This is a genomic window from Rikenella sp. (genome assembly GCF_056799795.1).
Genome location: NZ_JBQIQO010000003.1, coordinates 38665 through 96335 on the forward strand (window position 1 = coordinate 38665; position 57671 = coordinate 96335).

Below are 57671 nucleotides of genomic sequence, written 5' to 3' on the forward strand. Positions count from 1 at the left end.
TCGCCCGAGCGGTAAAGCCGCTGGGCGACAAGGCCGGCGACCTAAAGGTCGCAAAAGTAGCACCTCGTTCACCGCCCCAATTCTGCGAGGTTTGTCCTCGGGGGGCCTGCCTACGGCATTCGCTGCGCGCTGAGGCCGGCGACCTAAAAAATCGCAGAAGTAACACCCATTCGTATCCGGCAATCGCTTTACATTCTTCCGATCTTTCAAACTGCGCGCGAACAAATATTTTCGGACTATATTATTTCGGGTTTCGTCTCTTTTTCCCTTACATGGGACATTATCTCCGAACGTTTCTCTTTGCTGACCGTATCCGCCATTATACATTATTGAGCAATTGAATAATCCGCGCTTTAATATTTTCATAATGTTGCCGTAAGCCGCCTTTTTGCCGCATGCGTTAAGCGAGACGTATGCGACATAGCGGCGTGTATCGGTTTATATTCTATTGCATCCCTACACAATGACGCCTTTTTGTCTTTATCGGTTTCATTATCGGCAAGATAGGCTAAATCATCTATTGCACAATAGGGACATACGACATTCCAAGCTTCTTCTATATACTCATCAGTATATTTGTCAATATCTATTTTTGTTATATCACCGATTGAGAAGTTATAGTTGTCAAATAATTCTGTATATCAACAATATGTGGGATTGTTCTGCTTTTGCGCCATAGCAAGCGGATGCCGATGCAAGCACTCTTTCTGTGTGCCGAATCGCAGTACTTGAGTTCTGATGGCAGAAATACTCATTTCGAGATATCTTTTGTCTGAAGTATGCTTTGCTTTCTATTGATTCAGGATGGATTTATGGCTATTTTTAGAATTTATAATATTTTTATATCTTTAGGTTGTTGTTTTATAATTATGGTTGTGTAATATGGAGGATAAACTTTTATTACAGGTAATAGCTGATTGGCAATTGAGGCCGCATCGATCAGAAGTTGAACTTCCTGCAATTCAACGAGGCTTTGTGTGGAATGCTATGCAAATTGAAAATTTATGGGACTCTCTGTTAAGAGAGTATCCTGTCGGGTCTTTTTTGCTTTCAAAGACTAATTCTGGAAAATATCATCTGATGGATGGACAGCAACGGGCTACTTCGATATTTTTAGGATTTTATAATCCGTTTACCGAAACTGCATCAAAAGCATGGTCAATTCAAGATCAGTTGCCGGTTCTGTGGATAGATATTGATCACAAAATAGATCTGGACACAAGAAAGTATCTTCTTCGTTTAGTGACAAGATCGCATCCTTGGGGATATCAGGCTAAAGATCAGGGTCTAAGGATGAGTGTGTCGGATCGGTACAAGGCACTTGAATTATTCCAAAAAGATCCGAAAAACACAAGTAAAAAATACACCTCTTTTGCCAATACTTCCGTATATCCGTATGATGCCAACTGTCCTTTACCGTTATGTTTTTTTATAGAGGCAGAAACAACGGAAGAAGTCATTGATATGGTAAAACGATATCTTCCCGATACTATATCTACGAAATTGGGTAATTTTGAAGATAAAAGTGCGTATTTGAAAATATTAGAAAATTCCAAAAGTAAAATCGAAGAGTTGCTGGTTGTTGTAAAACGTGCCATACGACGGAAGATAAGTTGCGATATTATCTCAGATAGTGTTCTTAATGAAGAACAAACGACGGACAATCCGACTCTATTTGTACGCATCAATTCTGCTGGAACATCTCTTTCGGGAGATGATTTGATTTATTCTATATATAAAGCTACGTTTCCTGATACTAAGCAATTGGTGGAAAAAATAGGGCTGAATTTTGTAAAGCCTACAAGGGTAATTTCTTTGGTGTCTCGTATGGTGTGGAGTGAAATTGACGGAAATAACTATCCTGTGAAAATGAATGTGCGGCAATTTCAGCAACGACTGAAAAATGAGCAGTTTAAACAGGGTTTAATGTGTCTTGTCAATGAAGGCGAGAATACTAATGCCTCAAACTTGTTCACTCAGGCAATCAATATTTTACAATGTAAGGAATCGCTTGAGGGACGGATGCCGCCTGTAATTGTTAAACAGTTGATAAACAAATCGCCGGATTTATTTTTATTCTTACTTTGCTGGCTTAGAAAGCATACGTCGATTAAAATAACAACTGATATTAGTTTGAAAATAACAGCAAAACTTTTGATTTTTCACTGGTTTGGCATTGCAAATATCTCCATCATGTGGAGGGAGGTGGAAACTGACAGTTATTGGGAATTGCCAATTGATCAACAAATAGAGCTGAATAGCAACCGATGTGGAGTCAATGCTCTTCTTCCGCCCCAATTACTTAGAGATTATTATACCCAGGAGGGTGTAGAGCAACTCTTTGTTTGTGATAATCCTTCAAAATGGGAAATATTAGCTGAAGGTGTAGGCACGAAGATCATAGATTACTACCGTCGAATTGATTCCTCAATAAGCGATCAAAGTGTATTTAATACTTGTTTTTCTAAGTTCCTCAATGTAATACGATTTTGTCGGTCGCTTGTATTATTTGCCCAGCGAACCTATATCAACGAGGTATTTGGCGATTATAACCAGATGGATAGTATAGAAGATACGAACACTCCTTGGGATTGGGATCATATCTATCCGAGCGAATGGGTGTACCGCAAAATGTATTGTAATAAAGCTATCAAAGATTGGAACTATACGATTGGTAATCTAAGAGCCATATCGTTGGAACAGAATAGGCGCGAAGGACATAGATTGTCACCTGGAGAAAGATTGTCGGAGAAAGATATGAGAGAAATTTCCTTTATAGGCTGCGATTGGAAATTTTGGGAACAAATCGATAAGCGTATATATGATGATAAGGTTCAAAATCATTTCAGAGCGATAACTCAACGTATGATAGCCATATATGAAAAATTTTGGAATGATATGAAAGTACAGGATTTAATATCTGGTAAGCAAATTGTATAGAATAGAGTGGCCTCGAATATGGGCTGGGACTTGAGGTGTCTTGTCTATGGATGGGGACAGACTATTGTCAAATCCCGAAGATCCAAGCGTGGTCAAAGAAAACTCTCGCAAATACGATTTTAGATGCTACCTGCTCTGGCGGTGCAGTATACGGATTTTAACATTAAATTATTGGTTTAATGCCTTGACTTTGTACTTGCGATGTGGCGAATAACCCGCAACACTCCGTCTGCTCCACGCAGTCGCTACAAATATCTAGGTATTTCGTTTTCCAGTCCGATATGGATTTGCGGGCGAAAGGCCATAGTGATTCGGGAAGTACGCATCGCGGCAGGTTGAAGATGGAAACGTCCATACGCCAGTCATGTAGCTCCGTAACGGCCTGCATCAATTCGGTCTGATAATCCAGCGGGTCGATCCATACGGTGTCTCTGTTCTTTATCGTATACCCCGTGTATTCCAATCCCATGAGCGAAATAAACTCGATGAACGGCAGATTGCGGTAAATGAAATTCGGCAGTTTAGGCAGGCGCCGATAATTCATGCGGGTGATAACGAACCGCAATTCGATTCCTATGTCGTAACGACCGAGGTTATACAGGCCGAGCATTGTTTCGGCGAACGAACCTCGAACTTGTGTAACGGCATCGTGGTCTGCGGCATTGTCGGCATGGAGCGGAATGCCAAGCAGCATCTTTTCGACTCCGCAGGCTGCAAGTTTCCGTGCATATGTTTTATCGGCGAAAGCCCGCCCGTTCGTCAGCAGATGGATTTCGGTATCGGGCAGCTTCGTCTTGATATGGCGGATCATATCGAATAGCCGATCGCCGAGTAAAGTCGGCTCTCCGCCCGTAATGCCGAGGGATGGCAATTCCGGCGGTGCGGAGTCTATCAACTCCATATTTCTGCGGAAATAGCCATCCAGATCGTTCCGCTGCAAAGGCGGCTGACAGCACATGACGCATCGGTTGTTGCACTGCGAGGTGATGAACAGCGCATTGTCGTTCGAGGTTATGTCGATCGTATCTCTCATTATCCGCGTGTTCCTGTAATCCAACTCTTGAAAATAGGCAGGACCTCCTCTCTGCGTTCGGTCAGCAGCTCGAAGATATACTCGATAATCGCCTTATGTTTGCGGCAGAAATTGGAGGTAGGGCGAAATCCGTACATATCGCCTTGCGTGGAGTGGTTGCGTACGGGATCGGCCCCGCAGATCGACTGAAACGCGCAATCGGCGCAGCCTGCGATATATTCGGTCGACCATAACTGCGATATTTCTTGTACTTTGCGGCCATAGAACAGATCTTCGTAACGGTCGCTCACTCGTCCCAAACGGAATGTATGGTCGCCGTATTCGGCCAGCATACGCGATTCGTCGGAGGCATAGACATATCCGTCATAGTTATATACAGCCACTCCGTTTACGATGCCCGACGGCGATTGCAAATCGACGAAACCGATCGGAAAAGGAGTCAGAATCTTCCGCAATATGAGCGTTGCAAACTCTTCGACGAATACTTCGCCAGACGTGTTGATTTCGATGATATATTCCAACGCCTGCTTGTAGAATGCGACGAATCGGTCGCAGTAAGCAGTCCAGTCATCATTTTCTTTTGCTAATCCATAAGGATTAAGCGCCCGAATGAAGATGCTGTGGAATCCGTTTTCACGATAGGCGTCGATAATCTCACGCGGATAGTCGAGCGAATACTCCGAGGTCGTCATCAACGCGGAAACACGTCCTTCGCCCAACTCTTCTCGTACCTTTGCGATTCCGCTCACGACGCGCTGGTAGCTATCCGTTTTCCCTCGATTGCGGTTATGTAGAAATTGAGGCCCGTCGAGAGAGGTGGAAATGACGATTCCATATTGTTTGCATAGGTCGAGAATTTCGCCTGTCAGATTAACGCAGTTCGTACAAATCACATAAGTTATTCGTCGCTGTTCAATGCGGTTCTTCTCCTCCGCATATTCGATACCCTTACGAATCAGGTGCGGCACTAAGGTCGGTTCGCCTCCTTGAAATTCCATTGTCAGCGATGGCGATGGCGAACGAAACATCAGATCGACGGCTCGTCGGAGCGTCTTTTCGCTCATGTCGTATTCCTCACGGCAACTCTCTTTGCTCGAAGCCTGACAATAGATGCAGTTCTGGTTGCAGCGAAGCGTCAGTACGAATATGTGCAACGCCGTAAAGTGGTCGAGAAAGGCTTTGCGTGTCGCGAGCCGAACTGTCATCGTATCAAGCAAACGCGGTAGTGGACGCTCGCTTATAAAGAACGAGGCGGCAAGGTCTTTGTACAGCTCTTCGTCGGGCCGGATTTGTCGGTCGACGATGCGTTGTACGCTTCCGCGAGGCAATAACAGATAATCGCCGAGGTCATTGACAAGTAATTCCCGGTTGCGAAGGACATGGAATCGGAACGGCAGCAGAGAGTATCCCATCACTCGTCGAATTCGAATTCCACGAAATCGTCGCTGTTGGCGAACGCTTTGGCATATAGGATATTCCTTAAATCGCGTGTTTCCGACTCGACGATCGCCCGATTTTTATAGTCAATGAAATCGGCGCTGAGTTTCTGTGCGATTGATTGGAATTGTTCCTGCAGAATGGGAACGGGGGCGGCGAACGTAATGCTTTGGAGTGTCGTACCTGGATTGTTTATTCGGGTAATTGTGTAATCGCTGCTCCACCAATAGAGTACCTTGTCGACAATTCGTTCTGCGTAAATGGAGAGGTCGACGCAAAGCACTACTCGTCCCTGCGAATCGAGTTGAATATCCGTCATCTTATTTTTTCAGGAAATAGAGGGTTTGTGTATCGACTACTCCGGAAGCTTCTATTCCAATGCTGTCCTGAAATCGTTTCAAGGCTTGTTCGATAGTGATGTCAAAATTGATTTCGCCCTTTACGAATGGTTTGTTGAGTAATTCTTTGTCGATCAGGATGTTCTTTAGTTGTGTTACATCGGCTCCCTGCATTCCCTTTTTTAGCAACCGATCTCCCAGGTTGAAAGTTTTTGGTACCCACGTTTGCAGTTTGGCAATCGTTGAAGTGCCGGCAATACCATCTTGAACAATGCCGGCATCTTTTTGAAAGATTTGGATGGCATTCCGAACTTTGATGTCGAAAATAACATATCCTGAATAATTTGTGCTGGCCGAATTCGGCTCCATGTATTTATGTTTGACGAGCAGATCGACCAGCGCCTTTACGTCGGCTCCGTAAGAATTCAAGGACAAAGTACGGGAGCCTAAGGTATAATTGGCTGGTGAAATGGTTGAGGTCGATGTGTTACTATAGGTAGTGGAGGAGTAATGAGAGTAATGAGAAGAGCCGGAGCGATGGGAACTGTGAGAGCGATGGGAGCTATGGCTGCGGTGTGAGCTGTGGCTTCGATGAGCGGCCAGGGTATAAGTGTCATCCGAATTCAAATGCAATAGCATTTTAACGTTCGTATCTTTTGAGGCTTGTCCATATTCGTCTGTTGAGGAATCGGACAGGTCATCTGCAAACTGATAGGAGGGCATTGCTTTGGCTCCATAGGTGCTTGCCAAAGTTGCCATGGAGGAGGCGATTACGCTTTGGAGTAGTTTTTTGAGGTTCGATTTCATGGAGAGGATTGACTGCATGTAGTTGCAAATATAGTATTTATATATTTTTTAATGACATGATTCGTCGGTATTTTTATGATAAGGAGCCGTGATATTCATGTGTAGGTGAAGGGTGCGGGCGGTCGAAATTTTGCCGCGGAACCGGGCGGGTATGGCACAGTATTTGGAACGTATCAGGGCGTCCTCCACAATAGGAGAACGAAGTATTTAAATAACTCATTCAAAAACATTCTAATCATGAAAAAGTTCCCGATGCTCAAAAATGATGTGATCGACACGCCTATCTTCGGTTCGAACGAAGAACAACGCGTGGCTCCGAAAACTGAGATAACCAAGGAGGGTACGGCGGAGGATATCGCCTATCAGATCGTTCATGACGAAGCGATGCTCGACGGGAACTCCCGCCTGAATCTCGCTACGTTCGTCACTACCTGGATGGATGACAGCGCACGTCGAATCATGTCCGAAACCATGGACAAAAACATGATCGACAAAACGGAGTATCCGCAGACGGCCGAAATCGAACGCCGGTGTGTGAATATGATCGCTAAGCTGTGGAACTCGCCGGAGGCGGACGGTAAACAGTACTGTATGGGTACCAGTACCGTGGGGTCGTCGGAGGCGTGTATGCTCGGGGCGCTGTCGGCACTGTTCCGTTGGAAAAAACGGCGCCAGGCGGCTGGAAAACCGACCGACAAACCCAATTTCGTGATCTCGTCCTGCTTCCAGGTGGTGTGGGAAAAGTTCGCTATCTACTGGGATGTCGAAATGCGGCAGGTGCCGATTACGGCGGAGCACATCACGCTCGATCCGGAACAGGTCGTCAAACTCTGCGACGAAAATACCATCTGTGTGGTGCCGATCCAGGGGGTGACGATCACGGGGCTGAACGACGATGTGAAGGCGCTCGACGATGCGATCGACAAACTCAATACGCAGAACGGGTGGGAAATCTGTATCCACGTCGATGCGGCGACGGGCGGATTCATCCTGCCGTTCATCTATCCGGAGGTCGAGTGGGATTTCAGGCTCAAATGGGTGCTCTCGATCAGTACGTCGGGGCATAAGTTCGGGCTGGTCTATCCGGGGCTCGGATGGGTGATTTGGAAAGACAAGTCGTATCTGCCGAAGGAGATGAATTTCGCGGTCAATTATCTGGGGGCAGAGGTGCCGAGCATCTCGATCAACTTCTCGAGGCCGGGGAATCAGGTGTTGGCGCAGTACTATCAGTTGATCCGGCTCGGGTGGAACGGTTATCACGATGTACAGGCCAGCTCGCTGAATGTCTGTCTCTACCTGCGGGAAGAGCTCCGAAAGATGGGGATTTTCGAATTCTTCTCGGATGAGATGCCGAACCCGCTCTTTATCTGGAAACTGAAGGAGGATCCGAATCGGAAATGGACGCTGTACGATTTGTCGGATCGGCTGCATATCCAGGGCTGGCAGGTGCCGGCTTATACGATGCCGGCCGATATGGAGGATGTCATCATCATGCGGATCGTGGCGCGGCAGGGGGTTGGGATCGATCTGGCGGATTTGCTGATGAAGGATATCAAGGCGTGTGTGGCTCAGCTCGATGCGCTGGAGAACCCGACAAACAGTGCGGAGGAGTGGGCTAAGAAGCGGCGGTGCTTCGACCATATCCGTTAGGTGAGGTTCCGGAGTTTTCCGACCGAATGAATGAGAACCGCCTTATGTCCGGCTGATGGGATATAAGGCGGTTCTTTTGGTGCGGGGCCGGGTGTTTTTCTTCGAGGGGGTACAAGGTGTCGTTTTCGGTCGTATTTTTGATACGCTATTTTTCTCAATCAAAAGAATTCGTTATGGACAAGGTTGTTTTGAATTGGCAGGGGGGGATGCAGTATGATGCGCATATCGGCGAACACACGATTGTGGTGGATGCGTCGGAAGAGATGGGGGGGATGAATCTGGGGGCGCGGCCGAAGCCGTTGTTGCTGGTGGCGCTGGCGGGGTGTACGGGGATGGATATCGCTTCGTTGGCGCGCAAAATGAGGGTCGATTTCACGCGGATCGAGATCGAGGCGGAGGCGGACAAAACGGAGGAGGTGCCGTCGCTGTACACGGCGATGAGGTTGAGGTATCGGTTCGAAGGGGAGGGGATAGAGCCGGCCAAACCGCTGAAAATGGTGGCGTTGTCGCAACAGCGTTATTGCGGGGTGTCGGATATGTTGCGTCGGGTGGCGCCGATCTCGATCGAGGTCTATCTCAATGGGGAGCGGATCGATGAGCGGGATGTGATGTCGATGGAGTTGTAGCTTTGGAGTATGGGGCGTGGCTTTGGGCGGAGTATTGGGCTTTGCTTTTGGCTGTGCTTGGGGTTTGGATTTGGGGCTGAACTTTTGCGACTCGCAGAGCCGCGCAGTTCGCCGCCACCCCACGCGGCGGACTGCAACTCGTCGGGGCTCGTTGCACTCCCCGCTGGCAGCGAACTGTTGTCGCGTATAGAACGAATGGGCTGTGCTTTTGCGGTTCGTAGAACCGCCGGACTTGTCGCTGAATTTAGCCGATTTGGGCGGTGCTGGTGGCGGAGTTTTGCGACCCTTTAGGGTCGCGCGGGCCGAAGCCTCCCGCAGCGGAGGCCCGCAACTAACGTTGCAGTGGGCCCCGCAGGCTTCGCCCGCACAAAGTCAAGCCACAGAAAGGGTAGGCCCGGCTAGCTTTCGCGTGCCGAGCGGCACCCCGTTTATTCCGAGAGGCAGCGCAACGGAAGACCGTGGGCGCGATGGTTTTTGCTGCCGGGGTTGAGTATGGTCGGGTCGAAACTCAAAAACAAGCTTTGGGAGCCGATGACGGTTGAAGAGTAGCAAAATCCATGACAACCCATGTTCCACAGGTTGCCTGTCGTAGGTGCGCGGAAGCCCGGTTCGAATGCCGAGCGGTACCGTTTATTCCGAGAGGCAACGCAACTGAAGACCGTGAGCCCGACCGCTCGAATTGCTCGGATAGAGTGAAGTTATGGCGAGGTCAAAATATTGACCGTAAATGTCGTTCGTGGCGGAAGACCAGCTGAATCCGCTGCTACCTGTATTGCTTAGCGTTCCTACATAATAGCCGCGGAAGCCCGGGGCGGTCTGACCCGTTTATTCCGAGAGGCACCGCAACGGAAAACCGTAGCCACGATAGTCCACGCTGCTGGGATTGAGGTACTGCGTGCCGAAGTTTAAGAACACGCCGCTGGGCTCTCTGGCTGAGGAAAGCCAACTGTAACCGCTGCCGCCGATGCCGCCCGGTGTGCCCGAACTGTAGCTGCGGTTGCCCGGGGCGGAAAGCGGAGATTTGGACGATGTGTCGGCGGAGCACGAGAGAGGAACTGGGGAAAGATGGAGAGTAAAAAAATAAGAAAGCGCATTTCTCCGGAACGAAGAGAAATGCGCTTCCTGAAAATATAGAAGGATCAAAAATAGGAGGCTAATCTTGTCTGCTGTAGTTGGGCGCTTCGCGCGTAATCGTTACGTCGTGCGGATGGCTCTCCTGCATCCCCGATGCGGTGATCCGAACGAATTTTGCGCCTTTCAAAGCTTCGATGTCTTTCGCGCCGCAGTAGCCCATCCCGGCGCGTAAACCGCCGATAATCTGATAAATCACTTCGGCGAGCTGTCCTTTATACGGCACGCGGGCAGCGATCCCTTCCGGCACTAGCTTCTTCACGTCGTCTTCGGCGTCCTGGAAGTAGCGGTCTTTCGACCCTTTTTGCATGGCTTCCAACGAGCCCATGCCGCGGTAGGTCTTGAATTTACGACCGTTGTAGATAATGGTCTCTCCGGGCGACTCTTCCACGCCGGCGAACATCGAACCGGCCATCACGCAGTCTGCGCCGGCGGCAATTGCCTTGACGATATCTCCCGTATACCGAATCCCTCCGTCCGCAATCACCGGAACGTCGCTGCCTTTCAAGGCCGATGCCACGTCGTAGACGGCATTGAGCTGCGGTACGCCGACGCCGGCGATGATCCGGGTGGTGCAGATCGAACCGGGCCCGATGCCGACTTTCACGCCGTCGGCTCCTGCGGCTACGAGCATCTTGGCGGCCTCTGCGGTGGCGATATTCCCGACAACGACGTCCAGATCGGGGTATTTCGCTTTTACTTCCTTGAGCTTTTCGACTACGCCGCGCGAGTGTCCGTGTGCAGTGTCGATCACAATGGCGTCTGCGCCGGCTTCATAGAGTGCCGCCACGCGTTCCATGGTGTCGTGGGTGACGCCGACGCCTGCCGCTACGCGCAACCGTCCTTTGGAGTCTTTCGCTGCGTTCGGGTTGTCCTGTACTTTCGTAATGTCTTTGTAGGTGAGCAGGCCGACGAGTTTCCCGTTGTCATCGATCACGGGCAGTTTCTCGATTTTGTTGTTGAGCAGGATTTTGGCGGCTTCGTTCAGGTCCGGATTGTGGGTCGTCACGAGGTTGTCTTTGGTCATCACGTCCTTGATGCGCTTGGCGGCGTCGGTCTGGAACCGCAGGTCGCGGTTGGTGACGATCCCGATGAGTTTGCGGTCGTCATCGATCACCGGTATCCCGCCGATTTTGTTGTCGTGCATCAGGGTTTTGGCTTCGCCGACGGTGCCGTCTGCTTTGATGGTGATCGGGTCGTAGATCATCCCGTTTTCTGCCCGTTTCACTTTGCGCACCTGATGGGCTTGGGCTTCGATGGGCATGTTCTTATGGATGACGCCGATCCCGCCCTGACGGGCGATGGCGATGGCGAGTTCCGCTTCGGTCACGGTATCCATGGCGGCCGAAACGATCGGGGTGTTGATGGGCACGTGGCGTGAAAATCGTGAAGCGACTTTGACTTCGCGCGGCAGGACTTCGGAGTAGGCGGGAACGAGAAGCACGTCGTCGAATGTGAGGCCTTCGGCGACGATTTTTTCATCTATGAACGACATAATGGGTACCGGTTAATAAATTTTGGCAAAGGTAATGCTTTTTGTCGAAATGCGGGGCGGTTTAGCGGAAAAAGGGGGCGAGTTTTTCCAATAGGGTTTGCGGTGGTCGGCAGGCGGTCTTGGTGTCGGCGTGCATGAAGGCGAGGGTCACGGAGCCGGTGGTGATTCGTTCGCCGTTTTCGCGGAAGACTTCGTAGTCGAATCGGATCTTCACGCCGGGAAGCTCGCGCAGGGTGGTGCGGACGGTGAGCCGGTCGTCGTAATAGGCGGGGTTCTTGTAGTTTACTTCGACTTTCAGCACGGGGAGCATGACGCCGTTCGCTTCGATTTCGGCGTTCGGCAGCCCGATGCTGCGCATCAGTTCGGTGCGTCCCATGTCGAACAGTTCGACGTAATGGGAGTGGTAGAAAAACCCCATACGGTCTACGTCGCCGTAGGGTACGCGGAATTGGGTGTCGTATGTGATCATAGTATGAATGTTTGGCGGAATCGGGTGGTGGGTTCCGGGTTATTGTCTGTGTTTTTTGCGGGCGACGGGTTGGGCCGTCGGCGGCTTGAGGATGCGTAGCATCCGTCGAAAGTCTTTTTGGTTCTTTTTCTGAAGAAAAAGAACAGTTCGAGGCGGGACAGAGCTCGATCCGCGCGCGATCGCTGAAGTAGGAAATCATTCAAACGCGTGATTTGCGTTTGAATAAGATTTCCGCCAGCGCGCGGACAAAGAACGGAGCGAGGAATTGGGCCGAGGCGGCCTTGGGGTAGAGGCCGCCATTAAACCACCCGAAGGGTGCGCCCGCCCGGCGTAAGGGCAGTACCCTCCCGTAGCCAAAGGCGCGCGAAAAAATCGATTTTGCCGAAAAATCCGTCGCCCGCCCGCGTAAAGAGGGATTTCACTCGTTTTGCGGTGAGCAAAATCGAGATGAAACCCCAGCGGGCGACGGTAGCGGCGGAGCGAAAGCGGAGCCGCAGTGAGGCTGACACGAGGCGGAGAACTGGGGCGAGCTTTTGGGCCGTGCCTGCTCTTCGGGCAGGAAAACCGCAATCGGTTTTCCCGCCGCGCTGGGCCGAGTAGGGGACTGTGGATTGGGCGGTGCTTTTTGACATGCTTTAGGCTGAGAGCGAATAGCTAAGTCCTCGTGACAACGGTCGGCCCGCAGCCCCCGGATGCGGAGGGGACGCACAGCGTCTTTTACTGGCCGCCTCGGCCTTAATATTCGTTCTCCGCTGACTGCGGCCGAAAACAAATTGGCAGTGCTCTTGTGAGCCGTAGGGTTGTGTGGGCTGAAGCCTCCCGTAGCGGATAGACGCACAGCGTCTTTTGCTGTCAGCCTCTACCCTAAACCCCGCAGGTTTCAACCCGCTAAGGCAATTGCATTTTCGCAACCTCGATTGCGCCCCGCTAGCGGCGGACTGCTAAGACCGAGAGCGAGTAGTGCGATTTTCAAACCGCAGGTGTTAATTCAAAGAGCAAATTAAAGTAGTTCGAGCCTATTGTCCATTGCGAGCGCGCACCTCCGTTTATTCCGAGAGGCAACGCAACGGAAAACCGCTGATGCGATAGCTGGGGAAATCGGCCTGGATCGCACTGGTCATGAAACGTAGGATCATGCTGTTGGTGCTGCTGGCGCTGCTGTGCGATGCCGACCAGACGGAGCCTTCGCTGCCTGCTCGATTCAGTCCGCCGTCAGATTTCTCGCGGTAGCCCGGGGCGGCTCAGGTGGTTGCGCAGGGTGTCGAGCCGGGCGTAGTCCGTCAGATCCATCTGGGCCGGCACAACCGCCACATATCCGTGTCGCAAGGCCCACTCGTCCGTATCTTCCGCCTCGGTCTCGAAGTTGTAAAACCGGCCCGACATCCAATAATAGTCCCGATTCTGCGGATCGGTGCGGTGGACGAACTCTTCGCGCCAGTTGCCGCGCGTTTGGCGACAGACGCGGATGCCTTGGATGTCGGAGAACGGGATGTCGGGCACGTTGACATTGAGGCACAGGCCGGCCAGACGTTCCGCCGGCAGGGCCAGTGTCCGGGCGAGAATCTCGCGGGCATAGTGCACGGCTGCCGTAAAATCGGCGGCCGGCGAGTGGTCGGTGAGCGAGAAGCCGATCGACGGAATGCCGTACAGGGCGGCTTCGGTGGCGGCCCCCATCGTGCCGGAGTAGATGACGCTGACGTTGGCGTTCGAACCGTGGTTGATGCCCGACAGAACGAGGTCGGGACGCCGGTCGCCCAAAATCTCGTCGAAACCGATCTTCACGCAGTCCACGGGCGTGCCGGTGCAGGAGTAGACCTCCAGTCCCGGCTCGCTGCTCACGGCGCTCACGAACAGCGGACGCTGCATGGTGATCGAATGGGACATCCCGGAGTAACTCTCGTTCGGCGCTACGGCCACGACGTCGCCGAATTCGGTGGCCAGCCGCATGAGGGCGGCGATGCCGGCGGCCTGTACGCCGTCGTCGTTGGTGACGAAGATGAGGGGTCTTGCGGATTCGGACATGCTGTAGTGATGCTTTTGTACGGGGCTAAAATTACCAAATATTGTCGGAACAAAACGCAGGCGGGGCGAAATTTCGGAAGGGGGCTCTCGGGGGAGGCGCCGACGGACGGTCTGTTGTTGTCGCCCGGAATGAAAAATCGAGAGGAAGATTTGGTCGGTTGGGTTTTTATCGCTACTTTTGCGCCGAATTTCGTGCAGGAATCTCTGACGGCGGGCGGCGTTCGGATAACGGGGCAGTGACTCCGTTTGTTTTCCTCTCTGCGAGGAGGACGACCACCCTACGGAACCGTAACATTCCGCACTCTAACCTTTTAGATTCAGTTCAACGATGAAGAACAATCTGATTGCAGTGGCCCAGGAGGCTTTCAAACAGGAGACGGCCGAAGTCCCCAATTTCAAGGCGGGCGACACCATCACCGTAACGATCAAAATCCGCGAAGGTAACAAGGAGCGGTTGCAGAATTTCCGCGGTGTGGTGCTCCAGCGGAGAGGGGCGGGGGCGACCGAAACCTTTACAATCCGTAAAATCTCGGACGGGATCGGGGTGGAACGTATCTTCCCGGTTTACTCGCCGACGATCAGCAAAATCGAACTCAACAAAGTCGGGGTGGTGCGCAGGGCAAGAATTTTCTATCTGCGTAACCTGACCGGTAAGAAAGCCCGGATCAAGGAAAAGAAACTCAGCAAGTAGTTTTTGTGAGTTAACTATATCGAATAGAGCGGCCGCAGGTTTTGCGGGCCGCTCTATTCGTTTTCTAAGAAGAACCGGTCGTCGTAGTTGACCAGATAGAGCCGTTCGGTCGCCCGCGTCACTGCGGTGTAGAGCCAACGCAACAACTCCAGCGTCATGGGTTCCTCGCCGAACAGGACGATGTCCAGAAAAATCGCCGACCACTGTCCTCCCTGCGCCTTGTGGCAGGTGATCGCATAGGCGAATTTCACCTGAAGGGCGCAGTAAAATTCGTCCGCCATCACCGCCTTGTACCGTTTTCCTTTCTGGGTGATGTCGGCATACTCCTTTTCGACGGCCAGAAAGAGGCGGGACTGTTGCTCGCGGCTCAGCGACGGGGCGGGGCTGTGCAGCACGTCCAACAGCAGCCAGCACTCCAGCCGGTAGTCGTCGTAGTCGGGAAACTCCAGCTCGGCATAGGCGAAGTGGAAGCCGTACTTCTCCCGCGTCCGATAAATTCGGTGCACGCGCGCGATGTCGCCGTTGGCGATGAAGTCCATCCGCGCCTCCGGGGCGAGCTCTACGTAGTGGTAGTTGTTTTTGACCACCATCACCATGTCGCCCGAGCCGATCTCCTCTTCGTAGTCCAGTATCGTTTGCCGAATCCCCTGGTTGTAGTGGTTGGCCCGCTTGTTGGAGCGCGAAATGACGGCCGTTTCCGACTGGCCGTAGCGGCCGTAGCAGGTGTCGATCTCGTCGATCAGTTCGCGGCTGTCGATCCGCACGATGTCCGGGAAACGGAGGTCGAACTGCGGGATGTCGGCTGTGCCGGACTCGATCAGGCGGCGGATCGCCGTGGCGTTGTGCAGAATCCCCGAGTCGCTCTGCTGGCGCACCACTTCGGATAGGGTGTGGCTCCAGACGGTGCCGTACCGCGCCATATATTCCGGGCTCAGGGCCGGCGAAACGGCGTAGCCGACCGGGGGCAGCTGGGCCTGGTCGCCCACGAGGATCACTTTGTTGTTCCGCCCCTGTCGGATGTAGTCGAACATGTCGTCGATCAGGTCGCCCGATCCGAATGTCGCTCCCTCGCTCCCGGTGAATGTCGAACGCCCGGTCAGCATCGAGGCTTCGTCCACGATATACAAGGTGTCGTTCGATTTGTTGAAGTTCAGGTCGAACTTAGAGCCCTCGGCTCCGCCTGCCGCCCGCTCGCGGTAGATCGTTTTGTGGATCGTATGCGCTTCGGCGCCGGCATATCGCCCCATGACCTTCGCGGCCCGCCCCGTAGGGGCCATCAGCACGCACGGAAGCTCCAGCCGGTGCAGGGTGCGGACCAGGGCGCCGATGACGGTCGTTTTCCCTGTTCCGGCGTATCCGTTGATCAGAAAAACGGCGCTTTCGTCGCCCGAGGCGAGGTAGTCGCCCAGCGTGTCGATCAACTTTTTTTGCTCGGCTGTTGGTTCGAATGCAAAATTACTGTATATTTGGGACGCAATATGACGGCTCAGAGACATGGAATTTCGGGTGTTTCGCGCGGTCGGATTTTGCTGCTAACCGCAAACAAACTTAAAAACTAAAATCATAAGATGAAAAAAATTCTACTTCAGGTACTTTTGCTGGCAGCGATCGCGGCACTGGTGTGGTGGCTCTATTCGTTGTTCAACACGCCGCTGGAGTTCGAACGCATTCGCAAGGAGCGCGAAGCGCAGGTGGTGGAACGCTTGAAGGATGTGCGCGAGGCGCAGCGGGCTTATCGGGCGAAATACATGAAGTTTACGCCGAGTTTCGACTCGCTGATCGCTTTTGTCGAAAACGACTCGCTGGTGCTCGAACGGGCGACCGGATCGGAAGACGACTCGCTGGCGGTGGCTTTGGGGCAGGTGCGGCGCGAAAAATTCCAGGTGGCGGTGAAGGATACCGTTCGGTTCTATACGCTGGGCGGGGATTTCAATAACCTGCGTTACATCCCGTTCTCGGTCGAGGCGACGGGCCGGTTGCAGCAGTTTGCGATGGACACGGCGTCGATCGAAACCGAATCCAAGGTGGTGGTGCCGGTGGTGGAAGTTTTCGCCAAGTATCCGACTTTCCTGGGCGACTTGGATGAACAGGAGTTGATCAACTTCCGGGATTATCAGGTCAATACGCTGAGCCGCGCCGACGGTTTGAAGGTGGGGTCGCTGACCGCTACCACTAACGAGGCGGGGAACTGGGAGTAGATGCTGTTTGCGAAGGCGGTTGTCCTTCTTGTTCGGGCGGCTTTTTACGAGTCGCTCTTCAGCTCAAATTTTATTATTCCATGCGGGACGTAGCGCGGCATAACTTGAGACACAGAGAATTATCCATTCAGGTCGGTCTGAATGGATTTTCTTTTGTGGTCTTCGATGTCGGACGGGCGGCTGAGGGGAGAGGGGTGGATGCGCGCGATGCGATTGTGCGGGCGGCGGCTTATCGGGAGACCGATATGGCCTCGATTCTGGCTCAGGAACCGATGCTCACCGCGACGACACCGCCGCTCGGGAGGGTCTTCGTGGGGTGCGCGACGGACAATGTCCTGCTGGTGCCGCAGGCGCTCTTCGAACCGGAACGGGCGGAACAGTACCTGACGGCGGCCAATATGTACGTGCCGGGCATGACGACGTTGTCGAACAACCTGATCTCGTCGCAGGCGGCGGCGGTCTGGCAGGTCGATTCGGGGATTGCGGCGGTCTTGTTGCAGTTGTATCCGGCGGCCTTGTTCTACCATCCGCTCCTGCTGGAGCTGGAGGCGACGCCGAACGATTGCGTGCAGGTGGTGTTGGACGGCGAGGTGGCGCATGTGACGGTGGCGCATCGGGGGTTGTATGCGGCTGAGACGATGCGGGTCGATACGCCGGAGGAGCTGCTCTATTATGTCCAGAAACTGCTCAAAAACGACGGCTTTACGACCTATCGGATCGTTTTGACGGGTGAGGGGGTCGGGCGGTTGCAGGAGTTTTTCGGTCGCTATTTCGGCGAGGTGGATGCTCGGGAGGTGAAATTCTATAATCATCAACGGGTTAGGGATTTATGCGTATTGTAGGGGGCGTTCGCAAACGACGGCAGATCGTGCCGCCGCGCAATTTCCGGGCGCGGCCGACGACGGATTTCGCTAAGGAGAATCTCTTCAATGTGTTGCAGAATCTCTACGATCTGGAGGAGATCGAGGTGCTGGATCTCTTTTCGGGAACGGGGTCGATCAGTTATGAGTTCGCTTCGCGGGGGGCGGAACGGGTGGTGTCGGTGGAGATGAATCCGATCCACCAGCGGTTCATTGCGGCGACGGCTCAGGAGCTCGGTTTCGGGCAGATTCAGAGCATTAAAACCAATGTTTTCGTCTACTTGAAAAGTATGGTGGGGACGGAGCGTTTCGATGTGGTTTTTGCCGATCCGCCGTACGATATGCCGGGGGTCGAACAGTTGCCGGAGTTGGTTTTCGGAGGAGGATTCGTGCGGGAGGGGGGGATTTTTGTGTTGGAGCATTCGGCGCAGAAAGATTTTTCGGACTATCCGAACTTTTGGGAACGAAGGAGTTATGGGAGTGTGCAGTTTTCGTTTTTCCGTCGTGAGGAATAAAATCCGGAAAGTTGTTTGCAGTTTTAGAAAATGTGTTTATCTTTGCACCGCAATCTCGGGGTAGGGATTGCGATTGGGTGCGGTAGTTCAGCTGGTTAGAATACCTGCCTGTCACGCAGGGGGTCGCGAGTTCGAGTCTCGTCCGCACCGCATGAAACGCCTTGGAATCTTTTTATGGATTCCAAGGCGTTTTTTGTTTGTTGGCGGTGGAGAGGGGGGATTTTTTGGGGGGGCTGCTTCTCGGCTGGCGCGCGGACAGCGGGTTGGGCAGAACTGGTTAAGCGATACGCAGTATCGCTCCGTCCCTCCGGTGCGCCCGTTGGGATTTTGTTAGGGTTGTCTATGTCTTACTAACCGGCCGCCGCCCGCGCAGGGCAGTTTCAGGCGGGGTAAAGCTCGACCGTGCCCCCGCCTAAAGAGGGAAATCGTCAAAATGCACTTTGTGCGTTTTGACAAGATTTCCCCAGGCGCGCGGGCAAAGAATTAGGGTAGAGGCGGCCTTGGGGTAGAGGCTGCCCATTCTGAGTGCCGGACCCGAGTAGCGAAGCGAGAGCACGTCGGCTTGTCGACGATGCCTCGCAAGCGCGAGGGAGACTGCAGGTCAACGCACCGCCCGCCCGGCGCAAGGGCAGTACCCTCCTTTAGGACAGACGCGCGCCGCGCCTAAAGAAGCGATTCAACTATTTCGGCGGTTAGCCGAATATAGATGAATCGCGCAGGCGTGCGAAAACGCGGCGGAGCGATAGCGGAGCCGTAGTGAGGCGGACACGGGGCGGAGAATTGGGCTTTGCTTTGGGTTGCGATTGTTCTTCGGGCGCGAAAACCGTAGTCGGTTTTCGCGCCGCGCTGGGCCGAGTATGGGGTTTGCCGTTAGGCAGTGCTTTGGGCCGTGGGTTGGGCTATGCTTTTGCGACTCGCAGAGTCGCGCGGGCCGAAGCCTCTGACCGCGGAGGCCCGCAACTGACGTTGCTGTGGGCCCCGCAGGCTTCGTCCGCTTGAACTGAGAGCGAATAGCGCGATTCCAAGAGGAATCGCCGTCCTCGGGCGCAGCGACGCATTAGCGGCGCGAGGGGGGATGCCGAGGACGAACCTCGCAAAACGGGGGCGGTGAATGGGGTGTTGTCGTGCCCAGAAATGGGCCGAGCTTTTGCGGCTCTTTGAGCCGCGCAGTCCGCCGCATGGGGTGGCGGCGAACAGATATAGGCTGAGAGCGAATTGTTAATAGAAATGAGCTTTGCTCTTGCGGCTCAAAGAGCCGCGCGGGCCGAAGCCTCCCGCCGCGGAGAGACGCACAGCGTCTTTTACTGCCAGCCTCTACCCCAAACCCCGCAGGCTTCGGCCCACATAAAACTCCGATGAAAGTACCCCGGCCATCTTTCGAGTGTCGCGCGTCCCCGTTTATTCCGAGAGGCAACGCAACTGAAGACCGTAGCCGCGATAATTCGCACTGTTGTTGTAGAGACGTTTCGAATCGAACAGTAAATCGAAGCCGGAAATGCTGTTGTTCGCGCCCGAAGCCCAACTATAACCGCTAAATCCGTTGCTGTACATATCCCCATCGGCTCTTTCGCGGCAGCCCGGGGCGGGGCTTTCGGACACTCCGACAAGACTGCCATTCACTCAAATGAACAGTGTTGATTACGAAACATAACGACCGAGAAGGCGATTATTGGGGCGGGGTATCCAACGGGATCTCCGGATCGTCGGAGGAATTCCGGGGAATCAATCGGTATTCGATATAATAGATTCGAATCAACAGCAGGAAACCGGAGATCAGCAGCGGCCCGAAAATAATCCCCCAGAAGCCGAACAAAGGAATCCCCACGATGACTCCGAACACTACGATCAAAGGATGCGTATCGGCCGCCCGTTTCATCAGGAAAATTCGACAGACATTGTCGACATTGGCCACGATGAGCACAGCTCCCGCCAACAGGAAAATGCCGGGCCAGACGGCTCCCGTAGCAAGCAGATAAATGCCCAGAGGAACTGTAACCAAGGCCGTTCCCACCATCGGAACCAGTCCGCACACGGCGGTCAGAAAGGCCCAAAACAGGGCGCTGGGGATGCCGGTGGCCCAATAAAGCAGACCGGCGGTCGCCATCTGGGCCAACAGGATGACCGGAATGCCGATAGCATTGCTGAAAATCATGTTTTTCGCTTCGCGCCGCAACAACAACTGACCCTGACCGCTGAAAGGCAGGTAGCGAACCAGGGCCGCCTCCATCCGACGACCGGCGCTCAGCATGAAGTAGAGAATCACGACCGTCATCAGGATGTTGGCCGTGAAGCTGTAGGTCGTATTGATCAGCATCGAGGCGAAGCGCTTGATGAAGACCTCGGACTCGGCGAGCCACCGGCCGGAGATAACTCGGTAGCCGATTCGGTCGTTGATCTGTTCGATCAATTGGTTGATGCCGGCTAAGATGCGGGCCGTTTTCAGGTCGGGAATCTCCGTCGCGATCACTTCGAAAATCAGGTAACCGACGCTCAATAGCAAAATGCAGGTCACGGTCACCAGCGTGGCGGAAGCGATCCACGGTCGCCAGCGACGCTCTTCGGTCAGGCGGAAAAGGGGCTGACGCAGCACGGCGTAAAGCGTGACGGCTCCCAGAAAGGCTCCCACGAAGAAGCTCAGCTGGTGGAAAATAATGATGCCGAGGGCGATCAATACGCCCAGAAAAAGCAGTCGGCGGAAAACGGCATTTTGACGGGTCAGTGTGTCGGGCATGGCGAATCGAGGGTGTGAGGCGGCTGTTCGGCGGTGGGTCACGAGATCAGCAGCGAGGCGTTGTTCAAATCGTTGTGCCGCGGATCGCACGGCTGGAGCGGGTAGATCAGGATGTGGCTGTTCGACGGCGCGTAGCGGGTCAGGTAGTCCGGGACGGCAGTCATGCACTTATGATAGGAGGCGCCGCCTTTGCGGCTCAGCACCGCCAGCAGGATGTCGTTGGCGCGCACTTCGCGGAACAGGATCAGGAAGTCGTCCCAGTCGTTGAATACGTGGAATTCCGCTTCGATCGGATTTTTCGTCTGGAGGGTGCGAATCTGGCTCAACGTAGAGGAGGAGGCATAGAAAACCACTTTCGTATGGGTATTGCGACCCATGTTCCACACTTTCCGTATCCAGAGGGCGAATCCCAACTCCTTTTCGGCCCGATCCGGAACGAAAACCAGTAGCCGGCCGGCGGTCGAAAGCGGTTGGACGGGCTTGTAAATCAGGGTCGTGATGTTATTCTGGGTCAGTACACTGTCGATGGTGGCGCTGGGGAACGGAACGAACGGTTCGCCCTCCCGTTCGGGGCGCAGGCCGAGGATCAGGTCAGTGATTTTCTGTTCGTGAAGCGTGCTGACGATGGCGTTGGCGATGTCCGAGTCGTAGCGCAGCAACTCCTGCATCTCGTTGTCGGTGGCGGCGGCGGTCATCACGGCCCGTTCCAGCAGACGACGCCCCTGCCGGTCGGCTGTGCTGTCGGTGGTGGCGTTCGGAACCACGTGCAGGGCGTAGAGGCCGTCCCGGTTGCCTTTCGATTGGATGGTGACGCTCAGGTGGACGAGCTCTTCGGCGGTGGCAGGGTAGCCCACCGGAATCAGAATCCGTTCCTTGGGGAGATTTTTTTCCGAATCCTGCGCGGTGTCCGAGGCTTCGGACAGGGCGATGTTCCCGGCGCCGCGCTGGGTGGCGAACGAGGCGATGGTGCACGTAATCAGGATCATCAGAATCGTGCCGTTCAGCACGCTGTCGTTCAGCAGGCGGATCGGCTCGCCCGTCTCGGTGTGGCCGGTGACGATGCCGTAGCCGACCATTACGGCGGCCAGTGTGGCGGCGGCCTGGGCGTTGCTCAGCCCGAAGATCAGGCGGCGCTGGTCGGCGGTGTAACGGAAACTTTTCTGGGTGGCCAGGGCGGCCAGAAATTTGGCCAGGGTCGCCACGACGGTCATCACGATGGCCACTTTGATCGTCTCGAAGTCTTTGAAAAAGGCGCGGTAGTCGATCAGCATCCCCACGCCGATCAGGAAGAAGGGAATGAAGAGGGCGTTGCCGACGAATTCGATCCGGTTCATCAGCGGCGAGGTGCGCGGAATCAAACGGTTCATCGCCAGACCGGCCAGAAAGGCGCCGATGATCGGCTCGATGCCGGCGGTTTCGGCCAGAAAGGCCCCCAGAAAGACGACGACCAGTACGAAGATGTATTGCGAGACGTTGTCGTGGAACCGCTTGAAAAACCATCGTCCCAGCAACGGAAAGAGGATGAGTACGATAGCGCCGAAGAGGGTCAGCGAGAGGCCCAGACGGATCCAGAATCCGTTGTCGACCGAACCGGCCGAGAGGCCGACGATGATGGTCAGCACGAGGAGGGCCAGGGTGTCGGTAATCATCGTGCCGCCGACGGTGATGGTCACGGCCTGGTTTTTCGTGATGCCCAGTTTGCTGACGATCGGGTAGGTGATCAGGGTGTGGGAGGCGAACATGCTGGCCAGCAGGATCGAGGTCAGGAGGTTGAAGTTCAGCAGGTAGATGCTGGCCAGAATGCCCAGAACCATCGGGATGCAGAAGGTGAAGAGGCCGAAAATCAGGCTCCGGCCGCTATTTTTCTTGAAGTCCGCGATGTCGATTTCCAGCCCGGCGAGGAACATGATATAAAGGAGTCCGATCGTGCCGGTGAGTACGATACTGCTGTCGCGCTCCATGAGGTTGAACCCGAACGGCCCGATGACGGCGCCGGCGATGATCAGACCCAACAGGTGGGGAATGCGGATTTTGTTGAGCAGCAGCGGGGCGAAGAGGATGATAATCAGGATGAGCAGGAATTTCAGCACCGGGTTGGTGAACGGCAGTGTGAAGTCTATGAACATCAGGGGCAGCATAATGCGGTTCGGAGTTTGGTGAGGAATCGTTATTTTTGTCTGACGAAACGAAGGTACAAAAATGAGGCCATTACTCTTATATTATCCGAAGTGCGACACTTGTCGCCGGGCGGTCAGGTGGTTGGCGGAGCAGGGGGTGGAGGCGGAGTTGCGGGACATAGCGACGGCTCGGCCCTCCGAAGAGGAGCTTCGACGGTGGGTGGCGATGAGCGCGTTGCCGGTGCGGAAGTTTTTCAATACCAGCGGATTGCGCTATAAGGCTTTGGGGCTGAAAGAGAAGTTGGGCGGCATGTCGGACGAGGAGATGATTCGTTTGCTGGCTACGGACGGGATGTTGGTGAAGCGGCCTCTGCTGGTGGCGGGGGCGTGTGTGCGGGTCGGATTTCGGCCCGGGGAGTGGAGCGAAGTTTTGCACGCTTTTTGATTTACGGCAGGGTGTATCACCAAACCTACGAAAAATTATGAAAACGAAAGGAAATCCGTGGCTGGGCTTTTTGCTGAGCGAGCGGTATGTCGATTTGGCTCTGTTGCTGTTGCGTTTGTTTGCCGGCGGCCTCCTGTTTGTGCACGGGGTGGCGAAGTTGGAGTATTACGCCGCTTTGCGGAATGGTTTTCCCGATCCGATCGGGTGGGGCGGAGCCGTTTCGCTCGTGATGATTATTCTGGTCGAAATCGGATGTTCGCTCTTGGTTGTCAGCGGGTTATTGACTCGTTTCGCTCTGATTCCGATGATTTTCTCGATGATTATGGCGATGACCACCCACGGCGGGACGGGGTTGGGGAGCGTCGAATTACCGTTGTTGTATGTCGGGATGTTCGTCGTGTTGTTTGTGAGCGGGCCCGGGCGTTACTCCATCGATCGGCTGATCGGAAAAGTGTTGCGGCGGCCCGAAGCATAAAATTCGGACATACTCGTTAGTCTGTCGAACGCCTCGTTTTCTTGCTGAAAACGAGGCGTTTTCGTTATTTTTTCAATACTGACCGCCGGGTGGAAAAATAGTTGTCGAATAATATTTGTTACCGTTTCCGCGTTATCGACATGACTGTTTTGAGGGTGGCGAGAGCCCGAAACAGGCCGGCTGTTTCGCGATCGCGGCATTTATGTCAGAAATTCGGAAAATTCATTATTAGGCCCTGATTGGTGTGTTTAAGACGGTTTTTGTTTGGTGGTTGAAAATATTGTTTTTACATTTGTGACATAATTAGTGCCCGAAAAGGCGGTTTTTCGGCGGATTTTCGTCGATAACGTTTTGTCGGATAATTTGTTAGGAGAATAATCGTAGATGATACGTAACATGAAAAAGTATGGATGGATGACGGCCGCCCTGTTGTTGGCAGTGGTCGGTTGTCAGCGGAGAGAGATGATGTATCTGGGCGACGACGTTGTCCCGATACATTTCTCCATCGCCTATCAGGATGCGGAGGTGTCTGCCAAGGCGGGCAGCTCTTCACAGGCACTTCAGACCCGGGCGCTCGTCAATTTGGACAAAGACGTTACCGTGCGTGTGTTTGCGTATAAGCGTGCTGCCGGTAATTCGGGCGGTGCCGATCCGCGATATGACGATTTCGTTGCGCAGTGTACCTATGTGGCCGATGGGAATGGCGGGCTGACGCCGTGTGCGGTGAAAGCCGACGGGACGGTGGATCCGACCGGGACGGTGCCGGATGCCATTAGCCTGAACAACGGCACGTATGACTTTTACGCATACTCGCCGGCGCTGCCTGTTTCGAACGGGAGTAATAATAATCCTTATGTCGTCAATGGGATTACCCACGGGATGGACGTGCTCAATGATTCGTTGTTGAGTCGGGCAGTCAGCAAATCGGCTTCCACTGTTGCATTGGTGTTCGAACACAAGTGTTCCAAAGTCACCTTCAACGTCAAGCAGCCGGACGGTGCTGATGTCACGAAATTGAAAGTCGACAGCATTGTGTTGCGGCGGATGAACCCGCCTACGAACGTTGCCGGTTGGTGGATGAATACGGACTTGACCTCGGGGGTCGGGTACGACAATGACACCTGCCTCATGAAAACGTTCGGCGACTTGATCGATAATTCGGATCCGTCCAAACCGAAATTGGTCGGGCGGACAGGTTTCGGGATCGTTTTGCCGAAACTGGATGACGCCTCGACGATACCGGCGAACATTTATTTGACTTTGGGTGACAGTGCTTATCTCTTCAAGACCAAATTCCCTGCGATGGAATACAAAAAAGGGAAACACTACACCTATAATATGAACTTCAAGCAGACCGAAGTCGAATTCACCTTGGACGTGGTGGCGTGGAACAAAGTTTCTGCGGATGGTGAATTGGGTGAAGACGGTAACGTGGGCGGTGTATTGGTCGGATCGTGGTTCCAGCGTTACAACTCCTCGACCGAGATGGGTGACGATAATGCCGCCGGAGATATCGGAGGATGGAAACCGGTTAATCCGGACTGGACGATCGGTAATGCGACGGGCTCGAAACCCGGTGGTGATGTGGGTAACTGGGGCGACGTGGATGTTGACCAGCGACCGGGCGGCAATGGCAGCGGTTCGAATCCCGGCGGCGGTGTCGGCGGTTGGGGCGACGTGAACGACAATCAACCCGGGCTTGGACAGTAATACCCGAACAACATAAAAAACAAAAACAAACAAAACATACATTAACCAACCATGAAAAAATTAATGATTTTCGCGATATCGGCGGCAGCACTTGGCGTCATGTCGTGCCAGAAATCAGAGATTTATCGGCCGGAGGAAGGCGCATTGGGGAAACCCAATGAAACCCCCGTTCAGGTAAGTTTGGCCACCGAGTCCCTTCGGACGCCGGTTGCGGCCGAAACTGTCGGTACCAAAACGAACGCTTCGGGTGATGAAGCCATCTCGATTTCTTTCGGTGGCGAAGACGTTGAAGTTGTCGACACCAAAGTATCGGCCGACCTGCCGAAAGCGCAGGATTCTAAGATCACCGACATCTGGGCCATTCAGTATGATGCTAACGGTCAATTGCTCGGTACCCCGTATTATACTGAAGTGACCGACGACGCAGGGACTGCTGGCTCGGGAACCACCGACTGGTCGTATGACCTCTCAGTGAACCTGACCACCGCACCGGCTGGTGGGAAAGTCTTCTTTGTGGCCAATACCCACTCGCCGTCGACTTTCACTACTGCTAATGCAGCTACCGTAGCGGACTTGTTGAAACAGACTAAACACGTCGGCGGTGCAAGCAGCGAATGGCAGTTCAACGCCACCTCGACCATTCCGATGATCGGCGTTTACAACGGCCCGGTGAACGGTACCACCAAAATTACCGGCGTGAAATTGACCCGTCTCTTTGCCAAGATCATCTTGAAATACAAAGTGACCGGCGCCAATATCGAGATCAACAACGTGGCATTGAAGAACGTGCCGACCACCTATACTTACGACACCTTGGCACCGCGTCCGGCTACTACCGTTTTCCCGACCAAGGTGACTACTTCTGGGAGTGAAAGCCACAAAGACTATCCGGCTGTAGGGAAGACCGCCTTGGATGCTTTGACCGCAGACGGTGACGGCTTCAAGACCCTCGTTTGGTACATGCCCGAAAACTACCGGGGTCAGAATACCGGTGTGACCACTGACGCAGACCGTATTCTTACTGCAACCGACGGGATGGGGACTTACGTGAACCTCTCCGGTTACCTGAAATCTCCGGCAGAATGCGCCTTGCTGAACTACACCGTGATGCTCGGGAATCCCGCCGCTAACCGAGGTAACTTTAACGTGGAACGCAACTCGGTTTATACCGTCAAAGTGACCATCGTAGGCCACAATACTGCTGACCACCGGATTACCAAGGAAACTTTCGACCGCAGCAATTGTGCGATTATTGCTCCAAATGGAGGAACTGTGACGTTTGATACTAGGAAACTGACAGCTGGTTGGCAGACAACTTTCCCAGAAGAGCAAGATCGGATGAATTGGGAGGCCGCAATACTTTGGCAAGATGTTAATTATGTAATTAATCCAACCAATATTTCTCTTGACGAACAGAATGGTTTATTGGAGATAAGCACTGATTCTAACAGTAAAGAGGGGAATGTTGTGGTAGCTTTGTATGATGCTAGTAAGAATATTTTGTGGAGTTGGCATATCTGGGTAACTAATTATAATCCGGATCCGAAAAATGGTACGGATGGACATCCGTATCCGGCTGGTCAGAATGTGGCCTTTAACACGAAGGGTGGGAAAGTGCATCGTTATGGGCCTAAGTTCCAGCAGACTAATGGGAATAAGGTGATTATGGACCGGAATCTGGGGGCTATCAACACTTATTATGCTGCTCCGTCCGCTTCTGAAACCGCGATTAAGTTGCAGAATACTTTTGGGATGTTTTATCAGTGGGGGCGGAAAGATCCGCTGCCTTATGTAGATGCGTCAACTATTAATGCGTCGAATGCTACGGGTACGACTATTAAGATTTATGGCTCGAGTGGTCAGTTGGCAGAAGCGTCTGGACCTAATGTGAATGCTACTGGTTATAAGAGGTTTGATATTGCTAATTCGGCAGTTTATAAGGGAAGGGATCAATACGGTAAAACGAGTACATTGGAATATTCGGTTAAGAATCCGTTGACGTTTATTTACAATGCGACTACCCCCTACGACTGGTATGCGCAAACCTCTGAAAATCAGAATAATGATCTCTGGGGTGACGGTTCTGTAAAGAGCCCGTACGACCCGTGTCCTAAAGGTTGGCGGGTAGCCCCGAACGGGACTTGGTCTGACTTTACGCGCACGGAAAACGCAGACCAGCCGCTCAACGGTACCTTCCCGTACTATTCGGACGGCGTAGCGGGTGAAAAATATGGTGCAGGAAATTACAAAGCCACCAACGGTCGTCTCTACAAGGTAAGCACCTCGGGCGCGGGAACCCCGCTCGCCTGGTACCCCGCCCCGGGCTTCCGCGGTCGGATCACGGGGGCGATGGGCAATGTCGGGTGCGACGGGTTCAGCTATTCGTCGTCGGTGAGCGGCAGCAATGGGGTGTACTTGCATTTCAGCGTGACGGGCCTCAGTCCCAGCAGCGCGGGCAGCCGCGCCTACGGTCTTCAGTTGCGTTGCCTCTCGGAATAAACGGAGCAGGAGAGCTTTCGACGGAACCGATTGGGGACTTAGAACCCGGGCTTGGGCCCGGGTTCCCCAAATGGCGGCTTTAAGCCGCCCAAATTTTGAAAAATTTTTTAGAGGCTCTTTTTAGGAGAAATCCTCCAAAAAATACCGGAAAACATCCGATATTTTTGGAGGATTTCTCTTTTTGTTATTCTATTTTTTGTGTGGTTTGTTCTTTTGGGTTCCCCTTGCCCTGATCCTTTGCCTGCTTCTTTACTTCACGTCTCTTCTCTCTACTTCTCTCTCTCTCTCTCTCTCTCTCTTCTTTTTCCCTTTCTCTTCTTTTCGCTCATGATAGGGGGTGCGATTTCTCTCTTTCCTTTTCTTTCCAACGGCATGAGGGGTGCGCGAACAGTGAATATAGGTTTGGGTAGAGGCTGCCGCAGCCTTGCCCATGCGGTTAGACCCTGCAAAAGCATCCCGTAGGGATGCGCTCTAAAGTTTTTTCGGTTCCTTTTGTTCACAAAAGGAACAGTTCGAGGCGGGTCAAAGCTCTCCCGCGCGCGACTGCTGGAGTAGGAAATCTTATTCAAACGCGTGATTCGCGTTTGAATAAGATTTCCGCCAGCGCGCGGACAAAGAATTGGACGAAGAGTTGGGCCGAGGCTGTCCATTCCGAGTGCCGGACCCGATTAGCGAAGCGAGAGCACGTCGGCTTGTCGACGATGCCTCGCAAGCGCGAGGGAGACCGCAGGTCAACGCACCGCCCGCCCGGCGTAAGGGCAGTACCCTCCCGTAGCTAAAGCCGCGCGCCGCCGCCTAAAGAAGGAAATCGTCAAAACTCGCTTGCGTGTTTTGACAAGATTTCCCAAGGCGCGCGAATAAAGAGCTGGGCCGAGCAGATTAAGCGATACGCAGTATCGCTCCGTCCCGCCGGGGTCACCCGGACGTCGCCCGCGCAGGGCAGTTTCATCCGGGACAAAGCTTGATTGCGCGCGACTGCTGTTCAAACGCATGATTTGCGTTTGAATTAAGATTTCCGCCAGCGCGGCCAAAGAACGGGGTCGAGGCTGCCCCTTCCGAGTGCCGGGAGGCACCGCCCGCCCGGCGGACGCGTTCGCGCCACGGCGGGTGGCCTTTATTACGCGCGTCCCGCCTAAAGGAGCGATTCAGCTATTTCGGCGGCGAGCCGAAATAGAATGAATCGCGCAAGGCGCGCGGAAACGCGGCGGAGCGACAGCGGAGCCGCAGTGAGGCGGACACGGGGCGAAGAACTGGGGCGAGCTTTGGGCTGCGATTGTTCTTCGGGCGGGAAAACCGGTTACGGTTTTCCCGCCGCGCTGGGCCGAGAATGGGGCTGTGGGTTGGGCTTGGCTTTTGGCCGTACATCTGCGGCTCTACGAGCCGCCGGGCTTGCGGCGGGGCATCTTCGATGCCCGGGTCGAACGCCGCAGCCCGAACCCGACAGAATTGGGGCGAGGTTGGTGGCCGGGCTTAGGACTTTACTCTCGGATGAGAGCGAATAGCGCGGTTCTTTCGAACCGCCGGCCCTGTCGCTCGGGGGGATGGGCGACAGGCTGAAATCGACAGAATGTGATGATAAAATGAGAGAGGGACTTTGGGCAATGCTTGTGCGACCTTTAGGTCGCCGTGCTCGGCGATAGCGACGCATTAGCGGCGCGTGGGGGGCGCGCCGAGGACGAACTTCCGAGAATGGGGCGTTGCAGTTGTGGTTCGCAGAACCGCCGGGCTTGCGCGCTGGGCCTTCGGCCCACCCCCGGAGCGCGCAACCCGAAACCAACAGAATGGGGCTGAACCTTTGGTCGTGCTTTGGGCTTTGCTTTTGGCTGGGCTTCTGCGGCTCTTTGAGCCGCGCAGTTCGTCGCCACCCCACGCGGCGGACTGCAACTCGTCGGAGCTCGTTGCTGCTCTTCGCTGGCGGCGAATTACTATAGGCCGAGAGCGAGTAGCGCGATTCCGGAGGAATCGCTGTTCTCGGCGAGAGCGACGCATCAGCGGCGCGAGGGGCGCGCTCCGAGGACGAATAGGCGGAACTTGTAGCTGGTAAGATAGTGTGGGTCGGACGCCCGGGAGTTCTGTCCTGGGGTAGAGACTGTCATTAAAAGACGCTGTGCGTCTCTCCCGAGGGGAAGGCGTCCGGCCCGCGCGGCTCTACGAGCCGCAGGAGTGCAAATGGGGTAGAGGCTATCGGTTACTTAGGGTAGTTCCAGGCCATTGCCCCCCCCGTGGGCCCACGGCCCGTTTATTCCGAGAGGCAACGCAACTGAAAACCGTAGCCACGATTGCCCGGGTTGTCGGAACGGAACCATCTCATATGAAAGTTCAAATGCAAACCATTTTCGCTGCTGATCGAGGAAGACCAACTGCACCCGTAGCCGCCGACGCCGTTCAGCGCGCCTACTGCTATTTCCTTGCCTGAGCCGCGGTAGCCTGGGGCGGACAGGTGGATGGTCTTGCTTGTGACTGTTTTCGGGGAATTGTGGTGTGGGGAATTATTTTTAGAATAGTATTTTGTTATTTTAGGATAATTGTTAAATTTGTCTTTGAGCATGTGCAACTCATATTCGGTGAGAAAAATGAATTACTCTGAAAAAATAGAGTGATATGTAGGGAAAAAAGAACTTCATCGAATTTACTGGCGAGTTTTGCTATCCTACTCATAAAAGTATATAAGTTTTAGACATTTAAAATAATAGTGATGCGGATCCGATCTCTCGAGAGGCGGATGGAATCGAATGCTTAAAGGCTTGTCCGCGGGGTGGCCTCCCGTTCTCTCCTATGCCGTTATACCTTATCGGAACGTACGGTGTCCAGTTGTCTCGTACGGTATTTTTCTCATTCAAAAAACTATTCTTTCGATGACTCTACAGGAAATCATTGCAGCCGAAAACTGCAACACCGATCGGATATATCTCTATCCCGAGGGCGTTTTTTGGAAAGCTTACGAACGCTCGGCTTTCGCCTTCGTGCGGCGAATCTCGCGTTATAAAATCACTAAACGGTTCATCAAATATCTGGATACCGAAATCGTATCGTTGGGTTTTCCCGATACCTCGCGAACGAGGGTACTCGGTGATCGACCCGTCCAGACTGGGCCCTACGGCATGTTGGTGCTCGACGGCGGAACGATCGATCCGGCGGCCTATGTCCGATGGAAAGAGGCGATTCCGTTGGTCGTGGCTCGAACCGCGACACTTCCTCCTCCGGCGGCTGCACCTGTGGCTCCGCCGCCGACCTTCGGAAAGAGCGGAGGCGCGCCGCGTTCAGGAACGGGCATTGCATCGGTCGCTCCTTTGGTAGTGGCCTCTCAGCCGGTCATGACCGAAAACAGAACTTCGGTTGTCGAAGCGGTGTTGCGCGATCTCCGCAATTTCAGCGTCGAAAACGCGACGCCGCTCGAATGTCTTCTTTTTGTGTCTTCCCTTAAAAAACAGCTCAATGGCAGTCTATGATAATTTGGAGGTCTTCAAGGCAGCGTACGATTTGTTGCTCTATGTCTTTCAGTTCACGCCGAACATCAAACGGGACTATCGGTATACGTTGGCTGAAAAACTCAAGGACAATATCATCGAGTTGTGTCTCTGTATCTATCGGGCCAACGGAGCGAAAGAGGAGCGGGTGGCGGATATCCGGCTGGCGAGGGAACGGGTGGTGACGATCAAGCTGATGTGTCGCATGCTTACCGACCTCAAACAGATATCGGTCAAGCAGTTCGCGGTGGTGTGTACGCACACCGAGTCGATCTCGAAACAGTTGCAGGCCTGGCAGAGGTATTCCGAAAAGATGAAGCTGGAACGGAAGGCCGTTGTGGTCAAATCGTAACGGGGTGGCGGCGGAGGGGGAGAGTTCTTTGATGGTCTGGTTTTGCACATCCGGTGTGGCGGGTCGTGTTCCGGGACGGTCGTGCCTCGATGGGTTCCGGAGTGTTCGGACGGTCGTCGGGCTCCGGCGGCTGGCGGACAGGGTGAACGATAAATTCAGCAGTCCACTGAAGTCTTAGTTATTCACGCGTTCGCTTCGTGCTATGGGCGGAGCGAATATTCCAGCGACTGCCTTTCCGATTCGGGCTATGCGCGGTTCCCGCCCCGGGCTTCCGCGAGAGAGCCAATGGCGGGCTGAGCAACGTCGGCAACAACGGGTTCAGCTATTCGTCGTCGGTGAGCGGCAGCAATGGGGTGTACTTGAATTTCAACGTGACGAACCTCAATCCCAGCAACGCGAACAACCGCGCCTACGGTCTTCAGTTGCGTTGCCTCTCAGCGTTTATCGGCGGTCGTCGGCGGAACAAGGGGGGCGGATGTGCGTTTTTTCCTGTTCTGTCCGTCGGGGGTGTCGGAACGGTGCCGTGCAGGCAGTTCCGGAGTATCGGACGGCTACGGTGGTTCGATAGTGAGGACGATAAATTCAGTAACTTACTGATGTTTTGCGGCATTAGTTATGGCTACGACCTCCTGTTCCGTAGTGCCGGAGAGGAGGTGATCGGGAATAGTTACGGTTCGGCTACAGTGCTTGTCGCCCGCCCCGGGCTACCGCAATCATGCGGATGGCGTGCAGCGTAACGTCGGCAACGAGGGTACGGTCTGGTCTGCGTCGGTGCCCGACGGCAGCACGAACGCCTGGCGTTTGTTGTTCAATGCGACGAACATGAATCCTTCGAATGCGAACAATCGCGGCAACGGTTTTCTGTTGCGTTGCCTCTCAGCATTTATCGGTTTTCGGCTCTTCCGGACGGGCGGAACAGGAGCGTATTCACAGGACGGACGTCCCCGGAGTGTCTGTCGGTTACGGCCGGCGGCAGAGGATGCGGGTAAATTCAGCGACCCACTGATCGTGCTCGGGCGCGATTAGTTATGGTACGAATTCGGCTGGAGCGTGTCGTGCGCCGCCCGCTGCGGAGAAACTCTCCGCAGCGGGCGGCGAAGCGAGCGGTCGCAAGATAGGATGAGAACGCCCCGGGCTATCGCAATCGGGATACGGGCGCGCTGAACAACGTCGGCAACAACGGTTACAGCTGGGCTTCCACGGTCAGCGGTACCAATGGCATGAACTTGAATTTCAACGTGACGTGGCTCAATCCCAGCAACGCGAACAACCGCGCCTACGGTTTTCAGTTGCGTTGCCTCTCAGCATTTACCCGGACGTCGCGTCCTTTTTTATAGATAGGTATCGGTGCGCGGTGCACGGGCCGAATGGGCAGGATGTTTTTCCGGAGTGCCGGCTTTTTTTCTACAGGGGAGTCGGCAGGGTGAAGGGTAAATTCAGCGACCTACTGGTCTGTCGTTCAGTGTTTCGGACAGATTAGTTAAATCGATGATTCTGTCGGTTTTCTGTTTCCGGCGGAGTCTGTAGAGAGTGGTTGCTCAGTTCGACAGGCTGCCCCGGGCTACCGCAACAACTCTTCGGGCGAACCGGGTGGCGTCGGCAACAACGGCTATAGCTGGTCGTCTGCGGTCAGTGGTATCAACGGGCGGTTCTTGTGGTTCAACTCGCAGGACCTCGATCCCAGCAACTCGAACAACCGTGTCAACGGTCGTCAGCTGCGTTGCCTCTCAGTATTTACCGACATCCTGCTTTTTGATATTTCGAGTCTTTAATATCATATGGTTGTTGTGAAAATTTTTAATCTGCCTGACCCCTGGCTACCGCACCACGCTCTCGGGCGAACCGGTGAGTGTCAGTAGCGAGGGTTCCGGATGGTCATGTACATCGGTCGGTGGAACCAATGGCATGTACTTGCACTTCTACACTCGTGGTCTCGTCCCCAGCGACGTAATGAGCCGCGGCCACGGTCTTCCGTTGCGTTGCCTCTCGGAATAAACGGGCAGGAGAGGCCCCGCCCCGGGCTTCCGTCACTTCACCTCGGGTGTGCTGGGCTATGTCGGTAACAGCGGCTACAGTTGGTCTTCGGCGGTCGGCGGTACTAAGGGCATGCACTTGGATTTCGGTATGACGTGGCTTCCTCTCAGCGGCTCGAGTCTCCGTGCTCATGGTTTTCCGTTGCGTTGCCTCTCGGAATAAACGGGGAGGAGAGCGGCGCCGCCCCGGGCTACCGTGACGCGGGCTATTATGGGCGATTGGGCGATCTGACGGACATCGGTAACTACGGGTACAGCTGGTCTTCTACGATCAGCGGTGCTAATAGCCAAAAGTTGCGTTTCTACGTGACAGGTCTCACCCCAAGTCACGCGGGCAATCGCGCCTACGGCTTTCAGTTGCGTTGCCTCTCGGAATAAACAGAAGGGAAACAGGGATGCCGGAGTGTCGGTCGTCAAGAGTGGCCGGCAGAGTGAACGATAAATTCAGCAGTCCGCTGACCGACCGGTCAGCTATAGATTGTCAGGTATCCTCCGACTTTCGCCTCGCCGGCGACTCGGAGGCGTATCACTCGAGCGACTGCCAACACGGATGAGGCCCCGGGCTTCCGCAACAACACCTCGGGCGTGCTGAACAACGTCGGCAACGAGGGTTCCGTCTGGTCGGCTGCGACTAACGGGACGAACGGCGTCTATTTGCGCTTCGTCGTGAATGCGGCTCAGCCCGGTAACTCGAACAACCGTGCCAACGGCTTTCCGTTGCGTTGCCTCTCAGCATTTATCGCCCTCCCTGTTTCTTCTTTTTGCGATGCAGCGGATCCGGCGATAAGCGGGAATAATAGCGTTCGAATAAAATAATTATGGAAGAAAATAAAGAAAAGAATCCAGTCGGCGAACAGCCGGACACGTTGCTCGAAGACCTCTTCCGGGCCTACTTCGATGCGCGGAAACACAAACGGAATACACGCAATCAGTTGCGGTTCGAGATGGATCTGGAGAGCAATCTGATCGAACTTTACAACCAGATTCACAGCCGGGAGTATCGGGTGGGGCCGAGCGTCTGTTTCATGGTGGAGCATCCGGTCAAACGGGAGATATTCGCGGCCGATTTTCGCGACCGGGTCGTGCACCATCTGTTATATAACTACATCTCGCCGATGTTTGAACGGACGTTTATCGCCGACAGCTATTCCTGTCTGAAAAACAAGGGGACGCTCTACGGTATTCAGCGGCTGGAGCATCACATCCGGTCGTGTTCGGACAATTATCGCGAGAGGTGCTATGTGTTGAAGCTCGATATTCAGGGCTATTTTATGAATATCGACCGGAGGATTATGTTTGAGATTATCGAGCGGGTGATGAGGAAGATGGGGCCGAGGAGGTCGCACAAGGGGAAGCCGTGGAACGAGTTGCTGGATTACGATCTGATTTTCTTTCTGTTGCGCGAGGTGGTCTTCAATGATCCGACCGAGAATTGCATCATTCGGGGGAGCCGGTCGAAGTGGGCCGACCTGCCGCGGAGCAAAAGTCTCTTCACGTCGCCCAAGGGGTGCGGGCTGCCGATCGGGAACCTGACGTCGCAGCTGTTCAGCAATATCTACCTGAACGATTTCGACCACTTTATCAAGCGTCGGCTGGGACATCGGCACTACGGGCGGTATGTGGACGATTTTTATATCATCCATCGGGACAAGGAGTTGCTGAAACGGCATATCCGCGAGATCGATGCCTACCTGAAGGAGCATCTGGGGCTGACGCTGCATCCGAAGAAGATCTATTTGCAGGAGATTTCGAAGGGGGTGACTTTTCTCGGGGCGGTGGTGAAGCCTTATCGGCGCTACATGGTCAATCGGACGCGCAACCATTTCAGTGCGTTGCTGATGTCGATGAATGCCTATATCCGGACGCACCCGAGGCCGTCGCGGACGTTTCTGGTCTATATGCAGGCGGCGATGAACTCCTATCTGGGCTATATGACGCACTATAAGTGCTATAAGATGAAGCTGAAGATGATTCCGCGGATGGGCGAGGTGTTGAAGTTGGGATACCTGACGCACAATATGACGCGTTACCGGCTGTGTCGCGAGTTGCGCGACCGGCTGGGCGCGAACGGGGCGCAGTATCGGTTGCCGTGGGAGATGGAGTGCCTGCCGCTCTCGGCGAATCGGTCGGCCCGGGTGGAGGGGCTGCCCGAGGTGGACGAAGATTGGAGGCCGCTGCGCGGGGAGACGGTGGAGTGGGAGCCGCCGGTCAGCGTACCGGCTCCTGTGTCGGCTGTCCCGACTGAGCGGCGGCGGTAGCGATGCGCTGTTCGGTATAGCTGCGCAAGAGTTCTGCCGTTCGGTCGATTCCCAAAACCGAAGAGTCTATACAAAGGTCGTAGGAGGTCGCGGCGCCCCACGATTTGTCGGTGTAGAAGTCGTAGTAGGCGGCGCGCTTTTTGTCGATTTTCCGCATCATGTCGATGGCCTCTTTCGGGCTCTGTGCGCCGTGGCAGCGCATGATGCGCGCGATGCGGTCGGCTTCCGAGGCGTAGATGAAGGTGCTGATGCAGAGCGGCTCGTTGCGCAGGATGTAGTCGGCGCAGCGTCCTACGATGACGCACGACCCCATTCGGGCCACTTCGTGGATCACGTCGGACTGGAATTTGAAGATGTTCTCGCCGGCCAGGGCGTTCCCCTGACTGCGCATCGCTCCGCCTCCCATCATGAGGCTGGTGGCCAGGGCGTGCATCAGGGTGCTCGGCGCCTGTTCGTCCGCTTTTTCGAAACATTCCGGGTCGAGGCCGCTCTCTTTGGAGGCTTCGGCGATCAGTTCCTTGTCGTAGTAGGGGATTTGGAAGAGGTCGGCGAGCCGGCGGCCCAGTTCGCGGCCGCCGCTGCCGAACTGGCGGCCGATGGTGATGACGAAGCGGGGTGTTTCCATGGCGAACGAATGGTTCTAAGTAGTTGTTATTCAGTGATCGCAGATGAGCTCTGTTGTGGTTGTATCCGGCGGAATTTCCGGAACTGTTTCCAGAGTAGAATCGCGGCCAGCGTAGTGGCGGCGCAGTCGGCCAGCGGCATGCTCATCCAGACGCCGTTCGCGCCGAAAAAGTTCGGCAACACCAACAGAAACGGTACGAGAAAGAGCATTTGCCGGGTGAGGGAGAGGAAAATCGCTTTGGGCGCCATCCCGATCGACTGGAAGAAGTTGGAGGTCACCATCTGGAATCCGACGATGGGGAACATGGCGAGAACGATCCGTAGACCGTGGCTCGAAATGGCGAGCAGTTCCGGGTCGTCCGTGAAGAGCATGGTGATGTGCCGCGGAAAGAGCTGGCAGATCAGAAAGCCGGTGGTGGTGACGGCTACGGCGCAGTAGACGACGTATTTGAAGGTACGGGTCACGCGGTCGAACTTCCGCGCGCCGAAGTTGTAACCGACGATCGGCTGCATCCCCTGATTGAGTCCCATGACGATCATCACGAAGAGCATGGCGATGCGGTTCACGTTGCTGTAGGCTCCGATGTAGAGGTCGCCGCCGTGGTGGAGCAGCGATTTGTTGATCAGGATGACGATCACGCTGGAGCAGACGTACATCAGGAAAGGGGCCATCCCGATCGACAGGATTCCTTTGACGATGGTTCGTTTGAGCCGGATCGTGGCGCGGGTGAAGTGGATGAAGCTCTTCTTGTTCAGGAAGTGGTTCAATTCGAGCCCCATGGCCACCGCCTGTGCGATGATCGTCGCCCAGGCCGCTCCGGCGATCCCCCAACCGAAACCGAAGATGAAGATGGCGTTGAGTATCCCGTTGAGAATCACGGCTGTGAGCATAATTGCCATGGCTCGTCCCGGATAGCCCGAGGCCCGAAGCATGTCGTTCAGCCCGAGGTAGACGTGGGTGATGACGTTTCCCGCCAGAATGATGAACATGTAGCTCCGCGCGAATCCGATCGTGTTGTCGCTGGCGCCGAAAAAGTAGAGTATCGAGTCCAGAAAAGGCAGTCCGATCGCCGAGTAGGCGATTCCGATAACGGTGTTGAGGATGATGACGTTGCCGAGAATCAGCAAAGCGCTGTCGCGGTCGTCCTGTCCCATCTTGATGGAGAGCTGGGTCGAGGCCCCGATTCCCACTAACGAGCCGAAAGCTGCGCCGAGGTTCATCAGCGGCATGGTGATCCCCAATCCCGACAAGGCCAGCGGCCCCACTCCGTGCCCGATGAAGATGCTGTCCATCAGGTTGTACAGCGATGCTGCCGTCATGGCGATGATCGCCGGGATGGCATAGCGCAGCAGGAGGGTGGATATTTTTTCGGTCCCTAAGAGGAGCGGCGAGGCTTGTTGAGCCATGGTCTGCGGTTAAAGAAAGAGGGGGACGGCACACGGCGTCCGTCCGGTTCACAAAGATAGCTCTATTTTCGGAGTTGTCCCAACCTAAATTGCGGTTGCGATGCGGGGTTCGCGGGGGCAATTTAGAGTAGAGGCGGTCAGTGGGCAGTGGTGGGCGGTTCACGTGCCGAGCGGCGCCGCCCCGGGCTACCGCGACTACGGCCGCACGGTCTATGAGGGTGTAGCAGGGAACGTCGGCGGCGAGGGTACGGTCTGGTCTGCATCGGTGCCCAGTGGCACCCAAGGCATGAACTTGAATTTCCACGTATCATGGCTCTATCCCAGCAACGCGAATTACCGTGGCTACGGTTTTCTGTTGCGTTGCCTCTCGGAATAAACGGGGCGCCGGGCTTCCGCTTTGACACCTCGGGCGCGCTACACAATGTCGGCAGCGAAGGTTCCGTCTGGTCGGCGTCGACCAACGGAACGAACGGCGTCTATCTGCGTTTCGTGATGAATGCGACTCAGCCCGCCTTTACACTCGGTCACGGCTACGGTTTTCAGTTGCGTTGCCTCTCGGAATAAATGGGGCAAATGCTCCGCCCCGGGCCTCCGCGGCGGCGAGGAGGGCTTCTTATGGCACACCGGAAACGGCGGATACAGCTACTCTGCCTCGACGAACCAACAATCGGGTTTATACCTGCGCTTCATGATGAATGCCTCTCAACCCGGCCACTCATACCACAGTGCCGACGGTTTCCAGTTGCGTTGCCTCTCGGAATAAATGGGGGCAAATGCTCCGCCCCGGGCTTCCGCGACGCGGGTTACCACGGACGGCTGGGGGAAGTGATGCATGCCGGCGATAACGGTTACAGCTTATCGGCTACCTCCTATACTTCGAACAATCACTACCGGGGCTTGCATCTGAATCTCAGTACACAGAGCCTTTACACCAGTTTCTTTGACCATCGTGCCTACGGTCTTCAGTTGCGTTGCCTCTCGGAATAAACGGGCGCTCCCCGGGCTACCGCGCACATACCTCAGGTGGATTATGGAGCGTGGGTAGCAATGGCCACAGTTGGGCGACCATAGTCGGCGAAAGCAAGAGTTTTCATTTAAGTTTCAACGCATCGATACTTCTTCCCAATAGCACAAACTACCGGGCCTACGGTCTTCAGTTGCGTTGCCTCTCGGAATAAATGGGTAAGAAATGGGTCGAGACGGAAGATCAGGGAGAAGAAGCCGGAATGGCAAGATGGTATAAGCGAGAAAAAGATAAAGTGATTATTTTAGTGATTCCGATAAATTCCTGATTGATAAATTACTGGCTGTTTTTATATAAAATTCACTTTCGGGCCGTCCTTTTTGTGATTGACGGATTACCGTTGTAAAACCGTTGCGGCCGGTTTCAGCCTTTCGGGTCGTATCGGAGCCAGTTGGCGATCATGCGTCCCCCCTCCGGCGTGAGGATCGATTCGGGGTGGAACTGCACGCCGCGCACATCGTAGCGACGATGGGCGAGGGCCATGATCGCTCCGTCGGCATCCACGGCGGTCACTTTCAGGGTATCGTCCGGAAATCCGTGCCGATCGACGACCCACGAGTGGTAGCGTCCTACCTCCGGTCGGGCCGGGAGGCCGGCGAACAGCGGGTCGGGTTCGACGATTTCGATCCGGCTGGCGATGCCGTGACAGACCTGCGGCAGATTGGCCAGCCGGGCGCCGAAGCACTCGGCGATGGCCTGTTCGCCGAGGCAGATGCCGAGGATGCTTTTGGCAGGGGCGTATCGCTGGATCAGGGGCAGGAGGAGGCCTGCGTCCGAAGGCACTCCCGGGCCCGGCGAGAGCACGATTTTGTCGTAGGACTCCGCCTCCTCCAGCGGGATCCGATCGTTGAGACGCACGTTGATCCGGTCGGCCCCGGCCTCGCGGAGCAGTTGGACGAGGTTGTAGGTAAAGGAGTCGTAGTTGTCGAGCACCAGAATTTTCATGTCGTTCGCGACCGGCGGATGTCGGACAAAGATAGACGAAAAATCGGAGCTATTCGGGTACGTAAATGATCTCGCCGCTCTCCAATTCGTAGGCGACGCCCACTTTGCGTCCTTTGGGGCCCGAACTCGTCTGCGATTCGGAGGGTTTGTAGCGCGTAATGGTCTGACCCTCTTTGGCGATGATCTCCATTTCGGGGGTGCCGGGATTTTTGACCATCGTATAGTCCTCCTGCGAGAAGAGTTCGGTCATGTTGAAGCGGGTCACCAGGGCGACCATCAGGGCGACGGCGAAGACCATCGCTACGTCGAAGAGGTTCGAGAGCAGCGCGACCGGGTCGTGGTCTTCGCCCGTGTTCAGGATTTTTCTGCGTTTCATGCTTGCGGGGTGTTGGGGTGGGCGTTCGCGTCCGGGCGGCGCCGTTCGAGCGCGAGGGCCGAGAGGTAGTCCAGCGAGGCGAGGTCGCGGGCAGTCCAGCGTTGTTCGATCTGGAGCAGGACGAAGCCGACGGCGCCGGCGAAGAGGCCGATGACAGTGGTGGCGAAGGCGACTTGCATGTTGTAGGCCATGGTGGCGACGTCGCCGGTCGAGAGTCCGGTCAGGGCGGGCCCCATCGGAATCAGGGTGCCCATCAGGCCCAGAATGGGACCGAATTTGGTCAGCAGCCGGGCGCGTCCCAGTGTCCGGTCGGCGGCGATCTCGTAGTCCGAAACGATGCGGTGGTTGGCGGCTTCGGAGCCGTTGCCGTCGATCAGTCGGCGGGCGGCACGGGTAAAGTCCGATGTCGGCTGGGCGGCGAGCAGTTCGCCGAAAGCGGGAAGGTCGGCGCTGTCGAGGCTGTCGAGTCGGGGGCGGATCGTCCGACTGGCTTGGCGGCGTTGCTGGTATCGGTTATAAAAGCCGCCCAGTCGGAAAATCGCCTGGACGAAGACGAGAAGCAGGCCGACGATAACGGGTACCAGCAGGCCGTTTGATATCCAGAAGAGGAGGTTTGAAACGTATTCCATATTTATTAGTTGTGTTGTTTTTTCAGCTTTTTCAGAAAGCGGGGTGCAAGATATCCCGCTGCGAGGAGTAGGGTTGTGACCGAGAGGGCCAGCCCCGTGCCGCGCCAGTCGATCGGTGTGCTGTGGCTGACCACGGTGGCCGACGGGTGGAAGACGGTGCAGCAGACGGTCAGGGCGAAGATCAGCACTCCGCACAGGAGGGTCGGCTCGATGCGACTCTCGTCGGACGGAAACCACCTCCGCCATAGGTATCCGCCGCCGCTCAGCAGTACGAAAATCCCGATCGAGAGCCACAGGGTCAGGGTGGTGAACGCCTGACCGGTGCAGGTGAAGAAGAGATCGACCTGTACGTAAAACAGCGCGGGGAAGAGCAGCAGCGAGGGCAGATAGCGGAGCCGCCGGAGGGCGCGTTGCGGAGCGAGGCAGGCCCGACAGGCGGCGCAGGTGACGAGCAGGTCGAGCATCACGACGAGCGACAGATTCGTCAGGGCCTGCGGCTCCGACAGGGCGGATTCGACTTGCAGTTTGTTGAATTCCAGCGCGTAGGGGCGGAAAACCCAGAGGCTGGCGGCATACAGCGCTCCGAATGTCAGGCGTTGCCATCGCCGAGGGAGCAGGCTGCCGCTCAGGGTCGCTTTGACGAGCGCCAGCAGGGTCAGAAGGAGTAGAACGCTTTCCATAGTCGGGGTTATGCCTTTCTTTTACGCAGCTTGCGGATGATTCGGATGCCGCCTGCGGCGGCGCAGATCAGGCCGAAGGCTCCCAGGGCGATACCCAGGCTGCCGAAGGGTCGGCGGGTGTCGGCAGCGCGGTTCAAGGTCTCTTTTTCGAGCACCGTTCCCTGCTGTTCCGTGCCCTCCGACGGGGCGGCGGAAAGGGCCCGGTCGACGGATGTCCGGTAGGTTTCGGCCTGTTCGGGAGTCAGTTGCCGACCGATGAAGTCGCGCAGTTTGGCGTTGTCGCAGGTGAAGCTGCTGCATGCCGCTCCGTGACGGGTCACCAGCCCGCTGTGTAGTTCGGCGAGGCTCTTCAGCTGTTCCGATGTCGCCTGCCAGTAGCCTTTGCGGGCGGTCTCCAGCATGACGGCTGTCATCTCTTGCAGGGCGGCGGGGTTTTCGCGTTCGAAAAAGGCTTGAGTGCCTAAATGCAGGTGGTCGGCGACATAAATATGATAGATGCCGTCCCAGATCTCCCGGTCGATGGCTGCCGGTTTCATGACGTTCCATCCGTAGGTGTTCCGCACGACTTCGGTCAACCGTTCGGCCGAAGAGGCGCCTCCCTGCATCTGTTCGCGGATATAGACCGGATTGAAGAGGGTGGTGCGCGTTTCGACGCCGATGGCGGCTTTGAGCTCCTGCACGCGGGCGTGGTGGCGGTTGCGCAGGTCGTTGAAATAGGTGTCGGGATCGCGCCCCGTCACGTTCCGGACGGTCAGGTTCAGGCCGCCCATGAATTCATACACGTGGTCGAGGCTCAGCGCGCCCCAGGTATTGCTTTGCCGCGGCTGTACGACGGCATCGGTGTTCTGCAGGGCGGCTTCGAAGACGCCGGCCCGGAAGTCGCCCCACGTTTCGGAACTGCCGTAGACGGCGCCCATGTTGTTGAGGTAGACTTCGGAGATCTCGCTCTCTTTTTCCCAGCGGTCGCCGCTTTCGACCATGCCGGTGATGCCGGTGCCGGTCATGCCGTTCAGGCCGCCGAAAATCCGGCGGGTCGAGAGTTCGCGGGCCGCTTTCGGTGAAAAACCTTTTTCGAGCAGCACTTTTTCGGCAGCCAAACGTCCCTGGGCGACGTAGTTTTCTCCGTCTTCGAGGGCGGCTGTCAAGTCGACCGCTTTCTGGATCAGGGCTAACCGGGAAGCGGCTAAGTCGCGCAGCTGGCCGGAGGTCTGTACTACCACGTCGATCCGCGGGCGGTTCAGCTCGGAGGCCGGAACCGGACGGATGTCCATCACGCGGCCGAACTGGTCGCGGAGGGGCTCTACGCCGAGCAGCCACAGAATCTGGGCGATGGTGGCTCCTTCGCTTTCGATGAAGGCGCCCGACCAGAGGGTGAAGCTCACTTTCTGCGGATAGTTGCCGCCGTGGTTTTTCAGGTAGTCGGCCAGCATCTGTTCCCCCATCGCGACGCCTTTGGCCCAGGCGTCGGACGAGGGAGTCGCCTCGGCGTTGATGGAGTAGAGGTTGCGCCCGGTGGGCAGGGTGTTCGGGTTGGCGATGTAGTCGCCTCCCGGCGTCGGGGCGAGGTAGCCGCCGTTCAGGGCTCGGACGAGCGATGTCAGTTCGGCGTTCGGGCTCTTTTCCAGGGCGGAACGGTAGTTGCGCACGTTCGTTACCGCGTCGGCGATCTGGGTCAGGGCTTCGGCCCATGCTTTTTCGGCAGCCGATAGGGTGTCGGTCGGCATGGCGGATGGAGCGGCGGGTCTGGCGCGAAGCATGGCCAGGCGGTTTTGGGGCTGCAACAGGGTCTGAATCTGTCGGGCCCGGGCCAGCTGTTTGGGCGAGATGCCCAGCGAAGTCAGGGCGGCTTCCGTCGTCCATGCGGGCTGGGTCAGCAGGCGTTCGACCGTCTGACGGGCGGGAGTCCGGTAGCGGCGGTTGAAAAATGCTGCCCGGTCGATCTGCTTCTGCGTGACTTTACCCGTTGCCTTGTCGAGTGCGGCCAGTCCGTAGGCGATCGGGTCGGTGGCGAGCAGTTCGACCGATGAGCGGATCTTTTCCGGGGTGAACGCCGCGCCGAGGGTGTACATTCCGCCGGCGATCTTCTCGGAGCAGAGCTCTTCGGCGAAATTTTCGATCCGTTCGATCTCTTCGTCCGTGTAGGGCCGATTCGGCACGCTGTCTAATTTCAGATCGCGATGGAGCCCCATTTGCAGGGTCAATTGCTTGATGGAGAGGTTTTCGTGCGGCGTCCGTTGGGACTCCTCTTGGGCGAGGTAGTTTCGGATGCGTTCCGACAACGTCTCCACCGTGCTGCGCAGGGCGGTTTCGATAAAAGGCGGGGTCAGGTGCGATACGGTGGCGGCATAGGTGCGCCGTTTGGCGATGATGCCCTCGCCGACATCGCTGATCGTGTAGAGATAGAGGTGGGGCAGGTCGCCTACCAATCGGTCGCTCCAGTCGGCGGTCGAGAGGGCGACCTGTTTGCCGGGAATGAACTCCAGTGAGCCGTGCGTGCCGAAGTGGATCAGGGCGTCGGCCTCGAAACCGTAGCGTGTCCAGAGGTACGAGGCCAGGTAGTGGTGGGGCGGGATCGGGTTGTCGCCGTGAACGGCGGCGAAGGTGTTCTCGCCGGTGCTTTGGATCGGCTGGGGCAGCAGGACGATGTTTCCGAACCGTATCCGGGTCACGGCGATGCTGTCGCCGGCGGTGTAGAAGGCGCCTGGAGCCGTGCCGTGTTTGGAGGTCAGCTCGGCGTACTGTTCTGGTCGCAATGTCCGGCGCAGCCAGCTGTTATAGTCGGCGGACGGAATCAGTTCGGGATGACCGGAGTGCAAATAACGCTCGATATTCCCTTCGGCATAGCTGTTGAAGACCGGGCCGTGCTCCATCACCAGTTTCTCGAATTCCTTTTCCGAAGCGGGCAGGCCGCTCAGGTCGTACCCCTCGCTTTGCAGTTTCTTCAGAAAGTTGTACAGCGAGGGCAGTACCTCGAGTCCCGAGGCGACCAGCGAGTGGCTGCCGGGGCCTTTGAAGTAGTAGACGGCTACTTTTTTATCCTTGTTGGGCTTCGTGCGGAGTTTCAGGTAGTTCGCGACGGTGGCGGCGAATTGTTCTGTCCGGCCGGGTATGGATTTGAAAAGGTAGAGTCCCTCGTTGTCGATGAATTGGGCGTTGAGGGCCATCGGAACAATGCCGCCGTCGAGTTCGGGCATGACGATGCTCTGGCTCAGGAAACCGCCTACCATTCCCTGCCGGTCTTCCATCCAGCGGTCGTAGATGTCGTTGAGGGTGAGGGGGCAGAAGAGCGGAATGTTCCGTTCCCGGAGCCACTCGACGGCCCGTTCGCCCTGTCCCATCGCCAGACGGCCGTGGGGCAGGTAGACGACGGCGTCGGGCCCGATCTCCTGCAACAGCTCCAGCCGGCGGCCGAAGCTCGAAATCGGATAGACGTTCATGCCGCGCCGTTCGAGTGCCGTAATCAGTGAGTCGAGGTGCTCTTTGTTGGTGTCGAACGGCCCGGCCATGCCGACCAGCAGAGTCACTTTCGGGCCGTTCGGGCGGCGGAAACCCTGAGCGGTGTAATAGGTGTCGAACTCGTCGACAGTGGAGAAGGTCTGTTCGTCGTCCAGATGGAACAGGACGTCGCTGCTGATCGCCACGGGCGGTTCGACGGGGCCGGTAAAGAGCTTCCGGCCCTTCAGCTCGCGGCGGATGTAGTTGAACAGGCTGCGGTAGTTCCGTGTGCCGCCGTTGTCTAGGTAGGCTTTCACGGTGGACTGTCGGACGGAGTCGAGGCTCGTGATGCGGTTCACGGGGTCGGTCACCGAGGTAGAGTAGATCGGTGTTCCTTTGGCCTTGAGCTTTTCGAGCAGGGCCCGGTGGTCGTCGGTCATCCGGATGCCCATGCCGAAGATCAGCACGGCGTCGTAGTTTTTCAAGGTCTCGAACTCTTCCAGTTCCACCGAGAAGAGTTTGATCGAGCGGTTATCCAACGATTGGGCCATGCGGGCCGTCTGGTAGCGCGGGAAATTGACCAGCGCCACCCGGGTCGGTCTCAGGAGAGCGTAGCCGACGCCCGCGAGTGCGAGGAGAACGAAGCCGAGCAGCAGTATCTTTTTGCGGTTCATAGGTTAGTGTTTTTTTCGGGCGAGTTGTTCGATGTCGAGCGAGAGACCGGCAAAAAAGGTGATTCCCGGCGAGACGGAGGTGTTGAAACTGTGGACGTCGGGCCGGTAGTCGAACAGGTTGTCGGCGCCGAGACTGAGGCTTACGGCGTTGCGGAGCCGTTGGGTCACGACCAGCTTCCACATGGTGTAGGCCGGGTAGCGTTGTCGGTAGAGGGCTCCCGTCGTGCCGTCCGGGTTCACGTAGGCGTCGTCGAAGGTGTGCGTGGTCACGGCGCTCAGGATGCGACCGGTCAGGTGCACGTCTAAGCCGTAGTTTTTGCGTTTCAGACCGTATTCGAACCGAAGGGTGGCCGAGTGGGGCCGGGTGGTCGAAGTGTTCACCCCATCCACCGGCTGGGAGTCGTGCACGTAGGCGTAGGAGGCGGTGAGGCCGAAGCCGTGGGGCAGTTTGACCGATACGTGGGCGTCGATGCCCCACACTTCGGCGTGCCCGATGTTGGCGTAGAACGACGAGTCGCCGGCGTTGTTCCATACGGTCGAGATTTTGTCCCGGATGCGGTTGTAGTAGCCGATCACGGAGGCGGAGAAACGTTTCCGGGTGTATTCGGCCGACAACGAGATGTTCCGGCTCTTTTCCGGCACGAGGTCGGGATTACCGATCAGCTGGAACATCCCCTGGTGGCTCCAGTCGGTGTAGAGCTCTTTCAGAGTGGGCGATTTGAAGCCTTCGCCGTAAGAGGCCCGAAGGGTCACGGGACGAAGTTTGTACATCAGCGATGCCTTCGGGGTGAGATGCGCGCCGTAGGTCGAATGGTAGTCTATGCGGGCGCCGTAGACGAGATTGAGCTGCGGCAGAAGATTCACGTCGTGCTGGGCGAAAGCGACGTAGGTCTCGGTCGAGTGTTCCGGTTCGTCGCCCTTGAACTGGTAGGTGTCCAGTTTGTCGCCGAAAAATTCGGCGCCGACGGTCAGTGTCCCGGCTTTGCGGAAGGTGTTGTTGTATTGGAGCCGGGCCGTATGTTGTATGTTGACGTAATTTTTGTCTTTCTCGTCCAGCCGCAGGTAGTAGTCGAACTTGTCGTATTCGTCGAATTTGTAGCTCGCCTCGATGTTCTGTCGCTCATTGACGGCGTAGTTCAGATGGATCCGGCCGGTGTAGCCGCGGAACAGGTCGTGGACTTTGTCGCTGGAGTATTGTTCGTGGTTGTAGTAGGTGCCGGCGAGGGTCATGGTGAGCGGATCGACCGGTCGGATGACGAATTTCTGGTCGATGTCCCAGTCGCTGTATCCGTAGATGCGGGTCGTGGTCGGAAGCTCGTCGGTCGGCTGCTGCGTGCCGTCGGGGTATTCGATGTAGGAGACTTTGCTGTCGGTCATCGAATAGCTGTTCCGGTGTTTGTAGGTTCCCGTCGTGAAGCTGTTGAACCGGCGGGTGTTGAAACCCAGTGAACCGCCGTAGCGCTGTTCGTTCAGGCTTCCGTATCGGCCGTTCAGATTCAGCTGCCAGGGCTTGGTGGCTTTCTTGGTGATGATGTTTACCACGCCGCCGATGGCGTTCGAGCCGTAGAGGGCCGAGGCGGCTCCCTTGACTACTTCGATCCGCTCGATGTTCGCTACGTTCAGCCGGTCGTAGTCGATGTTGTCGCGGGCTTCGCCGGCGATCCGTTCGCCGTCGATCAGGAAGAGCACGTAGTTGGCGCCCATGCCCGCGAGATTGATGTTGGCGGTGCCGCCGTGGCTGGTGAATTCGATGCCCGGCATGACCAGCTCCAGCAGGTCTTTGACGGTGGTGGCGTCGGTTTTCCGGATCTCTTCGGAGCGGATCACGCGGGTGATGACCGGAGCGTCCTTGAGCAGCTTCGGGGTGCGGGTGGCGGTCACCACGATCTCTTCCGATTTCAGATCGTAGAGCGGATCGTCGGCTCCTCCGGGAGGGGTTTTCTCTTTGGCAGATAGGGCAGGACGGCCCAGCAGAGCCAGGCTGCCGACCGCCAGTAGGATATGTCGCATGGTGTGGGATTATTCGACAGGATATTCGTAGGTGAAGGTGATATAGCCGCCGGCGCCCAGATCATTGGTGTAATCCAGAAATTTTACTTTGGCGTATTTGCCTTCGGCCGTGCGAATCAGGTAGATGTCGGGGTGTACGACGTAGGTCGGCGGCATGCCGGAGCTGGTATACCAGTCGGCGAGTACTTCGTTGCGGGACTGGTCGGCGGTTTCGCGCATGGTCGGGAATGTGATCTCGGCCCGGACGTCGGGTGTGTAGGTGACTTCGGCGGGATTTTCGGTCACGGCGCTCATTTCGACCGCTTCGGTTTTGAAAGCTCCTCCCCGGCCGGGACCCGAGGCTCCGCCGTTGGTGCGGATGTCGCCTCGGTGGAAAGCGAGATCCCACGAACGGCTGTCGGCGAGGGCGGTATAGCTGCCGTCGGTCTGAATGGTGTCGCTTTGTTCGAACGAGAAGTAGGTCCAACGGTCGAAAACGGGAGCGCGTACGGTGAATGTGCCGCTGGCGGGCGGAGGGGGGACTCCTTTGTCGTCTTTGCAGGCAGTGAAGGTCAGCGTGGCGCACAGAAGGGTCGGGAAAAAGAGTGAACGTTTTTTCATGGTATATTTTTTTGTTGTGAATCGATTGGGAAGGCAGAGATGAAAAAGAGCTCCTGTCCGTTTCCGGCATGGCTTCCGGATGGGACAGGGGCTCTCGGGCATTTATTTAGTTGGCTTACAAAATAAATTCGCTGACATCTTTGCGTGATTTTTACATCGCAAAGGTCAGCGAATCCGGGCGGGGCGGAAATCCCCAAATGTGAGGAAAAAACGGAGAGGATATCCCCGATTTTGGTAGTGGGACGAGGAGTGATTATTCGACCTCCGACTGGTCTAACAGGTTGTTCAGCAGGGCGTAAACCGTCAGCCCCGAGACGGTTTTGATGCCGGTCTTCCGGCTGATGTTCTTGCGGTGCGAGATGACGGTGTGTACCGAGATGTGGTGCGCGTCGGCGATCTCTTTGTTGGTCATCCCTTTGGCCACGGAGACGAGGATCTCGCTCTCGCGGTCGGTCAGTTCGTAGTTCTCTCCGGTCGCGTTGTCGCTCTCCCGGGCCCGTTCTTCGATGGCCCGGCGCAGCTTGCGGACGATTTTCGGTCGGTCGTCGTAGATGTGCACGGCGCCGTGGTACTGCTTCAGTGTCTCCGGCTCGATAAAGCCGTAAACGACGGCTACCCAAGCCGTTTCGGGCAGGCGGTCGAATAGGCCGTGGAGGGTGTTCCGTTTTCGAAAGTCGATCACGGCGGGGTCGATCAGCACCAGGTCGGGTCGCACGATCGGAGCGCGTTCAAGCAGCGGGTCGAGCTCGTCGAAAAGGCCGCAGAGGTCAAACTCGCCGCCGGCACCGGTCAGCACGGACTGCAATCCGGCGGCGAGCAGGGGCGAAGGCTCGACGATGGCGAGCCGGATTTTTTTGTTCGGTCGGTCGTTCATCGCGTCTTCTCCTCCAATTGTTCGACCAGGGGTACCAGGATGCGATCCTCGATCAGGGAGTGTTTGCTCAGGTCGTCTTCCAGCAGGAAAAGGTCGAGCAGCAGCCGGTTGCGCGACGCTTCGGGCAGGCTGTCGGGCAGGTATTTGATGAGGATGTTTTTCAGGTCGCCCAGTTTCTCTTCGATGTTGCTGTGGTTCTCCTCGAACTGGCCGATGGAGTAGCCTTCGTCGGAGAGGCGCCCCTCCGACAGGTTGTGGATATAGGGGAAGACGACGGTCTCTTCGTAGTTGAAGTGGCTGATGACCTCGCGGCTGTAGTCGTCGAAGAAGCGTTCCAGAATCCGTCCGTTCCGGGCTTCGCAGCCGGCGGCGAGGGCGAGCACCTGCTGCCGGATTTCGGGTATCTGGTTGTCGAGGTAGTCGGTGTGCGACCGGTGCAGGTAGCAGGTCAACTCTTCGGCTGTGAATGAATCAAGCTGGTCGGGCGAGGGCAGGAAGTCGTGGAAGGTGTAGATGTGGCACACCAGCAGAAAAAGGCTGGTCGAGAGGTCGTGCGCGCGGCAGATGTCGCCGACGCTTTTTTCGCCGAAACCGAGCCGGATGCCGAACCGAGGCAGCACGAACAGCAGTCGGTAGTTGGTGTGGATCAGTTCGGCCATCTTCTGGTGTTCCGAGAAGAGCAGGTGTTTCATGGGCAGTGCAGGGAGAGTTCGTTCGGTGCAAAGATGTCGATTTCGGAGCAGATGTGAAAATCGACGCTGGTCGAATGGGGGGAATTCGGCAGCGGCCAGTGGCGCTGGTGGCGGGATTTATCCGTATCTTCGCGGGAGCTATGAAAAAGACAGTCGCTACACCGCGGCAGGAGTCCGCACGAAAGACTCGGGGAATCGCTTATGCGTTGATCTCTTCCGCCACATTCGGACTGATTCCGTTGTTCACCGTTCCGATCTTGTCGGCGGGGACGATGTCCGGGCCGTCGATTTTGTTTTACCGTTTCGGGCTGGCGACGATTTTGATCGGTCTGATCGGAGCGATGCGGGGAAAGAGTTTCCGGATCAACTTCCGGCAGGGGACGAAGCTGGTGGTGCTCGGGTGGTTCTATGCCGCCACGTCGATGTGGCTGTTGGAGTCGTACAGCATGATTCCCAGCGGGGTGGCGACGACGATCCATTTTCTCTATCCGGTGCTGGTGACGCTCATTATGGTGACTTTTTACCACGAACCGAAGTCGATTTGGATTTTCGGAGCGTCGGCGGTCTCGATCGCCGGAGTGGCGCTGCTCAACTGGACGGGCGGCGCGGTCAGCTATGAGGGGATTGCGACGGTGCTGCTCACGGTGGTGACCTATTCGATCTATATTGTCGGGGTCAATAAGTCGGGGATCGGACGGATGGATCCGATTCCGCTGACTTTCTACATCCTGTTGGCGGGGGCGTTGATGTTTGCTACGCATGCCGAGATGACGACGGGAATCGAGCTGGTGCGGGACGGGCGGACGGCGTTCAACCTGCTGGTGCTGGCGCTGGTTTCGACGGTGATTTCCGACCTGACGCTGGTGATGGCGGTGGAGCGGGTGGGGTCGACGATCGTTTCGGTGCTGGGGTCGCTGGAACCGCTGGTGGCTGTCCTGGTGGGTGTCTTCTGGTTTTCGGAGCCGTTCGGGTGGAAAGGTGCGCTGGGGTTGAGTCTGATTATCGGGTCGGTGGTGGTCGTAATCCTCCAAACGGAGAAGAGGCGTAAATAGATTTTGTTTTTCGGTTTGAAAAACGTATTTTTGAGTAAATCTTTCGGATTATGCGTTTCAAGATAGAGTTGCAGATAGACCGGATGTCGGGACGGGTGTTGCCGCTCAATTATCAGTATGAGCTGGCGGCGGCTGTCTACCGGTGTATGAGCCGGTGCGATGCCGAGTATGCGGCTTGGTTGCACGATAATGGTTTCACGGACGACGAGCGGGGTGGCAAGCGGATGAAGCTCTTCTGCTTTTCGAATATCCGGACTCCCCGGTTCGTGGTGGAGGCGGATCGGTTGCATATCGAGGGAGACCGGGCGACGTTTTATCTCTCTTTTCTGCCGGAGCGCAGTACGGCAGCTTTCGTAAAAGGGGCCTTTGCCGATCAGGTGCTGGAGGTGGGCGACCGGGTGTCGAGCGTCGTTTTCCGAGTAGTCGACCTGACGATTCTGCCGCCGCTTTCTCACACGGTGGCTGTGAACGACGAGGGATGGGCCGAAGGGGTGTTCCGTACGTTGTCGCCGGTGTGCGTCTCGCGGAAGAATCCGCAGACGGGACGGGCGGACTACCTCGCTCCGGAGGCAGAGGGGATGGCCGAGGCGTTGCGGAATAACCTCTGTCAGAAATACCGCTTTTTCTACGGCAAGGACTACGAGGGGCCGATGGATTTCGATTTCGAGGTGTGCGGAGCGGTGCGAAAGAAAAGGATTGCGATTAAACGGTTTACGCCGCAGGAGACGGGAGTTGTCGGGTATAACTATGCGTTCCGGTTGAGGTGTTCGCCGGAGTTGCTCGACCTGGCGGGCGATTGCGGGTTGGGCGAAAAGGGATCGTTGGGGTTCGGATTTATCGGTAGAATGTGATTTTTCGAAATATATGGCTATGGAACAGTCGTATTATACGGTGACTTATCGGGGGACGTTCGGTTTTATCAAGCCGTGGTTTGCGGTGCGCGACTCCAGAACGTACAGCCTACAGTTTCTGACGCCGTCGATCGTCGAGGGGATTCGGCAGAAGCTGGAGGTCGGTGCGATTTTGCGTCATAAGCTGACCTATGCGGGCTTCAGCGTGCAGCAGGAGCAGACGCAGCCGCGGGGGTGGGAGCACTTTCCGAAGCAGAAGCGGATGGCGCGGCCGCGGTCGATCCTGAATCGGGGTGTATTGCTGTCGCCGGTTCTGACGCTGGCTTTCGCTTCGGCCGAAGAGGCGGAACGGGCGGCGAGTCAGCATATTTGTCTCTGTCGGAACGAAGATATCCTGTTTCCGGAACGAGAGGTGGGGCTGATGTCGAGTGCGGAGTTCGATGCTTTGCCGGGCTACGAGCTGCGCTTCTGCCGAAAGGGGGAGCGAGGGGTCTCTCCGGTGGGGTTCAACCGTTTCAGCGAGGCGCACGAGATGATGTACGGCCGGCTGGAGGTGGCCGGCAATCCGATACAGATGCCGAAATACGACGCAGATTAGCGGTCGGTGCAACGCGATGGGTGTATATGATCATATCTGGGCGAAAACGCCTCGGGTAGGCGAGGCGCAGGGGTTGCCGCTGGTCGATCATTTGCGACAGACGGCCTTTTGGGCCCGTCGGGTGGCTGCGGCGGTTGGTGTGGATGAAGAGGTGGCCGCGGCGGGAGCGTTGCTACACGATGTGGGAAAGGTGTCGCCGGTGTTCCAACGGCGGCTGCGGGGAACGAGGCCGGAGGGGACGATTTTTCGGCATGAGATTGCTTCGCTGTTCTTTCTGCTGTTGTTGCCCGAGGCGTGGCGGGGCCCGGTGGTCGAGATGGTGGCGGCGCACCATAAATCGGCGAAGAAGGATGTACGGGAGTTGGGGCTGTTGGATTTGGACGACAATGAAAAATCGTTCGAGATACATAGTGCCGGATTCGACACTTGGTGTGCGGAGGCGTGCGGGATTATGCGCGAGGTCGGTCTGATCGGGCCGGAGGCGGCACGGACTCCGTATTCGTTGGAACAGGCTTGGGCGGGATATGAGTTGGCGGTGGCTTATTGTCGGGAGCGGATACGGCGGAAAGAGTGGTCGCTCTGGCGAGGTGTTCTGATGGCTGCCGACGGGATGGCTTCGGCGTTGGCAGAGGGAGGGGCGGCGGATCGGATCGATGCCGAACGGATTTTCCGGGTGCCGGATCTGAGTTATTACGCTTCGCGGCGACACGAGCTTTATCCGCTCTCCCTGATGGATGCGGCGGATGCGAGGCCGCACACGATTGTGACGGCGCCGACGGGGGCGGGCAAAACCGATTTCCTGTTGCGCCGGTGTCGCGGGCGGGTTTTCTACACGCTGCCGTTTCAGGCCTCGATCAATGCGATGTACGATCGGATTCGGCACGATCTGGAGGGGACAGGAGCGGATGTAAGGCTGTTGCACGCCTCGTCGATGCTGAGGAACGAGGGCGGAAGATGGGAGGAAAGGATTCTGCAACGGCATCCGGGGGCGTCGGTCAAAGTGATGACGCCGCACCAGATGGCTGCCGTAGCGTTCGGAGTAAAGGGGTATGAGGCGATGCTGGCCGATTTGCAGGGATGCGACGTGATTCTGGACGAAATTCATACGTATAGCGATACGATTCAGGCGGTTGTGCTGAAGATCGCGGAGGTGTTGCTGTCGGTCGGGTGTCGGGTGCATGTGGGAACGGCGACGATGCCGAGGGCGTTGTACGACCGGATGCTGGCTCTGCTGGGCGGCCCGGAGCGGGTTTGCGAGGTGCGGTTGCCGACGGAGGTGTTGGATACGTTCGACCGTCATCGGGTGTACAAACTGACGAACTGGGAGGCGGCCGGGTCGGTGGTGCGGGAGGCGGTGGAGCGGGGTGAAAAGGTGTTGGCGGTCTGCAACCGGGTGGCGCGGGCGCAGGAACTCTATGACCGGCTGGCGGAGGAGTATGGGACGGAAGTGCCGGTGATGTTGATTCACAGTCGCTTTAAACGGGGTGATCGGGCGGGACTCGAAAAGAGGCTGGTCGGGGAGCTGAACCGGCTGCCGGCGGGCGAGGGTTGTGTCGTGGTGGCCACGCAGGTGGTGGAGGTCAGTCTGGACATCAGTTTCGATGTGATGGTCACCGAGTGTGCACCGCTGGATGCGCTGGTGCAACGTTTCGGACGCATCAACCGGCGGCGGACACCTGAAACGCGGGGGAATTTCCGGCCGGTGTATGTGGTGGCGCCTCCGGACGGGGTGCGGGAGGCGGCGCCTTATGATGCGGAGGTGCTGGAGCGGAGTTTCGACCTGTTGCCGGACGGCGACCTCTTTCGGGAGCGGGATGTGCAGCGGAGGCTGGATGCGCTCTATGAGGCTATACCGGCTCGGGCGGAGGAGTTGGGTCTTCTGGCCGCTTATCGTGACGGACGGTGGCGGATCGGCGGTCTGATCCATCAGGCGAAGTCGGCTTTGTTGGAGGCGTTGGATATCGATTCGGCGGCCTGCATCGTCGAGGGTGATGTCGGGCGGTATCGGACGGCGTCGGCGGCGGAGCGGCTGGCGATGGAGATTCCGGTCTCCGTGCGGACGGTGCGGTATAGCGGTCTGAACCGTTTGCCGGAGTGTGGCAGCGAGCCGTATGTGGTTCCGGATCGGGCTTATTCGCCGGAGGCGGGTTTTTTGCCTGAGTTCGCCCGACCGGAATTCGAGGATGTGACGAATCGTTTTTTGTAGTTTCGGATTATGATAACATCGTATATAGGAGGCCTCTTTCTGGAGGCGTACAACGCCCGCGAGGGGACGGACTACAACGCGGAACGCTTTTTTACGGAGGTGTTCCATCCGTTGTTTTTCGACCACGAGAAGTATATGTTGTGGCCGACCAATTCGCCGTTTGTGCAGGGTGAAAAACCTACATCAATTGCAATACGGATTGAAAAGTTGCGAAAATTGCATGTGGGTATTGCTAAAGCAGGGACATTGGCTGATGCTAGTGTTGCGTTAGGTTTTCCTGCAAAAAGTGTGACGGGCACGACGTCGGGACAAGTGACCGATATGGTGCTGCCGCTGGAGCCGGAGGATTACTACCTTTCGTGGATCGGGGCGGCACTGGGTGTCGGTGTGGCGGGCGGCTGGGCGATTCTGTTCGACCGGCCGGAGATTCTGCTCGCCGTTTTCGACGGGTGGAAATATTACCGGGAGTTGTTGAACGGTGTCTCGCGGGCCGAGGGAAACAAGGCCCTGACGTGGAACGGCTGCTGGGTGCGGCATCGCTTCAGCGAGGATTTCGATCCGGACTATCCGACCGATAATTTCCTGCCTCACGAGAAGGTGGCGGGAGGGGTGTCGGTCGGCTTCGAAACGGAGGGGTGGGCGAATATTCTACAGGAAATTGCTCGCCATTTTCCACAGGAACGGCTGATGGGATACATCTGGAAATCGGGGCAGACCAACGAGACGATCGGATTTATCCCGTTCGAATTGCCAGAGATCGTACGGCCCATCGATTTGTACGTTCGCTTGTTCGGTATCGAGTCGGCCCGGAAGGCGAAAACTCTCTTCGGAACGGCCTGGGGGTTCGAACGGTGCTGCCAGCAGGGGAGCATCGGTATCCGGGCGATGGAGCCGAAGGGGCTGCGGGAGATTATGGAGGGGCGCAAGGCGTTGAAATACAAACCGGACGACGAACAGAACAAGATCACTTTTCAAACCTACTTAACCTGGATACTGGCTATGCTGAATAATGAAGAATTGCGGACTGTTGCCCGTGAACTCGCTGTGGAATTACATACGTATGTGCTCGAAAGCAAGCAGGGAAAAACCGATCGGGGAAATCAGATCGAGAATCTCCTGAAAGCCCGCCATCGGACGGCGTTTAATGATGCGATTCTGCCGGTGGTCGGTGTGCTGGGCGAGCATTCGAAATTATACGAGGTCTACACCCTGATCAACGGGAATATGCCTTCCGATAATGTGCCGTATTTCCTCGGACTGCTGCGGGTCGAGTACGTCGTGTTGTAAAAAAGAGAAACCAATAAAATCCCATAGAACGATGAATCCGTATATCTACCTGCGCGTGCTGCGCCATGCCGACCATACCGTTTTCTGTGTGCAGGACGGTCAGAAGTCTTATTATGATCCGACTTTCGGACGCCGGATGGCCTACTCCAGCGGACAACAGGTGAAACGTTCCGTACTGGAGGCGCTGACCGATGCGCTGGATGCACCGATGGCGCCCATCACGTTCAACTACGAGATCAATAAGGCCGGCAAGATGACCAACAAGGAACCGTGGTCGCCGTGCGATCCGCATTACGTCGATCAGCTGATCGGCGGCTGGATGCGGGCTGCGTCGGAGAACTATACCGTGAAGCGGCGCAGTCCGTTGTCGATTTCGGCCATGCGGCCGCTGCATCCGCTGTTGGGCGGGATGGAGATGGAGACTGAAAATCTGACTTTCGACCGCAGCGACCGGCCGGAAAACCACCCGGTGATCGTCCGGATGGAGGGCCAAAAGGAGCCGATGACTGAGGAACAGATCGACGAATGGTTGAAAGGGAATTGCCGGACGTTGCCCCGTCGTCATTGGATTCCTGACAACCGGCGGGCCAGCGGGCTCTTTGTGTTCGACGTGGCGATCGATTTACGGCGGCTGTTTTGCGTATCGACCAACCCGCACGAACCGGAGCTGACGCCGGAGATGATCGAGACGTTGAAAAACGAGGGGTGGATCGAGAGCGAGAATAGGTTCGGACACTGTCTGGTTCTGCCGAAAGAGAAACGCGAAGAGGTGATTCCGGCCTTGGCGCATGCCTTGTTGAACTGGCGGATCACCTCCAATCAGGCGCGGACGTTCAGCCTGATGGAGACGCTGGCGGTGGCGATCAGCGACAATGCCAATACGCTGGCCGGTGCCATTCGCACCAAACTGATCGATGACGGGGGAGACCGTCCGAAGGCGAAACCGATCGTGGACGGTTCGGCCGGAGCAGATGTGTTCGTCACGTTGCCGGCAGCCGGTTATTTCGCCACCTCGATCGAGAGTGCCGACGCGCTGGCGGCTGCGGAACGCGATCTGACCGAACGGATGCTGGCGTTCGACTACGAGCATCAGAAGTAGGTTTGTTTTTATTTGTTGTCTGATTATTTTGAGTGGCTGGACAAGCGGATCATAGGGTGCGAGCGGGCTTCGGTGGATAATTTCCTATAGTTGTCGTTCGTGTTGTGTGACCTGCTGTGCGGCGGTGTGATGTGTGGTGCCGGGTTCTTTGATATATTGAAAATCAGATAAATATCAAAGTTGTCGATCTCCGTATGTTTTCGCGGGATTGGAGGTCGACAACTTTCTGATGTCAGAAAAATGTTTTTTACACTTCTAATCGTTTGATTTTTAGTGTGCTGATTTGTCGTTTTTCACGGCTCCCAATCT

51 protein-coding genes, 1 tRNA gene and 1 CRISPR repeat array (1 of these 53 running past the window's edge) are annotated in these 57671 nt (G+C 56.1%); of the genes, 30 read left to right on the forward strand and 22 right to left on the reverse strand.

Features of this window, described 5'->3' with window-relative positions; translation table 11 throughout:
- Window positions 1-882: 882 nt before the first annotated feature.
- Window positions 883-2940: a DUF262 domain-containing protein gene (locus tag ACTO3O_RS01445; protein WP_297830931.1), complete on the forward strand. Its 2058-nt coding sequence runs from the start codon at window positions 883-885 to the stop codon at window positions 2938-2940.
- Window positions 2941-3103: 163 nt separating this feature from the next.
- Here ACTO3O_RS01445 and hxsC read toward each other — a convergent pair whose 3' ends face one another.
- From hxsC to ACTO3O_RS01465, 4 genes are read right to left on the reverse strand one after another with little or no spacing between them, the layout of a single operon-like run.
- Window positions 3104-3973: a His-Xaa-Ser system radical SAM maturase HxsC gene (gene hxsC / locus ACTO3O_RS01450; protein ID WP_297830929.1), complete on the reverse strand. Its 870-nt coding sequence runs from the start codon at window positions 3971-3973 to the stop codon at window positions 3104-3106.
- A complete protein-coding gene (gene hxsB, locus ACTO3O_RS01455; RefSeq protein WP_297830927.1) occupies window positions 3973-5385 on the reverse strand; it encodes a His-Xaa-Ser system radical SAM maturase HxsB in 1413 nt (470 codons plus the stop codon). Before hxsB ends, hxsC begins: the two co-directional genes overlap by 1 nt.
- On the reverse strand, window positions 5385-5729 hold the full coding sequence (gene hxsD / locus ACTO3O_RS01460) for a His-Xaa-Ser system protein HxsD (protein WP_297830925.1): 345 nt from the start codon (window positions 5727-5729) through the stop codon (window positions 5385-5387). The genes hxsB and hxsD overlap by 1 nt, the downstream gene beginning before the upstream one ends.
- Before the next feature lies 1 nt (window position 5730).
- On the reverse strand, window positions 5731-6555 hold the full coding sequence (locus tag ACTO3O_RS01465; protein ID WP_297830923.1) for a peptidoglycan-binding domain-containing protein: 825 nt from the start codon (window positions 6553-6555) through the stop codon (window positions 5731-5733).
- A gap of 237 nt (window positions 6556-6792) precedes the next feature.
- Here ACTO3O_RS01465 and gad point away from each other — a divergent pair, with 237 nt between their 5' ends.
- Together gad and ACTO3O_RS01475 are read left to right on the forward strand one after the other, a co-directional pair.
- The gene (gene gad / locus ACTO3O_RS01470; protein ID WP_297830921.1) at window positions 6793-8205 is read left to right on the forward strand and encodes a glutamate decarboxylase; all 1413 of its coding nucleotides are present in this window, start codon (window positions 6793-6795) and stop codon (window positions 8203-8205) included.
- A 173-nt stretch (window positions 8206-8378) separates the two neighbouring features.
- Window positions 8379-8831 carry an OsmC family protein gene (locus ACTO3O_RS01475; protein ID WP_294593666.1) on the forward strand — a complete coding sequence of 151 codons (453 nt, stop codon included), beginning with the start codon at window positions 8379-8381 and terminating at the stop codon, window positions 8829-8831.
- A gap of 1153 nt (window positions 8832-9984) precedes the next feature.
- Here ACTO3O_RS01475 and guaB read toward each other — a convergent pair.
- The 3 genes from guaB to surE all read right to left on the reverse strand — a co-directional run bounded on the left by guaB (window position 9985) and on the right by surE (window position 13948).
- On the reverse strand, window positions 9985-11457 hold the full coding sequence (guaB, locus tag ACTO3O_RS01480; RefSeq protein ID WP_297831852.1) for an IMP dehydrogenase: 1473 nt from the start codon (window positions 11455-11457) through the stop codon (window positions 9985-9987).
- Between the two features lie 61 nt (window positions 11458-11518).
- Window positions 11519-11926 carry an acyl-CoA thioesterase gene (locus ACTO3O_RS01485; RefSeq protein ID WP_297831850.1) on the reverse strand — a complete coding sequence of 136 codons (408 nt, stop codon included), beginning with the start codon at window positions 11924-11926 and terminating at the stop codon, window positions 11519-11521.
- A gap of 1212 nt (window positions 11927-13138) precedes the next feature.
- A complete protein-coding gene (gene surE, locus ACTO3O_RS01490; protein WP_297831846.1) occupies window positions 13139-13948 on the reverse strand; it encodes a 5'/3'-nucleotidase SurE in 810 nt (269 codons plus the stop codon).
- 328 nt (window positions 13949-14276) lie between these two features.
- Here surE and rplS point away from each other — a divergent pair, with 328 nt between their 5' ends.
- Window positions 14277-14639, forward strand: coding sequence for a 50S ribosomal protein L19 (gene rplS / locus ACTO3O_RS01495; RefSeq protein WP_294594305.1), 363 nt, complete (start codon window positions 14277-14279; stop codon window positions 14637-14639).
- A gap of 53 nt (window positions 14640-14692) precedes the next feature.
- On the opposite strand, the gene ACTO3O_RS01500 is transcribed toward rplS, so the two are convergent.
- On the reverse strand, window positions 14693-16135 hold the full coding sequence (locus ACTO3O_RS01500) for an ATP-dependent DNA helicase (protein WP_297831841.1): 1443 nt from the start codon (window positions 16133-16135) through the stop codon (window positions 14693-14695).
- Between the two features lie 72 nt (window positions 16136-16207).
- On the opposite strand from ACTO3O_RS01500, the gene ACTO3O_RS01505 reads away from it, so the two are divergent.
- The 4 genes from ACTO3O_RS01505 to ACTO3O_RS01520 all read left to right on the forward strand — a co-directional run bounded on the left by ACTO3O_RS01505 (window position 16208) and on the right by ACTO3O_RS01520 (window position 18362).
- Complete coding sequence (locus ACTO3O_RS01505) at window positions 16208-16837, forward strand: hypothetical protein (RefSeq protein ID WP_294594307.1); 630 nt, start codon at window positions 16208-16210, stop codon at window positions 16835-16837.
- A gap of 104 nt (window positions 16838-16941) precedes the next feature.
- Window positions 16942-17679: a DUF3822 family protein gene (locus ACTO3O_RS01510; protein ID WP_298080854.1), complete on the forward strand. Its 738-nt coding sequence runs from the start codon at window positions 16942-16944 to the stop codon at window positions 17677-17679.
- Window positions 17667-18212, forward strand: a complete 546-nt coding sequence (locus ACTO3O_RS01515; RefSeq protein WP_297831834.1) for an RsmD family RNA methyltransferase — start codon at window positions 17667-17669, stop codon at window positions 18210-18212. The genes ACTO3O_RS01510 and ACTO3O_RS01515 overlap by 13 nt, the downstream gene beginning before the upstream one ends.
- 76 nt (window positions 18213-18288) lie before the next feature.
- Window positions 18289-18362, forward strand: a tRNA-Asp gene (locus ACTO3O_RS01520).
- A gap of 1248 nt (window positions 18363-19610) precedes the next feature.
- Here ACTO3O_RS01520 and ACTO3O_RS01525 read toward each other — a convergent pair.
- From ACTO3O_RS01525 to ACTO3O_RS01535, 3 genes are all read right to left on the reverse strand, one after another.
- Entirely contained in the window at window positions 19611-19763 is a 153-nt protein-coding gene (locus tag ACTO3O_RS01525; protein ID WP_297831951.1) for a hypothetical protein, read from the reverse strand.
- A 115-nt stretch (window positions 19764-19878) separates the two neighbouring features.
- Entirely contained in the window at window positions 19879-20943 is a 1065-nt protein-coding gene (locus ACTO3O_RS01530; protein WP_297831954.1) for an AI-2E family transporter, read from the reverse strand.
- A gap of 38 nt (window positions 20944-20981) precedes the next feature.
- Complete coding sequence (locus tag ACTO3O_RS01535; RefSeq protein ID WP_300730605.1) at window positions 20982-23081, reverse strand: cation:proton antiporter; 2100 nt, start codon at window positions 23079-23081, stop codon at window positions 20982-20984.
- Between the two features lie 61 nt (window positions 23082-23142).
- Between ACTO3O_RS01535 and ACTO3O_RS01540 the strand changes: the two genes are divergently transcribed.
- From ACTO3O_RS01540 to ACTO3O_RS01595, 12 genes are all read left to right on the forward strand, one after another.
- On the forward strand, window positions 23143-23505 hold the full coding sequence (locus tag ACTO3O_RS01540) for an arsenate reductase family protein (RefSeq protein ID WP_297626952.1): 363 nt from the start codon (window positions 23143-23145) through the stop codon (window positions 23503-23505).
- A gap of 37 nt (window positions 23506-23542) precedes the next feature.
- Entirely contained in the window at window positions 23543-23980 is a 438-nt protein-coding gene (locus ACTO3O_RS01545; RefSeq protein WP_297831961.1) for a DoxX family protein, read from the forward strand.
- 384 nt (window positions 23981-24364) lie between these two features.
- A complete protein-coding gene (locus tag ACTO3O_RS01550) occupies window positions 24365-25690 on the forward strand; it encodes a BF2992 family fimbrillin-A clan protein (protein ID WP_297831964.1) in 1326 nt (441 codons plus the stop codon).
- Between the two features lie 51 nt (window positions 25691-25741).
- Window positions 25742-28189, forward strand: a complete 2448-nt coding sequence (locus tag ACTO3O_RS01555; RefSeq protein WP_482596377.1) for a DUF4906 domain-containing protein — start codon at window positions 25742-25744, stop codon at window positions 28187-28189.
- A gap of 2855 nt (window positions 28190-31044) precedes the next feature.
- A complete protein-coding gene (locus ACTO3O_RS01560) occupies window positions 31045-31638 on the forward strand; it encodes a hypothetical protein (protein ID WP_298080499.1) in 594 nt (197 codons plus the stop codon).
- Window positions 31625-32008, forward strand: a complete 384-nt coding sequence (locus tag ACTO3O_RS01565; RefSeq protein ID WP_294594640.1) for a four helix bundle protein — start codon at window positions 31625-31627, stop codon at window positions 32006-32008. The genes ACTO3O_RS01560 and ACTO3O_RS01565 overlap by 14 nt, the downstream gene beginning before the upstream one ends.
- A 353-nt stretch (window positions 32009-32361) precedes the next feature.
- Window positions 32362-32745 carry a hypothetical protein gene (locus ACTO3O_RS01570; protein ID WP_298080502.1) on the forward strand — a complete coding sequence of 128 codons (384 nt, stop codon included), beginning with the start codon at window positions 32362-32364 and terminating at the stop codon, window positions 32743-32745.
- Complete coding sequence (locus ACTO3O_RS01575) at window positions 32735-33034, forward strand: hypothetical protein (protein WP_297829679.1); 300 nt, start codon at window positions 32735-32737, stop codon at window positions 33032-33034. The genes ACTO3O_RS01570 and ACTO3O_RS01575 overlap by 11 nt, the downstream gene beginning before the upstream one ends.
- Before the next feature lie 1017 nt (window positions 33035-34051).
- The gene (locus tag ACTO3O_RS01580; protein WP_298080504.1) at window positions 34052-34204 is read left to right on the forward strand and encodes a hypothetical protein; all 153 of its coding nucleotides are present in this window, start codon (window positions 34052-34054) and stop codon (window positions 34202-34204) included.
- Entirely contained in the window at window positions 34189-34419 is a 231-nt protein-coding gene (locus ACTO3O_RS01585; protein WP_297829676.1) for a hypothetical protein, read from the forward strand. The genes ACTO3O_RS01580 and ACTO3O_RS01585 overlap by 16 nt, the downstream gene beginning before the upstream one ends.
- A gap of 207 nt (window positions 34420-34626) precedes the next feature.
- The gene (locus tag ACTO3O_RS01590) at window positions 34627-34857 is read left to right on the forward strand and encodes a hypothetical protein (protein WP_297829674.1); all 231 of its coding nucleotides are present in this window, start codon (window positions 34627-34629) and stop codon (window positions 34855-34857) included.
- Window positions 34858-34859: 2 nt separating this feature from the next.
- Window positions 34860-36299, forward strand: coding sequence for an RNA-directed DNA polymerase (locus tag ACTO3O_RS01595; protein WP_297829672.1), 1440 nt, complete (start codon window positions 34860-34862; stop codon window positions 36297-36299).
- On the opposite strand, the gene ACTO3O_RS01600 is transcribed toward ACTO3O_RS01595, so the two are convergent.
- Window positions 36250-36924 (reverse strand): cytidylate kinase-like family protein, encoded by a 675-nt coding sequence (locus tag ACTO3O_RS01600; protein WP_294592893.1) that lies wholly within the window; start codon window positions 36922-36924, stop codon window positions 36250-36252. The two genes, ACTO3O_RS01595 and ACTO3O_RS01600, sit on opposite strands and share 50 nt — an antisense overlap.
- A gap of 26 nt (window positions 36925-36950) precedes the next feature.
- Window positions 36951-38330, reverse strand: a complete 1380-nt coding sequence (locus tag ACTO3O_RS01605) for an MATE family efflux transporter (RefSeq protein WP_297829669.1) — start codon at window positions 38328-38330, stop codon at window positions 36951-36953.
- Between the two features lie 100 nt (window positions 38331-38430).
- Between ACTO3O_RS01605 and ACTO3O_RS01610 the strand changes: the two genes are divergently transcribed.
- The 4 genes from ACTO3O_RS01610 to ACTO3O_RS01625 all read left to right on the forward strand — a co-directional run bounded on the left by ACTO3O_RS01610 (window position 38431) and on the right by ACTO3O_RS01625 (window position 39508).
- Window positions 38431-38706: a hypothetical protein gene (locus tag ACTO3O_RS01610; protein ID WP_482596378.1), complete on the forward strand. Its 276-nt coding sequence runs from the start codon at window positions 38431-38433 to the stop codon at window positions 38704-38706.
- Complete coding sequence (locus ACTO3O_RS01615) at window positions 38691-38894, forward strand: hypothetical protein (protein ID WP_297829665.1); 204 nt, start codon at window positions 38691-38693, stop codon at window positions 38892-38894. Before ACTO3O_RS01610 ends, ACTO3O_RS01615 begins: the two co-directional genes overlap by 16 nt.
- Window positions 38895-39077: 183 nt before the next feature.
- Window positions 39078-39317, forward strand: coding sequence for a hypothetical protein (locus tag ACTO3O_RS01620; protein ID WP_297829663.1), 240 nt, complete (start codon window positions 39078-39080; stop codon window positions 39315-39317).
- 50 nt (window positions 39318-39367) lie between these two features.
- A complete protein-coding gene (locus tag ACTO3O_RS01625; protein ID WP_297829661.1) occupies window positions 39368-39508 on the forward strand; it encodes a hypothetical protein in 141 nt (46 codons plus the stop codon).
- A gap of 209 nt (window positions 39509-39717) precedes the next feature.
- Here the strand turns inward: ACTO3O_RS01625 and ACTO3O_RS01630 are convergent, their stop codons facing one another.
- The 9 genes from ACTO3O_RS01630 to ACTO3O_RS01670 all read right to left on the reverse strand — a co-directional run bounded on the left by ACTO3O_RS01630 (window position 39718) and on the right by ACTO3O_RS01670 (window position 50269).
- Window positions 39718-40299, reverse strand: coding sequence for an anthranilate synthase component II (locus ACTO3O_RS01630; RefSeq protein ID WP_297829659.1), 582 nt, complete (start codon window positions 40297-40299; stop codon window positions 39718-39720).
- A gap of 49 nt (window positions 40300-40348) precedes the next feature.
- Window positions 40349-40675, reverse strand: coding sequence for a DUF2149 domain-containing protein (locus ACTO3O_RS01635; protein WP_297829657.1), 327 nt, complete (start codon window positions 40673-40675; stop codon window positions 40349-40351).
- A complete protein-coding gene (locus ACTO3O_RS01640; RefSeq protein ID WP_297829654.1) occupies window positions 40672-41304 on the reverse strand; it encodes a MotA/TolQ/ExbB proton channel family protein in 633 nt (210 codons plus the stop codon). The genes ACTO3O_RS01635 and ACTO3O_RS01640 overlap by 4 nt, the downstream gene beginning before the upstream one ends.
- Before the next feature lie 5 nt (window positions 41305-41309).
- A complete protein-coding gene (locus ACTO3O_RS01645) occupies window positions 41310-41984 on the reverse strand; it encodes a hypothetical protein (RefSeq protein WP_297829651.1) in 675 nt (224 codons plus the stop codon).
- Window positions 41985-41992: 8 nt separating this feature from the next.
- Window positions 41993-46093 carry a cobaltochelatase subunit CobN gene (locus tag ACTO3O_RS01650; RefSeq protein ID WP_297829648.1) on the reverse strand — a complete coding sequence of 1367 codons (4101 nt, stop codon included), beginning with the start codon at window positions 46091-46093 and terminating at the stop codon, window positions 41993-41995.
- Window positions 46094-46096: 3 nt separating this feature from the next.
- A complete protein-coding gene (locus tag ACTO3O_RS01655) occupies window positions 46097-48103 on the reverse strand; it encodes a TonB-dependent receptor plug domain-containing protein (RefSeq protein WP_297829646.1) in 2007 nt (668 codons plus the stop codon).
- A 9-nt stretch (window positions 48104-48112) separates the two neighbouring features.
- Window positions 48113-48703, reverse strand: coding sequence for an HmuY family protein (locus ACTO3O_RS01660; protein ID WP_297829642.1), 591 nt, complete (start codon window positions 48701-48703; stop codon window positions 48113-48115).
- A 253-nt stretch (window positions 48704-48956) separates the two neighbouring features.
- Complete coding sequence (locus tag ACTO3O_RS01665; RefSeq protein WP_297829639.1) at window positions 48957-49577, reverse strand: response regulator transcription factor; 621 nt, start codon at window positions 49575-49577, stop codon at window positions 48957-48959.
- Window positions 49574-50269, reverse strand: a complete 696-nt coding sequence (locus ACTO3O_RS01670; protein WP_297829636.1) for a hemerythrin domain-containing protein — start codon at window positions 50267-50269, stop codon at window positions 49574-49576. Before ACTO3O_RS01670 ends, ACTO3O_RS01665 begins: the two co-directional genes overlap by 4 nt.
- 74 nt (window positions 50270-50343) lie before the next feature.
- Here ACTO3O_RS01670 and ACTO3O_RS01675 point away from each other — a divergent pair, with 74 nt between their 5' ends.
- Genes ACTO3O_RS01675 through ACTO3O_RS01700 form a run of 6 tightly spaced genes read left to right on the forward strand, consistent with a single transcriptional unit; the run spans window position 50344 to window position 57362 of the window.
- Complete coding sequence (locus ACTO3O_RS01675) at window positions 50344-51321, forward strand: DMT family transporter (RefSeq protein ID WP_298080510.1); 978 nt, start codon at window positions 50344-50346, stop codon at window positions 51319-51321.
- Between the two features lie 50 nt (window positions 51322-51371).
- Window positions 51372-52172 carry a CRISPR-associated endoribonuclease Cas6 gene (gene cas6, locus ACTO3O_RS01680; protein WP_297829630.1) on the forward strand — a complete coding sequence of 267 codons (801 nt, stop codon included), beginning with the start codon at window positions 51372-51374 and terminating at the stop codon, window positions 52170-52172.
- A gap of 13 nt (window positions 52173-52185) precedes the next feature.
- A complete protein-coding gene (locus ACTO3O_RS01685) occupies window positions 52186-52770 on the forward strand; it encodes a hypothetical protein (protein ID WP_298080513.1) in 585 nt (194 codons plus the stop codon).
- Window positions 52771-52786: 16 nt separating this feature from the next.
- Window positions 52787-54976 (forward strand): CRISPR-associated helicase Cas3', encoded by a 2190-nt coding sequence (gene cas3 / locus ACTO3O_RS01690; RefSeq protein WP_297829624.1) that lies wholly within the window; start codon window positions 52787-52789, stop codon window positions 54974-54976.
- Between the two features lie 9 nt (window positions 54977-54985).
- Entirely contained in the window at window positions 54986-56263 is a 1278-nt protein-coding gene (locus ACTO3O_RS01695) for a hypothetical protein (RefSeq protein ID WP_297829621.1), read from the forward strand.
- Between the two features lie 31 nt (window positions 56264-56294).
- The gene (locus ACTO3O_RS01700) at window positions 56295-57362 is read left to right on the forward strand and encodes a CRISPR-associated protein Cas7 (protein WP_297829618.1); all 1068 of its coding nucleotides are present in this window, start codon (window positions 56295-56297) and stop codon (window positions 57360-57362) included.
- A gap of 299 nt (window positions 57363-57661) precedes the next feature.
- A CRISPR array of direct repeats spans window positions 57662-57671; the repeat unit is 30 nt; it runs 863 nt beyond the window's last position.

Bases quoted from the DNA above. Each gene is read 5' to 3' on its own strand.
- ACTO3O_RS01640 (WP_297829654.1), bottom strand. From the start codon at position 41,304: ATGGAATACGTTTCAAACCTCCTCTTCTGGATATCAAACGGCCTGCTG.
- ACTO3O_RS01600 (WP_294592893.1), bottom strand. From the start codon at position 36,924: ATGGAAACACCCCGCTTCGTCATCACCATCGGCCGCCAGTTCGGCAGC.
- ACTO3O_RS01665 (WP_297829639.1), bottom strand. From the start codon at position 49,577: ATGAACGACCGACCGAACAAAAAAATCCGGCTCGCCATCGTCGAGCCT.
- surE (WP_297831846.1), bottom strand. From the start codon at position 13,948: ATGTCCGAATCCGCAAGACCCCTCATCTTCGTCACCAACGACGACGGC.
- ACTO3O_RS01500 (WP_297831841.1), bottom strand. From the start codon at position 16,135: ATGTCTCTGAGCCGTCATATTGCGTCCCAAATATACAGTAATTTTGCA.
- ACTO3O_RS01675 (WP_298080510.1), top strand. From the start codon at position 50,344: ATGGGGGGAATTCGGCAGCGGCCAGTGGCGCTGGTGGCGGGATTTATC.
- ACTO3O_RS01525 (WP_297831951.1), bottom strand. From the start codon at position 19,763: ATGTACAGCAACGGATTTAGCGGTTATAGTTGGGCTTCGGGCGCGAAC.
- gad (WP_297830921.1), top strand. From the start codon at position 6,793: ATGAAAAAGTTCCCGATGCTCAAAAATGATGTGATCGACACGCCTATC.
- hxsB (WP_297830927.1), bottom strand. From the start codon at position 5,385: ATGGGATACTCTCTGCTGCCGTTCCGATTCCATGTCCTTCGCAACCGG.
- cas3 (WP_297829624.1), top strand. From the start codon at position 52,787: ATGGGTGTATATGATCATATCTGGGCGAAAACGCCTCGGGTAGGCGAG.
- ACTO3O_RS01670 (WP_297829636.1), bottom strand. From the start codon at position 50,269: ATGAAACACCTGCTCTTCTCGGAACACCAGAAGATGGCCGAACTGATC.
- ACTO3O_RS01595 (WP_297829672.1), top strand. From the start codon at position 34,860: ATGGAAGAAAATAAAGAAAAGAATCCAGTCGGCGAACAGCCGGACACG.
- ACTO3O_RS01485 (WP_297831850.1), bottom strand. From the start codon at position 11,926: ATGATCACATACGACACCCAATTCCGCGTACCCTACGGCGACGTAGAC.
- ACTO3O_RS01530 (WP_297831954.1), bottom strand. From the start codon at position 20,943: ATGCCCGACACACTGACCCGTCAAAATGCCGTTTTCCGCCGACTGCTT.
- ACTO3O_RS01465 (WP_297830923.1), bottom strand. From the start codon at position 6,555: ATGAAATCGAACCTCAAAAAACTACTCCAAAGCGTAATCGCCTCCTCC.
- hxsC (WP_297830929.1), bottom strand. From the start codon at position 3,973: ATGAGAGATACGATCGACATAACCTCGAACGACAATGCGCTGTTCATC.
- ACTO3O_RS01645 (WP_297829651.1), bottom strand. From the start codon at position 41,984: ATGGAAAGCGTTCTACTCCTTCTGACCCTGCTGGCGCTCGTCAAAGCG.
- ACTO3O_RS01535 (WP_300730605.1), bottom strand. From the start codon at position 23,081: ATGCTGCCCCTGATGTTCATAGACTTCACACTGCCGTTCACCAACCCG.
- guaB (WP_297831852.1), bottom strand. From the start codon at position 11,457: ATGTCGTTCATAGATGAAAAAATCGTCGCCGAAGGCCTCACATTCGAC.
- ACTO3O_RS01515 (WP_297831834.1), top strand. From the start codon at position 17,667: ATGCGTATTGTAGGGGGCGTTCGCAAACGACGGCAGATCGTGCCGCCG.
- ACTO3O_RS01540 (WP_297626952.1), top strand. From the start codon at position 23,143: ATGAGGCCATTACTCTTATATTATCCGAAGTGCGACACTTGTCGCCGG.
- ACTO3O_RS01505 (WP_294594307.1), top strand. From the start codon at position 16,208: ATGAAAAAAATTCTACTTCAGGTACTTTTGCTGGCAGCGATCGCGGCA.
- ACTO3O_RS01605 (WP_297829669.1), bottom strand. From the start codon at position 38,330: ATGGCTCAACAAGCCTCGCCGCTCCTCTTAGGGACCGAAAAAATATCC.
- ACTO3O_RS01660 (WP_297829642.1), bottom strand. From the start codon at position 48,703: ATGAAAAAACGTTCACTCTTTTTCCCGACCCTTCTGTGCGCCACGCTG.
- ACTO3O_RS01610 (WP_482596378.1), top strand. From the start codon at position 38,431: ATGCGGGGTTCGCGGGGGCAATTTAGAGTAGAGGCGGTCAGTGGGCAG.
- ACTO3O_RS01475 (WP_294593666.1), top strand. From the start codon at position 8,379: ATGGACAAGGTTGTTTTGAATTGGCAGGGGGGGATGCAGTATGATGCG.
- ACTO3O_RS01550 (WP_297831964.1), top strand. From the start codon at position 24,365: ATGATACGTAACATGAAAAAGTATGGATGGATGACGGCCGCCCTGTTG.
- rplS (WP_294594305.1), top strand. From the start codon at position 14,277: ATGAAGAACAATCTGATTGCAGTGGCCCAGGAGGCTTTCAAACAGGAG.
- ACTO3O_RS01635 (WP_297829657.1), bottom strand. From the start codon at position 40,675: ATGAAACGCAGAAAAATCCTGAACACGGGCGAAGACCACGACCCGGTC.
- ACTO3O_RS01695 (WP_297829621.1), top strand. From the start codon at position 54,986: ATGATAACATCGTATATAGGAGGCCTCTTTCTGGAGGCGTACAACGCC.
- ACTO3O_RS01655 (WP_297829646.1), bottom strand. From the start codon at position 48,103: ATGCGACATATCCTACTGGCGGTCGGCAGCCTGGCTCTGCTGGGCCGT.
- ACTO3O_RS01445 (WP_297830931.1), top strand. From the start codon at position 883: ATGGAGGATAAACTTTTATTACAGGTAATAGCTGATTGGCAATTGAGG.
- ACTO3O_RS01545 (WP_297831961.1), top strand. From the start codon at position 23,543: ATGAAAACGAAAGGAAATCCGTGGCTGGGCTTTTTGCTGAGCGAGCGG.
- ACTO3O_RS01630 (WP_297829659.1), bottom strand. From the start codon at position 40,299: ATGAAAATTCTGGTGCTCGACAACTACGACTCCTTTACCTACAACCTC.
- cas6 (WP_297829630.1), top strand. From the start codon at position 51,372: ATGCGTTTCAAGATAGAGTTGCAGATAGACCGGATGTCGGGACGGGTG.
- ACTO3O_RS01555 (WP_482596377.1), top strand. From the start codon at position 25,742: ATGAAAAAATTAATGATTTTCGCGATATCGGCGGCAGCACTTGGCGTC.
- ACTO3O_RS01560 (WP_298080499.1), top strand. From the start codon at position 31,045: ATGACTCTACAGGAAATCATTGCAGCCGAAAACTGCAACACCGATCGG.
- hxsD (WP_297830925.1), bottom strand. From the start codon at position 5,729: ATGACGGATATTCAACTCGATTCGCAGGGACGAGTAGTGCTTTGCGTC.
- ACTO3O_RS01700 (WP_297829618.1), top strand. From the start codon at position 56,295: ATGAATCCGTATATCTACCTGCGCGTGCTGCGCCATGCCGACCATACC.
- ACTO3O_RS01685 (WP_298080513.1), top strand. From the start codon at position 52,186: ATGGCTATGGAACAGTCGTATTATACGGTGACTTATCGGGGGACGTTC.
- ACTO3O_RS01650 (WP_297829648.1), bottom strand. From the start codon at position 46,093: ATGAACCGCAAAAAGATACTGCTGCTCGGCTTCGTTCTCCTCGCACTC.
- ACTO3O_RS01565 (WP_294594640.1), top strand. From the start codon at position 31,625: ATGGCAGTCTATGATAATTTGGAGGTCTTCAAGGCAGCGTACGATTTG.